Below are 57,671 nucleotides of genomic sequence, written 5' to 3' on the forward strand. Positions count from 1 at the left end.
TCAACAGGTGTGCTGAGTTGGGCGATAATTTCCGCAGCACGATCCTGCCGCAGATCTGCATAATTTGCCACGAGATCGAGCTGCTTCTTGAAGATCGCCATGGTTGGGCGAGACATCCTGGCGAGCATGGCATAAGCCGCGAGTGGTGTATCGGTCCCGTCAGGGTTGCTGGTCACGTTCAGGTGCCATACCTGAGCCGTTCCGGAGCACGTTCCCTCAAACTTGAAGGTGAAACCGAGCCTCGATGCCAGTTCAAGTGCGTAAATGCTTTGCCGGACTTCCGGAGAGAGACGGCCTAGAAAGGCATCGTATTCCGGGCAGTTCTCCTGGATGGCCGCCGTGACAGTCTGCCAGGTTCCGGCAATGCCATCGTGATTGGTGATCAGCGCGTTCACGATCAGCGGTGCATCGAAGGAAGGGGCGCCGCCAAACCCGCCAAAACCGCCAAATCCTCCGAAGCCCCCAAACCCTCCGAACCCGCCAAATCCCCCGAAGCCGCCGAAGCCCCCAAATCCTCCGACCCCCCCGAAGCCGCCCGCCGGATATGCTGTTTCCCTAGGTGTCATGACTAACTCTCCCTACCTGTTCGATTGGCCGGTTCCACTTCATTCTCAGGGCGGCAGTCCGGCTTGCCTTAGGGTTTCGGCGAAGTCCTTCCCAACCTGAAACTGCGCACTTGGCGAATTCTTCAGCCAGCGGCTTACGGTCAGATCCGGCTGACGCTCGCGCAGTTCGCTGATGGTCCGGGCTGCCAGTTCGGTGTGTCCAAGACGCATTTCCGCGACAGCCTTGGCACGCAGCGTCGAGGTGTGCGCGCGGTTGGAGCGAAGCGACTGGTTGGCGAACTCGAGAGCGCGGTCATATTTTTCGGCCGTAACGCAGGCGGATGCCGCAAGCGACAGGAAAAAGTACCTGTAGGGATCGATGGGAGACAGGCGGAGGGCCAGTTCCGTGTCCTTGACAGCCTCCTCGCCAGCTCCCTTGAACGCGAAGAGAGTGCCGCGCAGCAGGCGGCCCATGGCGTAATTCGGATTGTATTCAAGGGCCATGTTGTAACGCTGTTCAGCTTCTTCGAGCTTGTGCGCGAGATTGGTGAGGGTAAATCCTTCGGAAACAAGGGCCGTGACATTTGTCGGGTCGTGGTCGAGCGCGGTTTGCGTGCAACTCAAGGCAAGGGATTTTTCGCGCTCGGGCGAATCCGTCCAACCCTGTTGAACCGCCAGAACGTGCCATTTTGCCTTCCATGCCAGGGCCATTGCGGGTTGGCGCGACGAACGGTGGATCAGTTCGTCAAGAAGTTCGGCGGCGTATTCGAAATGGTGGCGCGAGAGCCTGTAGATCAGTCCGATCGCGCTCATCAGAAGCGAATAGGCATCGAGCGTCTGCATCGGGCAGGACAGTGCCTGTTGCACCTCGCTCCGGAAGATTGCCGCGTGGCAGTCCTTGGCGAACTGATACATGACGGATGAATCGCTAAGGAGAGTAGGAACCTCTTCGCTCAGGCGATCCGACCAAATCACGCGGCCGGTTTTCGCGTCGGCGAGTTCTGCGTCCAAAATTACGTGGTTCGCATCGCCGCTATAGGTTCCGGACAGGACAAAATCTGCCTGAAGCGTCTCCGAAATCTTGGCAAGGGAGATGTTCCGCATGCGAAAACCTGTCGTCGACAGGCGGGAAATGACATTGAGTTCCGTGGACCGCGACAGTGCGACGATCAATTCCTCTGCGAGCACTTCACCGAGCACGTAATTGTCTCTTGATCTGCTGCGTGGCGTGAAGGGAATAACCGCGACGGTGGGGAACAGGTCTTCGAATTGCTGTAACGGGAAAATGCTCGGGTGAGTTCCCACGGGATGAACCCTGAAGGCCCGCACCGTCTCGGCGACATTCTTGAGGTGGCAATCCCCAAGATCCTCGAATTCCGCGTCGAGTTCGCTTGCCAATGCATCCCTGACCTCCGCGGAGGCAACAATCTCTCCGGGGCGGGCAAGCGACATGAGACGGGCGGCGATGTTGACGTGGTTGCCATAAATGTCGTCATCGCCGGTGGTGAGCACGTCGCCGGTGTCGATACCGATGCGTACCTGCAACCGGTTCACGGCAGGGAGTTGCTCGTTGATTTTTGCTAGTTCCGCGGTGAGACGCATTGCAAACCGGACTGCGCTTGTTGCGTGCTCGATTTCAGCCAGAATGCCGTCGCCCAAGGACTTCACGAGCCTGCCATCGTGTTCCGGCAGAAGGTCATCTTTCAGGTAGGCGACAAAGGAGAGCCAAGCTCCTATGGATGCATTGTCGGCGGTCGTAAACAGCCGCGCAGATCCAACTACGTCGGCAAAAAGTATTACTTTCTGCCGATTCTCCCATTTTTCGAATAGCCGTACGGGCTTTCGGTATTCAGCGGCTGCCTGCATGAATTTCCTCGCAGCGACAAAATCGTACCACCTGAAAACAGTCTAAAATCAAATATTAGGCACCAATTTTTCCCAGAAGTAATGATATGACGAATAATGATTGTTTCGCATAGACAGGTTTTCATACGCGTTTTCAACGCGAGCTACGCCACGGCCAGGCGAAATCGCTCCGTGTCCACTTGCGTGTTCGATAATATCTTTCTTTTTGTCGCTTCTAGCTTGCCTTCAATCTAGCCATCTGTAAAGCAATACATTTATTACGCTAGGGAAGTTTTCCTTAAATATTTAAATTTGATTGTTTTGGATGCGCATTTGCACTCGATCGTCGGAAAACAGGGAGGCGATGTGCTCTCGGTGCAATTGGCACTCGTGAAGCCTTCCGGCTGTCCTTCTTGGATATTTTCCTGATCCTGACAGGCTTGTTCCTTGCCCTTGTCGCCGCGCTCTCTTTCGTGAAGTGGCCGAAACCGGCACCTGCCGGCACTGGCGGAGGTCATGGATCCGTGTGAGCCGGCTATCTGGCCAGCCTTCTTGTTGAGTTACGGGTATCTAGCCAGTCGAAGTGATTTCGCCTTCGAACACCGGGAAGAGGGGGATCTTGGAATATTGCAACTTTCAATACACGTAATGGTATTGCTGTCGCATTCCGTCAACCTAGGGCGTTACATCTTCGTTATTTCATGCTAACGTAGCTGCCTGTTTGAAAAACAGATTGATGCGCTTTTGATTTGCAGGCGCTGCAAGTAAATTTTCGCTTTTCAAAATTCAGATGACCGTTCTCTCGAGTTTTCAATGGGAGGAAATAATGGCAGGCATAAGAAAAGACATTGCCAAGCTCGGCGGGCCATGGTCCGACACGATGCTTTGGTATGCGCGAGCCGTTGGTGAACTGCGGTCGCGCCAATTGCGTGATCGGACAAGCTGGCTCTATCTGGCAGCGATCCACGGCATCAACCCGCAGGGCTGGATTGACCAGAACATCATTTCATCGACTACGCCGGCACCAAACGCCGACGAGCAACGATTGATGTTCAACCAGTGTCAGCACGCGGGTTGGTTTTTCCTGCCCTGGCACAGGGGCTATCTGCATGCGTTCGAGGCAATCTTGGCAGACTGGATTGTCAGCCAGGGCGGTCCGACGACATGGGCATTGCCCTACTGGAATTATCTCAACGGGGCTGATCCGGCGTCGCGAGACTATCCGCAGGAATTCCTGGACAGCACCATTCCGGGTGACAACACGCCGAACCCGTTGGCCAACGCGTTTCGTGGCCCTGCCGTGAAACTTGGTCCGCAGGCCTGGATCAATGTCGACATTTCGCTCGACGCGCAAACCACGCAGACCGTTTACACATCGATACCCGGTACGCTTGGATATGGCGGGCCTATCAGCGGCTTCGACCAGCAGGGCAATGCCTATGGGGCGGTTGAAAGTGACCCGCACAATTTCGTGCATGTCATGGTTGGCGGCAACGTACCGCCCAGTCCGACCGGCTGGATGTACGATCCGGATTTTGCCGGTCTCGATCCGATCTTCTGGGTTCACCACTGCAACATCGACCGCTTGTGGGCGGCCTGGATGACCGGGGGAGGCAACTCCCAGGAAACCAGCCGGCCCTGGCTCAACGGGCCGTTCCCGCGCCAGTTCGCGATGCCGGACGCACAGCAAAATATTTCCATTTTCACGCCGGAAGACACGCTGCCGGGCGCGGCTCTTGCGCCGGTCTATGATAATCTGATCGATGGAACGGGCATTACGCCCACCGTGGGGATTTCAATGGCCACCACACCGACAGGCCGGGGCACTTCGACACTCGTCGGGGCAAACGACGAGGTGCTGCAGGTTACCGCAAGTCCGGTAACGGCACGCGTGAAGCTGGCTGCAGCGCCAGCTGCGGCCCTTGCTGCTGCAGCGCCGGCGGCAGCGGAGCGACTTTATCTCAACGTTGAAGGTGTCCGGGGAAACTCTCCGAGCGGTGTTCTATCCGTGAGGGTTGTTGCGCCAGGCATACCGGATGCGGAAATCAACGAAACTCTGGTGTTCTTCGGCCTTGGCAAGGCCAGTTCAACCGACGGCTCGCACGCAGGCAACGGCCTGTCATCAACCGTGGAAATCACCGACAAGGTTGCGGCCATGCAGGCGCGTGCTGGTGCTGCAATCCAGGAGCTTGAAGTCAGTCTCGTTCAGCCAGAGGGAACCACGTCGGAAATTACCGTCGACCGGATCAGCATCTACCGTCTCAGGGTTAGATGACATGTCCCGGCTGACGGCCTTTGCCGTGCAGACCAGTCGGGGCGCAATGCCCTGGCTGGTTGCCTTGAGCGCGGGCAGCTACCTTCTGCTCGGTTTCGCACAACCTGCTTCGAACGTCGCTGCTCTTTGCGGGCGCCTGAATGTTGCGCAATCCGTTTTTCTACCCGCACCGAACCTTCAATTCTCGCAGATCTTGCAAGCGGTAGCCGCGGACTGGATCCTGATGGTCGTGGCCATGATGGCGCCGCTGGTCGCTGCCAATCTGTCTTATGTCGGACGAGTGGTGCATGCATCCCAAAAGTTGGCTGCAAGTATTGCCTTTCTGCTCGGTTATCTCTGCGTCTGGATTTTGTCCGGCCTGTTGCTTGTGCCACTGGCGTTTGTCCTGGCGCTTGCCGGCGCCTGGATCGACCTGTCGTTGGCGCTCGGTGTCTCTGTCGTTTGGAGCATGTCACCGCTTGCCCAATGGGCCAGAAACAAGTGCCACGGCACCAGCCGGATTGCAGCTTTCGGACAAGAGGCACAGGCTGATAGTTGCTGGTTCGGACTTCGAACCGGGGCGGCCTGTGTGTTTGCCTGCTGGCCTTGGATGCTTGTGCCTTTGCAGGTGGAGACCGGCCACATTGCCGTGATGGTGCTGACAGGTCTCTATCTTTTCGCCGACCGGATTGCACCGCCTGCTCCCCCAGTCTGGCGCCTGCCTCCGGCACTGGAAACTGTCCTGGGGGTGTCGCTCCTGCCAGGAGGACGCAGAGCGAACAGGCTCAGTCTGCCCCACACCAAGCCGCTTGCTGCCACAAGCCAACCTGTCCGGAAACGCCATTGACGGTCAGAGGAGGAAATCATGCCGATCAATTTCATTCCGAACGACCCGAGAGCCGGACACCCGCCTGCAGCCGTCATCGAGGCGCATGCTGAGCGACCAGGTGAACTGGCCCGGTATGTCTATCTGGGCTCCGTCCCGGAAGACACATATCCAACTGACAGCGACGGCTTTTTGTTCTGGCAGTGCCGCGAGGCCGCTCTCAGAGCCATCGACCTTTGGGAGTTGATCGACGGGAGCACGCTGACCACGTGGCAGAACGGGAAAACCCTGCGGCTGAAACACAAGACACCGGGGCAGCCCCAACTCAACGCCTTTTACGACAGGCTTTCGCTTTCGTTTTTTCAGGTGGATGCTGCCGGGGGAGACAGTTACCGCTCAGGGGCAAGTACCGATGTTGTCGCACACGAGGCGGGCCATGCCTTTCTGGACGCAATCCGCCCGGATCTATGGGGTGCTTTTCAGGCGGAGCCGGGTGCTTTTCACGAAGCCTTCGGAGACTGCATCGCAATTCTCGTCGCGCTTCAGGACAAGGCGACCCGCCAGCTGCTTGCGGATCAAGGGCTGTTGAGACAGAAGAACTTTGTCGAGACCACTGCAGAGGATCTGTCCCACGGTATTGCCGTCCTGGTCGACGCAAATCACAATGCGGCGGTCCCACGGCGCGCTCTCAACACACATCAATGGGTGATGCCGGCCTCCTTGCCGGTGTCAGGTGGCCCGGGCGTTCTGATCAACGAAGTACATTCGCTGGGCATGATCTTCAGCGGTTGTTTTTACGACACGCTGACGAACATCTATCAGTCGCGCGGTGTGGAGAGCGAAAAAGGATTGCTGGCAGCGGCAAGGACAGCGGGAGAGCTGCTGGTTGCTGCTGCGCGTACGGCGCCACTTAAACCTCGATTTTTTCAGGCTGTCGGCAACGCCATGCTGATTGCGGACGGAATGCGCAATGCCGGGGTCAATGCCCAGGCGATCCGGGACGGGTTCGAGGCCCATAATGTGCTGTTGAATGCCGAACAACTGACATCCCCCACCGTGGTTCTGGCTGGCCGGCCGCCTTCGGAGACCGTTCAATCCGTTCGTGATGTGCTGACACAGGCCTCTCGCCGCAGCCTGCTGGAAGTCACCGGAGATGATACGGATCAGCGGTTCTACGGCAGCCGGCTGCAGCTTGGCGACCAGTCGGTTGCAGCCGTTCGTCGGCGCCAGAAGGTCTCGCTCGCAGATGTCGCCAGCGATCTGGAAGGCGTCTATTGCTACGTCGAGGAAGACGTCCTCATCGGTGAGCAAAACGGGAATGCCGCCCTGCTGGGCGAGGTGGAGACAGTTCGGCAATCCGCTGTCGAGGCGCAAAGCTTTGTCTTCAGCCTGCATGCCGCCGGTCAGATTTCCGAAGAGGCTCACAGCCGGGCAGGCGACGATACGATCGGTACCGTGAGCCATGTGGTCAGTAACGTGGGGGAGGAGCGTCGATTGCTCCGAAAGCGTTTCAATTGCCGGTGTCACGCTCTTCCAGGCACGGCAAGGGCCTTCCTGTGCACCTAATCAGTTGAAGCCCCTTCGCCGAAGTATGCGTCTGCCGGTCTCATCAGTTTCGACATAGTGCGTTGGTTGACCGAGAAGCGGTGACGCCATGCCTTCCAGTTCTCCTGCTTCAGCTTGGCCTGTCTCACCTGGTGCCATCTGAAGCTGGCCATTGGCCCGCAGGCTTTGAATGTAGGCCTTTGCCTCCTGGATCGTGTCTTCAGCAACCTCTTTGAATGCGACAGGGTGAGGGCTATCCGGCTGTTCAATGACGAACGACGTGGGAAGGTTCAGGAACAAGCCGGAGAGGGCGCCAAGTGCGCTGTCTTCCACGGATATCAGGCAATGACCTTCTGCTTCGATCCGCTCCGGGCGGAACGAAACTTGCTGGAGGTCGACAACACCTTCCGCGGCCGCCAGAACCGGCAGCACCAGTTGCAGGTTCTCGGCCGCGTTTCTTCCGGTTTTTCCGGCAATCTTCAATAGCATTGCCGGCCAGCCAGACATTCCATCGGCGCCAGTCTCTTCCAGAAGAAGTTTCGGTAAACCTGGCGGAAGAGCGCCATCCGTGCTGCCGGGTCCGGCGTCGATCAAAACACATTCCGATGCGGGGTCATTTACTGAGAAACGTTCCTGCAATTCTCCCAGGATTGTTGTGTCAACGCCGGGTTTGTTCGTCTCAATGACCTGGGACGGGCCAGCTGGAAGCCGTAGCTCTCTCAAGGTGGACAGGACTGCAGCTGCGTCATTTGACGTGCGAACAACCAGCGCAAAAGCAAGCCGAGCTCCCGTTTCACCTCTCATCCGACCAATCGCATCCAGTGCCTCACAGACGAAGGGTCTGAGGGCGCCATGCGGATCAAGAAGACTGTCCGGTGTCAGAAGCAGCAAGCGCAGCAGTTTGGCCTCCTGGTGTCCTCAGACGCGTTGCAGGAATTCAATGACCCGCCGGTGAGCAGGGCAGTCACCTGAACAAGTTCATGCCTTCCGAGTTTGATAGACATTGATAGTGGTAACACGTAGGTCGACTACTTTTGGAAATATGGGAAGTGCGCACCCCATTCGCGGTGTCCGAACCGCGTGCGAAAACATCCATAGGTTTTGATGTTACAGGTCATCCAGATTGTCCATCATCTGGTAGAAGAAGCCGATGGTCTTGCCGTATTCATCGACCCTGATGCGCTCATTGACACCATGGAAACCTTCAAATTCCTTCGTGTTTTCAAGCTGGATGCCGGTGATGGTAAAAACGTCCGGAGCGAACGGCCGGGCCTGGAAGTGTTTTGAATCCGAGCCGCCGATCACGAAGAACGGTGCCACGACGAGATCATTGCCCCAGATCTGACGAATGGTCTTTTCCAGTGCCTTGTAGCCGGGGCCTTCGGGGTCAGCCATGGCGGTAGCAGGTGTCGAGGCGGAGATGTCACGAATGGTTATGCGGTCGTCGCCGATGGCATCCTTTACGTGCTGGATGATGACCTCGGGCGTGTCGCCGGGCATGGGGCGAAAGTTCACGACGGCCGTCGCTGAAGGTGGCAGAACGTTATCCTTGATGCCGGCATTGAACATGCTGACGGCGATTGTCGTATGCATCATGGCCCGAGTGACCTGATTGCCGGCCATGACCTCGACAAACTGCTTTTCGAGATCGGTCATCTCGCCGTCCTTGCCGAAGGCAACGGCTGCATAAAGCGGTTGATAGGCTTCGTCCAGTTCAGGCCCGAGGTAACGATACTGATGACGCAGCGCAGGATGAATGCGGTAGGGAAACTGAGCGGCTTCCAGCTTGGTGATCGCCTTTGCGAGAATGCCGATGTTCGATTCCTCGGGCGGCTGCGATGAATGACCTCCGACCCCATGCATCGCCAGTTCCAGGCTGACGTAGCCCTTTTGCGCTATGCCGATCAGCGCCGTATTGTCTGGAAGTCCCGGGAACAGACCGGGCACCAGCGGAGCTGACTCATCCATGACGAAGGCAAATCGCTTGATGCCGCGTTTTTCCAGGGTCTCCGCAATGAATCTGGCCCCCTCCGGGCCACCGACTTCCTCATCCTGGCCAAAGACGAAATAAATCGTCCGTTCCGGCTGCCAGCCTTCCTTGATCTTCATTTCAGCGGCTTCAAGAATGCCGTGAATCTGGTTCTTGTCGTCAAGGACACCACGTCCCCAGATGTATCCGTCGGCAACTACCCCGGAGAAAGGATCCTGTTCCCACTGATCTCGCGAGTCCGCCGGCACTGGCACCACATCCTGATGGGCGTAGAAGAGGGCTGGCTCCAGATCCGGGTTCTTGCCTTGCCAGGTGTAGAGCAGGCTGTAGGGACGGGGATCGCCGAGGATTTCTCGCTTCAAGACCTTGTGTACCTCCGGATAGGCCTCGACAAGGAACGCGTGATAGTCCTCAAAGGCCTTGGTGTCGAAGTCGTCCCGGTCCTGGTTCGAGATCGTCGGAAACTGCACGGCCCTGGATAGTCGTTCGACCGCGCCATCGAGGTCGACGTCGATGGAAATCTGCTCGACGCCTTTCATTTGCTTGGAAGAGAAATCCTGCGGCTCTTCCGCAAAGGCAGTCGCGCCAAAGGCAATGGAAGCCACGAGTGAAAAGCCGGCCGCATATCTGGTGGGGCACTTCATGTTGGTCTCCTGGAGTGTGCGTTCGACTAGAACCGATCCTGGCTGATTGTGTTCTTGTAGATTTCGCCGTCCTTCATGATCAGGATGAAATTCTCATCGGAACTGCGATCAGGCCAACTATTGTTCTCGACCGTCACCCGGTTAGCGAGAAGTTGCATTCATTTTGCACCCATTTTTCGGGCTTGGTAATTAATCTTGATCAATCAGGTGGTCTGTTTTGCAAATTGGTCAAAAAGCGACGATGGGAAAGCACTACTTGAACCTGCGATCGTCGTCCTGGAAACCGGCTCTGTTTGCGGGGGGCTCTTTGGCTACTCGCTCATGGTCTGTCAGCGGCCCTTCGAATGCCGATGGTATAGAGAACCGTGGCATGGAATGGCGGAAACCGGTGCTGACAAAAAGAAAACCCGCCCGATCGTTTCCGATGGGCGGGTTCTTTCGTCTGGGCGCCGGGAGCCGCGCTGTGGCCGGTGGGAACCGGCCTTGGCGAACTCCCGGCTAAGCTTTGTGTGCGATCAGTATTCTATTAAAATCAAAGTATCATACAAATAAATTCAGGAAAAAATATTGGTGTGACTCTAAATGGGAAGATGAGTTCCTGTCGCTTCTAGAATAATATCTAAATACCTATCTCTATCCTCTTTGCTTTCGGTGTTAAATATTTGGTCGCTTTCCTCTTCTGCAATCTTTAGCGCTGGATATATTGAGCGTTCAACAATGTTGCTGGCGGCGTATAATAAGTAACAGTGCGATCCCAATGCAGCGAATTCCGCTTTAGCATGTCTTAAGGTGACATTGACCAAGGCTGCATTTTTAATTTCTCGTTCACCTGCCGTTTCAGATTTTCTGAAGTCTAAAGTTTCGGTGATATGGTATTTGCTGTTTTTCAATAAAAAATCTACATGCAATTTTCCAGAAGGTCCAATTGGCATGTTGGATATTACTTTGTGCTGGTCGATGTCATTGGCGCTTCTGCTCAATACATTGTACCTCTTGAGTATCTGCGCGACTTCAGTGGCTAACTTTTTGTTTTTAGTTTTTTTTGTTTTCTTTCGAGGCCTTCGTACATATTCATTCAGTATCGAATCTACTCGAATTTCATAGTCATCGATTGCATCAACAGAAAACCAGCCGTCTTTACTAATTTCAATGCTTGGAATTTGTCTGGCGAGGCTTAACCGATGTTCGGTTTCTAAACTCGGATCATCTTCAGTCTTGAGAATGGAGACCACCCAGTCGATTGTCTTGTGATCTATCTCATAATAATCGAAGAGCCTGTTTTCAGCGTTAATCCGAACATCAAGCTTGTCGTCGTCGAAGACAACAACGCCAATGTTTACGCGATCCTCGCGGTGCGCGAACGGGCGCAATTGCAGGATGGCGTAGTTATAAAAAAACGCCATTTTCCATTCCATTCCGAACAAATTCAACTTGGCGCTTCAACAAACCACCTTTGACATTTTCCAAAAACTGTTCACGATCCACTGGATCAAACCATTCCTCAGGCATTCCGAAAAAGGCTCTTTCGGCGAGGAACTCACTGCTTTGATCAATGGTTCGTAGAACGCGCTCAGCGGCGTTATCTGAAAAACCATGTGCTCCACGAAGCTTGTCAGCGAGTCTTATCGTATTAGATTGTTTTTCGATATTCAACGGAAAGCTTGTTGCAGGTTCTGTGAATATCTGTGCAGATCCAAAGTCGATAAGACTAACAGATGTGCTTGTGGTGGTATCGGAAGAGGAGTTTGGGTTTTCTTTTAATAGGAAATTGTTTGCATGGCGATCTTTATTTGCGATAACAAGATCGAAGGCCAATGTAGCTGAATATATTTCTTTAAAATTTTCAATCTTATACTGATTGTTGTTGCCTTCGGTAATTAATCTGTAGGCAAGAAGTTCATTTAGGACTGGGTCTTGTTCTGTCGAGCCAAATACCAATTCACCATCAGGCATCATCAAGGGTTTGTATTGGTGTATTGGCAAATTGAGCAAATCGGCCATCGAATGACAAAAATACTCGGTCGCGCATAAGTGGTGTTCGATACCACCTCGCTTGACAATGTAATACTTGCCATCCTCACACTGCGCACGCCCGAAGGCGTGCGCTGTTCCAAAGTTGACTACTCTATGTTCAACTACCCTCAGAGGGGTCAAAGCCATTTGCACCATCTTTTTCACCAAAAGTACTCATGGTTATTCTCCCGAATTTTTGTTTTCAGCTGCAGCCGCTGGTGGAGCCGCAGGTGTCGCACTTCAGGCAGGTGCCGTTGCGCACCATAGTGAAGTTGCCGCATTCCGAGCAGCTCTCGCCTTCGTAACCCTTCATCCGGGCCTGAGCGATCTGCTGAGCCGCGGTTTTCACCTGTGGGGCAGGGGCCGAGGTCACTTCAACTGCTGCTGCAGCTTCGGCACCACGGGCGAAAGCCGTTGCGACGGCAGAGGTCTGGGCAGCGATTGTTGTGCCGAGTTCCACTTTCACAGCTTCGGTGATCTCGCCGGAAGGCTCGTTGCCGGCGACGAGACGGAAACGCTCTGTCTGGCCGCGGACGAGGCCGTGGGAAACCACACCGCCGGAGCTGCCCTTGTCCATGGTCTTGACCGCGCCAGCGCTGACCGGGCCGCTGAAAGCTTCCGGCGGGACGTGGGCAAGGTCGTGACGACCGAGATAGGAGACTGCCAGTTCGCGGAACACGTAGTCGAGTATCGACGTGGCGTTCTTGATCGCGTCGTTGCCCTGGACCATGCCGGCCGGTTCGAACTTGGTGAAGGTGAACGCGTCGACATATTCCTCGAGCGGCACACCGTATTGCAGACCAAGCGAAACCGAGATCGCGAAGTTGTTGATGAATGCCCGGAGCGCAGACCCTTCCTTGTTCATGTCGAGGAAGATTTCGCCAAGGCGGCCATCGTCATATTCGCCGGTGCGCAGGAAGATGGTGTGACCACCGATCTTTGCCTTCTGGGTGTAGCCCTTGCGGCGGGTCGGCAGTTTTTCCTGTTCGCGGACAACGCGTTCGACGATCCGCTCGACGATGCGTTCGGCAACCACTTCGGCCTTTGCAGCCATCGGCTTGGCGGCCAGAGCCTCGAGGGCCTCGTCCTCGTCTTCGTCCTCATCGGCCAGTAGCTGGGCGTTGAGCGGCTGGGACAGTTTGGAGCCGTCGCGGTAAAGGGCATTCGCCTTGAGCGCGAGTTTCCAGGACAGCATGTAGGCTTCCTTGCAGTCCTCCACCGTCGCATCGTTCGGCATGTTGATCGTCTTGGAGATCGCGCCGGAGATGAACGGCTGGGCCGCTGCCATCATGCGGATGTGGCTTTCCACCGACAGGAAGCGTTTGCCGATACGGCCGCAGGGGTTGGCGCAGTCGAAGACCGGATAATGCTCTTCCTTCAGGAAGGGCGCGCCTTCCAGGGTCATCGCACCACACACGTGGGTGTTGGCGGCTTCGATGTCAGCCTTGGAGTAGCCGAGGAAGGTCAGGAGATCGAACTCCGGATCTTCCAGCTGCTCGTCGGTAACGCCGAGCGCCTTCATCTGCTCGTCGCCGAGGGTCCAGCGGTTGAAGACGAACTTGATGTCAAAGGCCGACTTCATGCCGTCCTTCAGCTTGGTCAGGCTCTCGTCGGTGAAACCCTTGGTCTTCAGTGCGGACGGGTTGACGCCCGGTGCCTGATCGATGGAGCCATGGCCAACGGCGTAGGCTTCGATCTCGCCAATCTCGCTTTCGGTGTAACCGAGCTTGCGCAGGGCTTCAGGAACAGCGCGGTTGATGATCTTGAAGTAGCCGCCGCCGGCCAGCTTCTTGAACTTCACCAGCGCAAAGTCAGGCTCGATACCGGTGGTGTCGCAGTCCATGACCAGACCGATGGTGCCGGTCGGGGCAATAACGGTGGACTGGGCGTTGCGGTAGCCGTTCTTCTCGCCAAGCTCAAGGGCGCGATCCCAGGCCTTCTTGGCCCGCTCGACGATCACCTGATCCGGGCAGGAAACATGGTCAAGAGCAACCGGAGCCGTGTTGAGGCCTTCGTAGCCGTCCGCTTCGCCGTAGGCGGCGCGGCGGTGGTTGCGCATGACACGCAGCATGTGGCTTGCGTTTTTCTTGTAGCCCGGGAAGGCGCCGAGTTCGCCTGCCATTTCAGCGGAAGTGGCATAGGCAACACCGGTCATGACCGCGGTGAGGGCGCCGCAAAGTGCACGGCCTTCGTCGCTGTCGTACGGAATGCCGGAGGTCATCAGCAGGCCGCCGATGTTGGCATAGCCGAGACCAAGGGTGCGGAACTTGTAGGACAGTTCTGCAATTTCCTTGGACGGGAACTGAGCCATCAGCACCGAGACTTCCAGAACAATGGTCCACAGGCGGACGGCATGTTCGTAGTTGTCGATGTCGAAGGACCGGTCTTCCCGGCGGAACTGCATCAGGTTCAGGGACGCCAGGTTACAGGCCGTGTCGTCCAGGAACATGTATTCCGAGCATGGGTTGGATGCGCGGATTTCGCCATCGGCAAGGCAGGTGTGCCAGTCGTTGATCGTGGTGTGGTACTGCAGGCCCGGATCAGCGGAAGCCCAGGCGGCATAGCCGATCTGTTCCCAAAGTTCCTTGGCCTTGACAGTCTTCAGAACGTCACCGGAGCGGCGGGCGGTCAGGTCCCAGGTGCTGTCGTCAACAACGGCGTTCAGGAAGCCGTCGGTCACACGCACCGAGTTGTTGGAGTTCTGTCCGGCAACCGTCAGATAGGCTTCGGAATCCCAGTCCGTGTTGAACGTCGGGAATTCGATCTTGGTGAAGCCCTGCTTTGCAAACTGGATGACGCGCTGGATGTAGTTTTCCGGCACCATCATTTTCTTGGCAGCACGGATTTCACGCTTCAGGGCCGGGTTCTTGGCCGGATCGAAGCAGTCGCCGTTGTCCGCCTCGCAGTTGACGCAGGCGCGCATGATTGCACCGAGGTGCTTCTGGCAGATCTTGGAACCGGTGACGAGCGCGGCCACCTTCTGCTCTTCCTTGACCTTCCAGTTGATGTATTCCTCGATATCCGGATGGTCGACATCGACAACGACCATCTTGGCCGCGCGGCGGGTGGTGCCGCCGGACTTGATCGCGCCGGCTGCCCGGTCGCCGATCTTCAGGAAGCTCATCAGGCCGGAGGATTTGCCGCCACCGGACAGGCGCTCGCCTTCTGCACGCACGTGGGAGAAGTTGGAGCCGGTGCCGGAGCCGTATTTGAACAGGCGTGCTTCGCGAACCCAAAGGTCCATGATGCCGCCTTCGTTCACCAGGTCGTCGCCGACGGACTGGATGAAACAGGCATGCGGCTGCGGATGCTCATAGGCGCTCTTGGACTTGACGAGCTTGCCGGTCTGGAAGTCGACATAGAAGTGACCCTGGCCCGGGCCGTCGATGCCGTAGGCCCAATGCAGGCCGGTGTTGAACCACTGCGGAGAGTTCGGCGCCACCTTCTGGGTCGCCAGCATGTAACGCAGTTCGTCGTAGAAGGCCTGGGCGTCGGATTCCTTGTCGAAATAGCCGCCCTTCCAGCCCCAGTAGGTCCAGGTGCCGGCTAGACGATCAAAGACCTGACGACCGTCAATTTCAGAGCCGTAGCGCTCGTCCTCGGGCAGGTCTGCCAGTGCGGCCTCATCGGCCTCATGGCGCCACAGCCAGGACGGCACGGTGTTTTCTTCTACGGCCTTCAGCTTGGCGGGCACGCCGGCCTTGCGGAAATACTTCTGAGCCAGAATGTCGGACGCGACCTGTGAAAACTGGGTCGGGACCTGAATGTTCTCAAGACGGAACACGATGGATCCATCAGGATTCCGGATTTCGCTGGTAGCGTTCCGGAATTCTACGCTGGCGTAAGGCGATTGACCTTCCTTGGTGTAGCGCCGCTCGATCCGCATCTTCTCAAGTCCCCTTTTAGATTACAGCCGGTTCCCCCGAACCGGGCTTGACCGCATTGCATCCGAACTGGCGTGGCCGCCTGTCTCTGTTCTCGAATGCCGCCCTGCAAGTTACAGGCTTCGAGCCTGTATGTAGCGTATCTTGTGTTTCTATCCACTATATATAGTGGTCATCAACAGGTTTGTCACGACATGCGCCTTGAAGTCGGCACAACAAAACCCGTCTCCCGGCTTTGGGGTCAAAGACCTGGAGCGGTACTCTTGGATACTGATGGTTCTGGATGACCGGAGCGCCCGGATAGGCACCCGACTACGCACATCGCAATGATGAGAAACTAATGTAAACGAATTCTTAAGGTCAAGGACCGAGTGACAACAGCTAGTGCCTGGATTGTGGGCAAACGCAAAATCTTGTGTGGTCGTGTGGATAATGGGGAACGGAGCGGGGACAGCGTTTTAGCAAGGGATTTAGCGCTTGCTTTCCCGGCGAAGGAGTGCCCGCCAGGAAGGCACAAGACCCTGTGGATGACGATAGACCGCATTTTATGAAAATTTGAAGAAAATGGCGATGATCGATTTCAACCGGGTTTAAGCCGGGTCTGGTTTCATGGTGGCGGGATAGGGGAAAAAGGTCCGCATTTCATGAAACATCACGCCGCATTCGGACTAGCGATGGAGGACATCGATGCTGTCGTCGTCGAGGACAGCAAACCGATGCAGACGATTCTCCGTTCGATATTGCTCAGCTTCAAGGTTGCGCGCGTGCGGGTGTTCGATTCGGTCGACGAAGCGCTCGAGGCAAGTCTCGCAGAACCACCCAACGTGATTCTCACCGACTGGCGCATGGCGCCGACATCGGGCTATCAATTCCTGCGTCTGGTGCGGCATCGGCACATGGAGCCGCTTTGTTATGTGCCGATTCTCTTCATTACGGCACATGGCACGCGGCCGCTGGTCGACAAGGCCTTGCGGGCAGGTGCGCACCATGTGCTGGTCAAGCCGGTTTCGCCGTCGACGCTTTTCAAGCGCCTCAAGTGGCTTCTTGCCGACGACCGGCCGATGATCCTGGAGAACTCCGGCTTCTACAATATCTATGGCATTCAAAAGGCCATGGATGAACAAGCGGAAAAGATGCAGTCGCTTGCCGGGGCCCGGCTGCACCACCGCGTTGCCACGCAAAAGCGTGCGGAAGTGGAAGGAGCCGTTGAGGCGGCGTTCGAAACCAAGGAAGAAGAGCCGGAAAAGGTCTTCGCCGGTGTGAAGAAGGAAGCGCCTCCCAAGCAGCATTCCGCCGCCGCCAAACATATTCGCAATGCCGGCTTTGCGCCCTTCAAGGGTTTGAAACTTCACTGAAGCAGTCTGTTCGTGACCACCTGGGAGCGGTGTGCACCGGGCGTGACTGCGGCAATCGGCCCGCAGGCGCAAAATCCCGTTCTTTTCTGGCTGCCAAGTCTGGACAGACGCGGCCGTTGTCGCCATAGTCCGCGAAATTCCGTCCTGTCATGTTGGCGGGGCAACGGATGTTTCCGACTTGCAATCAAGGGACCTTCAAAGGGCCATGAAAACTCTGCTGCTAGAATTGTTCACCTGGTGGAACAGCCAGACAATGGGCACCCGCTTCTTCACGTGGCGCAAGGGTGAGTTTGTCGGTGAGGACGAGTTCGGTAACAAGTACTACAAGGAACGCGCAGGCAAGAAGCGCTGGGTGATCTACAACGGCCTTGCCGAAGCCTCTGCCATTCCTGCGGGCTGGCACGGCTGGATGCATCACCGTGTTGACACGCCGCCGTCCGAAGAAACCTATCACGCCAAACATTGGCAGCTGGGTCACAAGGCCAATCCGACGGGCACACCGGCCGCTTACCGGCCGCACGGTTCCATCCTGACCCCGGAAAAGCGTCCTGACGTGACCGGCGATTACGAAGCCTGGACCCCGGGCAGCTGATCACCGCGCATTGCGAAAATCAGGAATGAGATAAGCCCCGCAATTGCGGGGCTTTTTTTGTTCAAGGACGGTCAAAGGTTCGAAAGCCGAACGGTATAACAGATGCGGCTGGCTTGAATGTTGTCAGCTGAGGCAAATTCAGACTATCAGCGTTGATGGTTCGTTTTTCATGGTCGGTATACATAATACTTTTCTGCAATTGTTAGTATATATTTCGATATAATTTGCTTTCCATATTATTTATTTGTGATTTGAGGCACATTACGCAGGGTAAAATGATATAAAAGAGGATTTGTATTAGTATTATTCAAGGAGCGGACAAATGGACCAGGAATGGATGAAGCTCCAGGAGTTGAGCAACCGTCTTAACAATGTCTGCAAACCGGCCTGGGAAAATATTCTGATCAAGACAGGCAGCAGTTATGTAAACGCCGATGAGGCTGTTCGAAAGCTTTTGCCGAAAGGCTACGATACAGAGCCAGGCTGGGCCTGGACGGCGTTGAAGGCCACCATGAAAGGTCCCCTGGCTGCCGTGATCACCAATCCGGTGGCAGCAGGAATAGCGACTTTCTACATCATAGATGCCGTCAAGGGCGAAAAAGAACCGCTTCCGTCACCACCGCAGTTTGATACCGATCCGCAAAAATATCTTCAGTACATCAAGTTTCACTACAATCTGGTCTACATCAGCTCCACTCAGAAGATACTGAAAATGCAGGAAGCCGCGCGATCTGGTGGGGCGGTCAATATCGAGCAGCTCCGGCGGTCGCTGGAGCGGTCTCCATTCGCGCATGTGCCGCGAGGCTACAAGTGGTTCAAGCACGACAAACTGGAGGAAAACATCGAAGCCGGTTTGTGGGCGATTTGGCTGACTAACCTCACCAGCGATCACAAATTGGAGCAGGTTGCGCGCGCGATGGGGGAAGATGACCGACACAATGCCAGCGGCGCGGCTCGAAAGTCCGACGGGAAATACCGTCACCACCTGTGGCAGAGACTGAAGGACCTTGGAGCGTTCGACCGGGCCTATTCGGGCGGCGTGAAGAAGCGTGACAATGCCAAATCCACCGATGTTTTCATGGGTAGCGGCACGCCATCTTACGAATATGAATTCTGGCTCAAGATAGCCCGGGATTTCTGGGCAAAAAATCAGTCACCGACGGAATTGTTTTATATCGCCCTGGAGGAACCGGCAGCCGAACTGGCTTTCCGGAACGCCATGAGGACGTTTGAATCGCAAGATTTTACGCACAGAATGAGCGCTTTCCTTTCGCCGTCCTGGTCGAAAATTCGCGATATGGTCGGCACCGGCAAAGGCGGAAAGAACTGAGCACGTTTCGCTGATTTATGACGCCGGAGAGGGTTCTTTCGCCCATTGACAGAGAGAGACTGGCTGGCGACGACACGTCTGAAAGCCACGGCATTGCCGGAGCCATTCCGGTCTGTTGCTGGCTGGCTGGTCCTGCTTTGGCGGTGACGAATTAGGCTCGCAAGCAAGAAGACCTAACGCTCGTACCAACTATCGAGCACTGCCAAAACCTCCTCACCACTGGCTTGAGGTGACAGGGCGTAGAAATCGGTTTCCAGCTTCAGAGCTTCGCTGAGCAGTTCGTTATAGGCAGCTTGAGGAACTTCCTCGGTGCCGAATTTGCTGAGGTGCTCGGTTACGAACTGAGTATCGAGCAGGGAATAGCCGCCGACGATCAGCCGGGCAACCAGATGTGCTAGGCACACCTTGGAAGCGTCGGTGCGGAAGGTGAACATGCTCTCGCCGAAAAAGGCGCCGTTCAGGCTGACACCGTAAAGCCCGCCGACAAGTTCGCCGTCCTGCCAGGCTTCAATGGTGTGGCAATAGCCCATGTCGAAAAGCTCGCCGTAGAGGCGCCTGATCTCCCGGTTGATCCAGGTCTTCTGACGTCCGGGCATGGGCTCGGCACAGCCATCGATAACACCCTGAAAATCCGTGCTGACCCGCACCTCGAACACGTCGTTGCGAATCGTCCGGCGCAGGCGGCGAGGCAGGTGAAAGTTGTTGAGGGGAAGGATGCCGCGACGCTCTGGCTCCAGCCAGAAGAGGCCAGGATCGTCGGCAGATTCTGCCATCGGAAACAGGCCGCAGGCATAGGCTTTCAACAGCACCTGCGGTGTGATTTCCATGATGATGTCGTCTTTGTAACCAGCCATGAGGCCTCACTCACCAGGCGGGATGAGCAGATCAGCAGGTGTCGACTTGAGCACCCAAAATCTGATCGGCCGGAGTGCCGGAGCACCTCATGCGCATTCCTTGGAACACGCGATGCTCCCGGCACTCGTCCCAGGATCCGGTCAGCTGGACTTCTTCGCCAGATATTGTTCCAGCCAGTGGATGTCGTACTGACCGTTCGCTATGTCCTGATTTTCCACCAGATCGCGGAAAAGCGGAATAGTCGACTTGATTTCGTCAACCACAAATTCGTCCAGGCAACGACGCAGACGCATCATGCATTCCACGCGGTTACGGCCATGAACGATCAGCTTGCCGATCAGACTGTCATAGTAGGGCGGGATCTTGTAGCCCTGATAGACACCGCTGTCGACGCGAACACCCAGACCGCCCGGCGGGTGGTAATAGGTGATTGTGCCCGGTGACGGCGTGAAGTTGACCGGATCTTCCGCATTGATGCGGCATTCGATGGCGTGGCCTTCGAACGTGATGTCGTCCTGGGTCATGTCAAGTGAACCGCCAGCGGCGATGCGGATCTGCTCGTTGACGAGGTCGATACCGGTGATCATCTCCGTAACAGGGTGTTCCACCTGCAGACGGGTGTTCATTTCAATGAAATAGAACTCGCCGTTCTCATAGAGGAATTCAACCGTGCCGACGCCGCGATATTTCAGCTTGCGCATGGCAGCAGCGACAATCTCGCCGATTTCCTTGCGCTGGCTGGCATTGAGGCTCGGGGAGGGAGCTTCTTCGAGCACCTTCTGGTGGCGGCGCTGCAGCGAGCAGTCGCGTTCACCGAGGTGAACCGCATTGCCCTTGCCATCGCCCAGAACCTGGATCTCGATATGCCGAGGCTTGCCGAGATATTTTTCCATATAGAGCGCGTCGTCGCCGAAGGCAGCCTTTGCTTCGGAACGTGCCGTGGACAGGGCAGTATCGAGTTCGGCTTCGGTGCGGGCAACCTTCATGCCGCGGCCACCGCCACCTGCTGCTGCCTTTACCAGAACCGGGTAGCCGATCTCGCGGGCGATCGCGTGGGCGTCGTCACCAGCCGTCACCGCACCATCGGAACCAGGAACAACCGGGATGCCGAGGTCCTTGGCCGTCTGCTTGGCCTGGATCTTGTCACCCATGATGCGAATGTGTTCAGCGGTCGGTCCGATGAATTCGATGCCGTGGGCTTCAAGGATTTCCGCGAAACGGGCGTTTTCCGACAGGAAGCCGTAACCCGGATGGACGGCATCCGCTCCGGTGATTTCACAAGCCGCAAGAAGCTGCGGGATGTTCAGGTAGCTGTCACGTGCGGCAGGCGGACCAATGCAGACGCTTTCGTCTGCCAGGCGCACATGCATCGCATCCGCATCAGCGGTGGAGTGAACCGCAACGGTGGAGATGCCGAGCTCTTTACAGGCGCGCAGGATGCGCAGGGCGATCTCGCCGCGGTTGGCAATGAGAATCTTGGAGAACATGGCCACAACGGCTCCTTATTCGACGATAATAAGCGGTTCGCCGAATTCCACCGGCTGAGCGTCGTCCACAAGGATCTGCTTGACGGTGCCCGCCTTGGTGGCAGGAATGTGGTTCATGGTTTTCATGGCTTCGATGATCAGGATCGTCTGACCTTCCACCACCTTGTCGCCAACCTGAATGAAGGCAGGCGCGCCCGGTTCGGCGGCGAGATAGGCCGTGCCGACCATTGGCGAGGTTACGGTTGTGCCGGCGTGGGCCGGTTCGGCGGCAGGCGCTGCTGCTGCCGGGGAAGCCGCTGCGGCCGGTGCTGTCGGTGCGGCCATAGGTGCTGCAACGTTCACCGGTGCGCTGATCGTCATCTGACGGGCCACGCGAATGCGCGTGTCACCCTGTTCCAGTTCGATTTCCGAGAGATTTGTCTCATCCAGGAGAACGGCGAGGTCCCGGATCAGGGCCGTGTCGAATTTCTTGTTATCATTACGCATCATGTTTGGCTCTCATACTCGGTCCGCAAGACGCGCAGCTGGCCGGCTCGCCGGGCGACCGCTCCATACCGGGATGGGGTCAGACCCGAAATATCCAGCCCTGCAACTCGATCAGGGTCCGTAAGGCCGGGGCCGCAACCACGCTCTTGCTCCGCCGTTGTTGGGCGGACAAAGATCTTCGGCCCGTCTCTTCCTGGAGGCGAGCCACGCTTCTTATAGGGATTCAATTGGAACAGGAAAACCCCCGATTTCTCACTGACATGAGGAATGGGGGTTTCCAACAGGCAAGTGAACGCCGAAACACTGTTTCGGCTCACCGGTTCAGCAAGTGGTCTCGCCGCAATTCTGCAGCGCGTCGAGCTTCTGGCTCAGTTCTTCATAACCGACCGCGCCCATGACCACGTCGTTGCCGACGACATAGGACGGAGTGCCGGTCAAGCCGAGACGGTTGGCCAGGGAGTAGACTTCTTCAATCGTCTGGCCGGCTTCGTCCGTTTTCATGGACGCCAGGAGATCGTCTTCCGAAATGCCGACGGACGTCGCTGCGGCGAGGGCGCTGGCCCGGTTCGCCTGTCCGCGGCTCAGCAGCAGCTTTTCATGGAATTCGCCGTATTTCTCTGGCGCCACAGCGTTGACCGCGACAGCCACCTGGGCCGCTTCGACAGAGCCCTGACCGAGAACCGGGAATTCCTTCAGGACGACTTTAAGGTCGGGGTTTTCATCGATCAGCTTGACCATGTCGCCGTGCGCGCGCTTGCAGTAGCCGCAGTTGTAATCGAAGAACTCGACCAGGGTAACAGACCCTTCCGGATTGCCCAGCACCACCTGCCGTGACGAATTGAAAAGAACGTCGGCGCTTTCGTTGAGGGCTTCTACGCGCGCAACTTCTGCAGCTTCCTTTTCACGGCGATCGAGTTCGGTCAGCGCTTCGGCAATCACTTCAGGATGCTCAAGCAGGTATTCCCGCACGATTTTTTCAATCTCACCGCGGTTCAGATCCTGAGCGGCAACCGGGCCAGCCAGCAGGGTAAATGCAAGCGCGCAAGCCGACAGGACGCGCAGCAGCATCGGCGGGCAGAGCGACCCGGTCTTCAGGATCTGGATCTTCGGGGAAGTGTCGGTCATTCAAGGCTCCTCAGGTAACCGTCATTCGTTCAAACGGGACCCATACGTGTCTGAGATATCAGCGGCCGTTGTTAGGCAGATTAGGTGGGTTGTACGCTACAATGTCGTCCGCTTGAAGCCATGCCGGCGTTCCTCTCTTCAAACTTTTTTGAGCACGCGCCGCGTAGCGTTTTGCAGCCTGGAAGTCGCCACTCACCATCAGGCCTTTCGCAGTTGCCAAATCAGCTTCCGCACGCTCACCCTGGCGGCCGTGGGCAATGGCCAGCTGGCTGTAGGCAACGCCCGAGTTCTGGTCCCGCTGGATCGCCTCTTTCAAGATGCGTTCTGCCTCCGGCAGATTGGATTTGTCGTTCGAAGCGACCAATGCATACCCGAGCCAGGTGAGGAACTGCGGTTCGGTTGGTTTGAACGACAGAGCCTTACGGAAGGGCGCGATCGCGCCTTTGGGATCGCCACCTTCGATCAAGGCCTGCCCCTTGAGCTCGTAATAGTAGGGGTTGTTCGGCTGCGTGCGGATCAGGGCGTCTATCTCCTTGACCGCGCCTTTCCCTCGGCTCTTCATTGCGGCAATGGCGCGTGCGTATTGGGCCTGGGGGCTTTTGTCGCTACGCGGATAGGCTCGCAGGGTGGCGGACGGATGGCTGGTGAAGGCGAACAGCTTGGCCCGTACCATGTCGTGCCGGTATTGCAGCACATAGTCTTCCGGCTGGTTGAAGTATTTCGATTTCTGCGCGTCGGTCGCCAGACTGTTGTAGCGGTCCTGTGCCATCGGGTGGCTCTGGGCATAAGGGTCGGCGAACTTGCGCGTGAACATCTGCTGTTCCGACATGCGCTCGAAGGTCTTCAGCAGGCCGCGTGGGCTTTGTCCGGTGGCATTCAGGTATTTGAGTGCGGCCCGGTCGGCTGCGGCTTCTTCGCCGCGTTGATAGGACAGGAACGACCGCTGGCCGACGGACCCCGAGCCCATGATCACAGCACCACCGCCCGAAGCAACCTCACCGGATCCGGAGGCTGCCCCGGCTGCCGCAGCACCCGCACCGAGAATCATGCCGATGACAGAGATGATCTGGGCATTGGCGGCAGCGGCACGCAGGCGCACGAGATGACGACCGGCGATGTGGCCCGATTCATGGGCAATCACGCCAATCACTTCACCGGGCGTTTCCGATTCCATGATGACACCGATGTTGATGAACATCCTGCGGCTGTCGGGAACAAAAGCGTTGAAGCTCTTGTCGTTGACCAGAATGATTTCCGGTTCTGAATTGGAAATGCCGGCCGCCTTGAAGATCGGCGTCGCATAGTCCTTCAGAAGATGTTCCGTTTCTGCATCGCGCACGAGAGGCAGGCTGCGCCCCTGTGCCATCGCTGGTACCGAAACAAGAGGCAGGGCGAGGGCGCTTGCACAGGCAAGTGCGACCGCTTTACGCGCCAGGCTGCGAGGAAAATCGATTTTCAAAATGGCGGAACCAGGCACAGGTGCAAAACTCCAATCCGGACCGGAACGCTTTCCAGGCTCATCTTTGCTCAGATGTTATCCTGGGACATGGATGTGTGGCGAAGGTATGGAGGTGTGCGATGCGGGTCAAGGAAGCCGGCATGACAAAAAGGTAAGGTGCTGGGCCGTTGTCGTGCCGGAACAGCCCAAAAGTTGCAACTGGCCGCACGCGTTGCATCGGATGGAAAAATCCGCGATAGGGTGAAGCCAGTTTCTCAGCCGGATTTTCAGGACACATGAACCAGCCTCTTTTTCAGCCGTCTCGCCGCAGTGACGTTGCCCCCTTCATCGCAATGGATGTTCTTGCCGAAGCGGCACGTCTGGAAGCGCAGGGGCGCAAGATCATTCATATGGAAGTCGGGCAGCCATCGGCCCCGGCGCCCAGAGCTGCGTTGGATATGGCGAGAAAAGCTCTGGATCACGGTCGTCTCGGCTACACCGAAGCGCTTGGCATCCGCCCGTTGCGCGAGGCATTGGCCGCGCATTATCGCAAGGCCTATGGCGTCGACGTGCCTGTCGAGCGGATCATGGCTACCACGGGCTCATCCGCCGGTTTCAATCTCGCCTTCCTTGCCGCGTTTGATCCCGGGGACCGAATTGTCCTGACGGCTCCAGGTTATCCGGCCTATCGCAACATCCTCAAAGCCCTTGGTCTTGTTGCGGTCGAGATCGAAGTCGGGGAGGAAACCCGGTGGAGCCTGACGCCGGCGCATCTGGAAGAGGCTCAAAAAGAAGGTCCTGTGAAAGGCGTCCTGGTTGCCAGTCCGGCCAATCCGACCGGTACGATGATGACCGCCGATGCGCTGGAAGACCTGATCCGCTATTGTGACGAGGCGGGTATATGGTTCATCTCGGATGAGATCTACCATGGGCTTTGCTACGACGGTGAAGAGAAGACCGCGCTGGAAACATCGCAGAACGTCATTATCGTCAACAGTTTCTCGAAATACTATTGCATGACCGGCTGGCGCATTGGCTGGCTGGTGTTGCCGGAACAACTGGTGCGCCCAACAGAGCGGATTGCCCAGAGCCTCTATATTTCTCCACCGGAGCTGTCCCAGATCGCTGCGGGAGCAGCACTCAATTCGGTTCAGGAACTGGAAGCGGTCAAGGCAGGGTATGCTGCCAACCGCGCCTTGCTTCTCGACGGGTTGCCGAAAATCGGTCTCGACAAGCTGTTGCCGGTAGACGGGGCCTTTTACATCTATGCAGACATAAGCCGGTTCAGCTCGGACAGTCTCGATTTCGCCAGGCGTATGCTGCACGAGGCGGGTGTCGCGGCAACGCCCGGTGTCGATTTCGATCCCGCGCACGGTCATGAGTTCTTGCGCTTTTCCTTTGCAGGTGCGCATGACGATATGAAGTTGGCGCTTGAGAAGCTCAGGGGTTTTCTCAAAGCAGTCTGAGCATCGTTCGCATCGGACAACAAAAAAGGCGGCACACCGGCCGCCTTTTCCATTTCAAAGCTGGTTGATGTTACCGGTTCAGAAGAACGACCGGCCACGTTGCCACCAGCCGCCGCGTTTCGGCTTGTCTTCCTTGTCGTCGTCTCCAGATGTTTCGCTGGTTACGACAGGCTCGGCCGGTGCCTTGCGCGCAGGTGCTTCTTCTTCGGCATCGGCTTCGCTGGCAATCGGCTGCTCGGAAGTCGGCGTTTCGACCACGATCGTGTCAGCTTCAGCCATCACCGGGGTCTCATCTGCCGCATCGGCCTCTAGAGGAGCAGCGGCACCGTCCTGCTGCGCAGTTTCTTCCGCAGGGCTTTCGCCGTTAGCGTCCGAAACTGTGTCGCCATCGACGGCCTTTGCCTCATCGGCTTGGGCATCATCCTGTGATTCGGCTCCCGCAGCTTCTGTTTCCTGACCGCTTTCGGCGGCGGCTACGGCTTCGGAACCGGACTGATCGTCCTGCTTTTCTTCAGAGGAAGCGGCTTTGCGAGTTTCGTCATTGGTCTCGCCGTCGTTTTCAGCGCCACCTTCTGCCTGCATGTCGTCACCGTTGCGACGGCCGCGGCGACCACCACGGCGACCACGGCGGCGCTTGCGACGCGGTTCATCGTCACCGTCCTCATCACCACCGGAACGGGCTTCCTGCGGCTGCTCGTCATCGCCATCGGCATCGTCTGCTTCGGCGTTGACCTGGCGCGATTCGCCATCGTCCTGCTGGTTGTCGGAACCACCCCTCCGGCGCTTGCGCCGGCGGCGCCGGCGGCGACCGTCATTGTCGTCTTCCTGAGCGAATTCCTCGATGTCCGGCTGTTCGGTGTCTTCGTCGATGATCTCGATCGTATCCGGCTGGACAATCGCAGGAACGGGCATCGGCACACGGTCGCGATCGACCGGTGCACCGCGCTCCAGAACGTAGAGCTGGCCGTTGACCATGTCGTCCGCATGCACTTCGACATCGATGGCGAAGCGGGTTTCCAGATCGACCAGGTTCGAACGTTTCTGGTTGAGGATATAGAGCGCTACCTGCGTAGTGGTGCGAATGATCAGGTTGTGGGACGCGCCTTTCAGAAGGTTGTCCTCAACCGACCGCAGCACGTGAAGGGCAACGGATTCCACAGACCGGATCATGCCGGTGCCCTGGCAATGCGGGCACGGCGTGGTCGAGCTTTCCAGAACGCCGGTGCGGATGCGCTGACGCGACATTTCCAGCAGGCCGAAGTGCGAGATCCGGCCAACCTGAATGCGGGCGCGGTCGTTCTTCAGACAATCCTTCAGCTTGCGTTCGACCGACCGATTGTTCTTCGACTCTTCCATGTCGATGAAGTCGATGACGATCAGGCCGGCAAGATCGCGCAGGCGCAGCTGTCTGGTCACTTCTTCCGCCGCTTCCAGGTTGGTCTGGAGCGCGGTGTCCTCGATATTGTGTTCGCGGGTTGACTTGCCGGAGTTCACGTCGATCGAGACCAGAGCTTCGGTCTGGTTGATGACAATGTAACCACCGGACTTCAGCGTTACCTGCGGCGAGAACATTGCATCGAGCTGCGGTTCGACACCGTAGCGGATAAACAGCGGCGAGGGGTCGCGGTAGGGCTGGACGTTCTTCGCATGGCTCGGCATGAGCATGCGCATGAAGTCCTTGGCCTCGCGGTAGCCTTCTTCGCCCGCAACCAGGACCTCGTTGATGTCCTTGTTGTAGAGGTCGCGGATCGATCGCTTGACCAGACTGCCTTCCTCGTAGACGAGGCTTGGAGCACTGGATTTCAAAGTCAGCTCGCGGACGTTTTCCCAAAGCCGCATCAGGTATTCGAAGTCGCGCTTGATCTCGGCCTTCGTCCGGCTTGCACCGGCGGTGCGCAGGATCACGCCCATGCCTTCCGGCACATCCATTTCGGAGGCAATCTTCTTGAGGCGCTTGCGGTCAGTCGGCTGGGTAATTTTGCGCGAAATGCCACCGCCACGGGCGGTGTTCGGCATCAGCACGGAATAGCGGCCTGCGAGCGACAGGTAGGTCGTCAATGCGGCGCCCTTGTTGCCGCGCTCTTCCTTGACCACCTGCACCAGAATGATCTGGCGGCGCTTGATGACTTCCTGAATCTTATATTGCTTGCGCAGCGGGACAATGCGCTCAGGAACTTCTTCCATCGCATCTTCCGCGCCGACGGATTCGACGGCATCGATATCATTGTCGGCATCATCGTCATCGTCGTTCTGACGCTGGCGGCGACGGCCGCGCCCGCGGCCACGCGAGCGAACCGGAGCCTCTTCTTCCTCGTCTGCTTCTTCCTCGGAAGAGGACGCTTCGTCGTCATTTTCGTCGGACGCGTCTTCGTCCGTGCTGCGCGCGGATACGGCTTCGCCATCCGTTTCGTCGGCTGAGGTCTCTTCGGAAACTGCGTCAGTCTCTTCAGTGGCTTTTACGGCCACTTCGTCGCCTTCTGCTGAGTCTTCGGAGGCATCCGCCTCAACCTTGTCGCTGGCAACGGTTTCAGCAGCTTCGTTTCGTGCTGCACGGGAGCGGCGGCGGCGCTTTGGTTTTTCTTCACCGTCCGAATCATCACGCTGTCTGTCGGCTGCTTCCGCAGCCAGAAGTGCTTCCCGGTCGGCAACAGGGATCTGATAGTAGTCAGGGTGAATTTCGCTGAAAGCGAGGAACCCGTGGCGATTTCCGCCATATTCGACGAATGCTGCCTGCAGGGACGGTTCGACCCGGGTTACCTTTGCAAGATATATGTTTCCGCGCAGTTGCTTCCGATTAGCTGCTTCAAAGTCGAATTCTTCAACCCGATTGCCACGCACGACGACGACCCGGGTCTCTTCCGGGTGGCCCGCGTCGATCAGCATTTTGTTTGCCATTATTGAACTTCTCCACGGCAGCACTCATGGGCGCATGTGCGAAACGCGCATCGCGCAGCAGGAGGATGTCTGCCGTATTTGTTTTGCTAAGATGAGAAAGAGCGTCTGCGCCCGGCGCGGTCGTATGATCAACGCAGGCAGCCGCTGAAGCGGTACCTTGCTGTATGTTGATCACCATGTGCATCGCGCGGGTCCTTCAGGCAACGCAGGCCCTTTAGTTAAGTCGTTGTACCTTCTGCCGGTATGCAGCCTGGCTTCGCCAATGGGCCTGCATCCGGTTCCGGAATGGGTCCGCTCCTAACGGCCGCCGAAAGCCTCGCCGGGGAAACTGCCGTTTTGTAAGGGCAACACGTCGCGAGGCGGGGCGGTCTCAAAGAGGTGCCGATACCAGATCCACTGTCTTCCAGGGCTTGTCTTTAAGCGGCAGAACGGCCTCTGTTCTGTCGTTAGAAGGCCTGGGAATGCGATAGCGTTGTGGATAGACACCCATGTCAGCTATCTGGAAAGGTATCGGTTTCAAACCGAAATCCGTAAGGTACTTTTACGTTCCGTCGCAGCGCATTGCAAGCAATGTGAATTGGATATGGCATTTTCCTTGCGTGGCGGATGGCGTATGACAGGGCTGACGGGGGCTCAACACGCGAAGTTTTCGAGCGAGATGGCCGAAATAATTGAGTTCAAGGACAGAATGAAACCGCAAGTAGACCAGGGACCGGGCGCTGTTTTGAGACTGGCGACGTCTTTCGCAGTGGTTTTGAGCATCTGCGTTGCTGCGTTTGCCGGCCTGACTTGCGCCGCATCTGCCGAACCGGAAAAGGCCCGGGTCACCGGAGCGCGCGTGGCAGGAGACGAGGTGCGCACGCGATTCGTCCTTGATATGAACCGTCAGGTAACACCGACCATCTCCGGCCTTGCCAACCCGGCCCGGCTGATCATTGACCTTCCCGAAGTGACATTTTCGCTACCGGCCGATTCTGGCGAGAGCGGGCGAGGGCTTGTCACCGACTGGCGCTTCGGCCTCTTTGCGGTTGGAAGATCCCGCGTGGTGATGGACCTGACGGGACCGGTGAAGGTCGACAAGACATTTTTCCTGCCGGCTGTCGATGACCAGCCAGCGCGGCTTGTTGTGGACCTTGTCAGCGCGACAGCCGACGAATTCGACACGTTTGTCGAGACCTCAAGGCCCAAGCGCGTCGTCGCCGGGAGTGATTCCGCACCGAAAAGTGACCGGTTGACCGCTCCAAAGAACAGGGACAAGCCGCTGATCGTCCTTGATCCGGGGCATGGCGGTATCGACACCGGGGCGACAGGTGTCCACGGAACTCTCGAAAAGGCGATCGTTCTCGACTTCGCTCAGCTTCTCAAGGAAAAGCTTGACGAAAGCGGGCTCTACAACGTTCAGCTTACCCGGGATGATGACACATTCATTCCGTTGGGGCGCCGAGTTGAAATCGGTCATGAACTCGAAGCCGACCTCTTCATCTCCATTCACGCCGATTCTGTCCGGCGCGGGCAGAAATTGGCGCGTGGCGCGACCGTCTACACAATTTCAGACAGGGCGTCGGACCAACTGGCCGAAGATCTGGCCCAGTCGGAAAACATGTCGGACGTCATCGCCGGTGTGGATCTGGCGGAAGAGCCAACAGAGGTGACAGATATCCTGATCGATCTTGCGCGACGCGAAACGAGGTCGTTTTCGGTCTATTTCGCCCGGTCGCTGGTGGACGAGCTTAAAAGCGCAGTCCGGCTGATCAATAACCCGCATCGTTCTGCGGGTTTCCGGGTGTTGAAGGCGCATGATGTGCCCTCGGTTCTGGTCGAGCTCGGCTATCTCTCCAACGAACATGACGAGAAGCTTCTGATTTCCGACGAATGGCGTGAACGCATGGCGAATGCCATGACCGAAGCTGTTCATGGTTTTTTCCGGCCGCGGCTTGCGCGGCAACAAGCAGCACCGTCACAGTAAAAATCCTTGCATTGCTTTCAAAATGGCAGGTTAGCACTGGCGATTGCCTCAGCATCGCCATATTGGTGCACGAGGAAGGCAGACAAGTTTGTGCGACTGTCGGCATCGGTGATGCTGAGCAAATGTTTCCGTGTTAAAAAGCTGGAAGCGCTAAGAACGGGGAAAGACGAGCCCGCGGTATGAAATTTTTGGTGAAGTTTTTTGGCTACCTGTTCGGAATCGGCGCGATCTTTGCGCTGCTGATTGCCGCCGGGGTCTGGATGTACCTGCAGGACCTGACGAAGGATCTGCCGGATTATACGGCCCTGAAGAACTATGAGCCACCGGTCATGACGCGTGTGCATGCCGCGGACGGTAGTCTTATGGCCGAATACGCGACTCAAAGGCGCATGTTCCTGCCGATCCAGGCAATCCCGGATCGCGTCAAGCAGGCGTTTGTCGCTGCCGAAGACAAGAATTTCTACACCCACATCGGTGTTGACCCGGAAGGTATCGCCCGTGCGGCGGTGCGTTTCATCCAGAACTATGGGTCCGGTCGTCGTCCGGAAGGTGCTTCGACCATCACGCAGCAGGTCGCAAAGAACTTCCTCTTGTCCGATCTCGTGAGCGAAGAGCGTGAACGCCGTTCCGCCGCGTATGAGCGCAAGGTGAAGGAAGCGGTCCTTTCCCTGCGCATCGAGCAGGCCTATACCAAGGACGAAATTCTCGAGCTCTATCTCAACGAGATCTATTTTGGCTTCGGGGCCTACGGCGTCGCGGCCGCTTCGCTGATCTATTTCGACAAGTCGGTTCACGAACTGTCGCTTGAAGAAATCGCCTATATGGCAGCGCTGCCGAAAGGTCCGAGCAACTATCATCCTTACAGGAAGACAGAGGCCGCCATTGCGCGCCGCAACTACGTGATCGACCGTATGATCGCAGACGGTTACGTAAGCGCTCAGGACGGCGAGGAAGCCAAACAGAAACCGATTGTCGTCAAGCCGCGTGAAACCGGCTCTCGCCTGTTTGCTGCCGAGTACTTCACTGAGGAAGTCCGCCGCGAAGTGGCCGACATCTTCGGCGACAAGCGCCTGTACGAAGGCGGGCTTTCGGTGCGGTCGACGCTTGACCCCGAAATGCAGAAACTGGCCCGCAAGTCGTTGATGGACGGTTTGATTGCCTTCGACCACCAACGTGGCAGCTGGAATGGCCCTGTCGACAAGATCACCCTTGGTGCCGACTGGGGCATCGATCTGGCCAAGGTGGAAGCCTTGAGCGATCTGCCGGAGTGGAAGCTCGCGGTGGTTCTGGAAGCCGGCGGTGAAGAGGCCAAGATTGGCGTTCAGCCGGAACGGCAGGTCAGTGGCCAGCTTTCCGAAGAACGCAAGACCGGCCCGATGTTCCTGAGCACCATGAAATGGGCCCGGGTCAAGGGCAGGGCGCCGAGCGCCGTTTCCGATGTGCTGACACCTGGTGATGTTGTTTATGTCCAGGAAAGCCCGGTTGCTCCGGGAACCTATGAACTTCGTCAGATCCCGAAGGTGTCGGGCGCTCTGGTGGCGATGGACCCCTATACCGGCCGTGTCCTTGCACTTGTCGGTGGTTTCAGCTTTGCACAGAGCGAATTCAACCGTGCAACGCAGGCCTATCGGCAACCTGGGTCGTCCTTCAAGCCGTTCCTTTACGCTGCCGCTCTCGACAACGGTTACACGCCATCTTCCGTGATCATGGATGCGCCTCTGGAAATCAGCCAGGGCCCAGGTCTCGGCACGTGGCGTCCGCAGAACTACGGCGGCAAATTCTACGGTCCGTCGACCCTGCGCACAGGTATCGAGCTCTCGCGGAACGTCATGACTGTTCGGCTCGCTCAGGACATGGGCATGCCGCTGGTCGCGGAATATGCAAAGCGTTTTGGCATCTACGACAACATGCTTCCGGTTCTGTCGATGTCGCTTGGTGCGGGGGAAACCACCGTGCTGCGCCTGACCACCGCTTATGCGACCATCGCCAATGGCGGCAGGAAAGTTCGACCGACCCTGATCGACCGTATTCAGGACCGCTATGGCCGCACCATCTACAAGCATGACAGCCGCATCTGTGACGGCTGTACGCAGGATGTGTGGGAAGGCCAGGACGAACCGACCCTGATCGACGATCGCGAGCAGGTTCTCGACCCGATGACGGCCTATCAGATCACATCGATGATGGAAGGCGTTGTTCAGCGCGGTACGGCAACGTCCGTTCGTGCGGTAGGGCGTCCGGTCGCCGGCAAGACCGGTACCACCAACGACGAAAAAGACGCCTGGTTCATGGGCTTTACGCCGGATCTTGCGGTCGGTGTTTTTGTGGGCTTCGACAATCCGAAACCGATGGGCCGCGGGGCAACCGGCGGTCAGGTGGCGGCGCCGATCTTCACCGAGTTCGTCAAGACTGCTCTGGCCGACAAGCCGCCGGTGGAATTCCGTGTACCCAAGGGCCTTCAGCTGATCCCGATCAACCGCCGCACCGGTCTTAGAACCGCTGCCGGCGATCCGGGGTCGATCCTGGAAGCCTTCAAGCCGGGCATGGCTCCGCCGGACAGTTACTCCGTCATCGGGTTCCAAGACACCATGGGAGTTCCGACTGCGGTTTCTCCGGAAGCGCAGCAGGCCGTTACGGTCGGTACAGGCGGTCTTTACTGACCCGCCTGGCCTAGCAGGGGCTGGCCGACTGTCAGGTCATCGCGAGATCCTTTTCGACGGTTTACAGCGAAGTCCTGCTTGGGTAATGTCCCGCTCCAATTCTCGGCCCGGTGCCTCTTGCAGGAGACCGGGCCGCTTCACATCAAAAGCGAGGTATCCGATGCGCGCCGAAATGGAAGCGATCGTCGATGAAATCAAGCAGGCCATAAGCCTGCTGAGGAGGCATCTTTGACTGGGATCAGGCCGTCGTCCGACTGGAAGAGCTGAACGCCCTTTCCGAAGATCCGAACCTCTGGAATGAGCCGTCCAAGGCCCAGAAGCTGATGCGCGAGCGTCAGCAGCTTGATGACAGCATTGGTGGCATCAAGTCGCTGGAACAGGACCTTTCCGACAATATCGAACTGATCGAACTCGGCGAGATGGAAGACGACAAGTCGGTCATTACCGATGCCGAGGAAGCGCTTCGTGGTCTCAAGGGCAAGGTCAACCAGCTGCAGCTCAATTCGCTGCTGTCCGGTGAGGCCGATGCGAACGACACGTACCTGGAAATCAACTCCGGTGCCGGCGGCACCGAGAGTCAGGACTGGGCGTCCATGTTGCTTCGCATGTACCGCCGGTGGGCGGAAAAGCGGGGCTTCAAGGTCGAAGTGCTGGAATATCATGACGGTGAAGAAGCGGGCATCAAGTCTGCGACCTTGCTGATCAAGGGCGAGAATGCCTATGGCTGGCTGAAGACCGAATCGGGCGTGCATCGCCTCGTGCGGATTTCGCCCTATGACAGCAACGCTCGCCGCCACACCAGCTTCTCCAGTGCCTGGGTCTATCCGGTGATTGACGATTCCATCGAGATCGACATCAACGAGAGTGATTGCCGCATTGATACCTACCGCGCCTCCGGTGCCGGTGGTCAGCACGTCAACACGACCGATTCCGCCGTGCGTATCACGCACCAGCCAACCGGTATCGTGGTGCAGTGCCAGTCGGAGCGCTCACAGCACAAGAACCGTGCAACCGCCTGGTCGATGCTGAAGGCTCGCCTTTACGAAGCAGAGTTGAAGAAGCGCGAAGAAGCGGCCAGCGCCGAAGCTGCCTCGAAAACCGACATCGGCTGGGGGCACCAGATCCGCTCTTACGTCCTTCAGCCCTATCAGTTGGTCAAGGACCTGCGCACAGGCGTTGAGAGCACGTCTCCGGGAGATGTTCTGGATGGCGATCTGGATGAATTCATGGAAGCTGCGCTGGCACAGCGCGTCTTTGGTGGAGATCCGGTCGAAGTCGCCGATATCGACTAAAGATACAGCGGAAAATACAAATGAAAGCGGGGCCATTTGGCCCCGCTTTTTTGTTTCAGCCTTGCTCATCCTTCAAAGGTCGAGTGCCGAGAAGCGATCGCCTGCTGCCAGGAAAGCTGCCGGATTGCCGGGCTTGTCATGCCGGCGGATCTCGTAGTGGAGATGCGGACCAGTGGAGCGACCGGTGGAGCCGACATTGCCGACGAGGTCGCCCGCCAGAACATGGTCACCTTCCGATACCTGAATGCGGCTCATATGGGCATAGCGGGTGACGAACCCGTTCGCATGACGGATCTCCACCATCTTGCCGTAGCCACCGTTACGTCCCGCACTGATTACTGTGCCGGGTGCCGTTGCGAATACGCGTGCGCCGTAAGGGGCCTTGAAGTCGATGCCGGTGTGCATGGCCAGCCGACCCAGGAACGGATCAACCCGAGGACCGTAAGTGCTTGACACGGAGCCGTTCCGGACCGGCCGTTTGATCGGCAAACGCAGTGCGGTAAATTTCACGCGGCGCAGAGTGTCCAGGGCTGTGTTTGCACGGTCCAGGCGGTCTGGAAAGTTCTCGTCGTTGATCGGCTGGAACGGGCCGCCGAGGGAGGTCTTTTCACGCAGTGTGGCGTTGAGCCCGGGCGTAATAGAGCGCGTGATGCGGAGGATGTCCTCAATACGGCCTTCCGTCGCGATGGTGATCGCATCGACGGCAGCCGTGCTTTCTTCGTCCATCATGGAGATGTCAGCCTTTACCGCGTCGAGGGCAGCCTGTTTCTCAGAGTTTTTTTTTACGTCGGCATCCGGCGTTGCGGTATCGGTTGCCGGCTGCTGCAGAATAGCCAGTGGATCGAAGGATCTTGTGGAGCCGTCGCGCAATCCCAAGGCCTTTACCGGTTCCTCGATCAACTCGCTTTCGCCGCCGATTGCAGATTTGTCGCTACCATCCAGAGAGGCGAGGTTGCGCTCGTCGAGTGAAGGTTTTTCCGGGGGCAGGGGCTTGTCGTTGCTGAGGTAGATACCGACGCTTTCCGCCCTGGCAACCAGGTCGGCCACGATGGCATGGCGCTGATTGAGGTCTTGCTGCCGGCGCAGAACGTCCATTACCTGGATCTCGACGGTTTCCCTGTCGACCATCTGGCGGCTCGTCAGATTTGCAATCTCGGTGCGCAGGCGGTCGATGTGGTCCTGATACTCCAGCACCAACTCTGTTCTTTCAGCGCTGGCCTCGGCCATCATGTCACTGCGCAGGGCGTAGTAGCCAATTGTGCCTGCAACTGCCAAGGTTGCCGTCACGCAGCCGATTGCACCGCAAATAAGATGAACCGGCCTTACACTGTACGTGGTCGTCTTCTCGCCCTTTTCCAGAACCGGATGATGTGGCTCTGTCCGGGGGGCTTGATAGGTCCGCGTCGATTCTTGGCGCTGTTGCATTGTCACTCAGTCACTGCCTGCATTCTGCAAAAGATCTGAGCCTGATTAGAATTTGGTAAGGTTAATAATTCGTCTTCACGGTTGTGAAATTTATCCGATGAGAGGCGCAAGAGGCTTGTAAAAACCGGGAGTTAGTCCGGCTTCGGAACGCGCGCGATCGTTGAAGGGAGGTTTTAACGGACCCCTGAAGTGACGGCGCACGTAGGTGTGGAATGCCGACTCAGGTCTGATTCCCTGCCGGTCACACAGAAACCGGAACCACTTTGCGCCAAAGGCGACGTGGTTTTTCTCGTCCCGATAGATGATGTCCAGACATTTGGCAGTGTCTTCGTCACCGATTTCGCGGGCTTTTACGATCATCGGTGGCGTGATGTCGAGGCCTCTTGCCTCGAGTACCAACGGGATGATGGCAAGGCGGGCGGCAAGGTCGTGTCCGGTATCCTGCGCAGCCTGCCAGAGGCCGTCGTGGGCAGGCAGGTCTCCGTAGGTGGCGTCCAGTTTCGCCAGGCGCTCCTGCAGCATGGCAAAATGCTTGGCTTCCTCAAGCCCGACCCGCACCCAGTCGTCATAGTAGGACCTGGGCAGCCTGACGTGCGCGAAGCGTCCGATCAGGTCCCATGTCAGGTCCACTGCATTGAGCTCGATGTGTGCCAGGGAGTGTATCAGGGCAAGGCGGCCCGCCTTGCCCTTCAAGCTGCGTTTTGGCATGTCTCGCGGTGCAAGCAGAACAGGTTTTTCCGGCCGGCCCGGCCGATCCGGCATCGCACCATCTCTCGAGGGAGATCCGAGAGCGAGTTCACGCTGAAACCAGACCCTGGAGACAGCATAGGCAAGCCGCACTTTTTCGGCTGTATCGGAAGCGCATACGATCGCTCGCGCTCCGGCAACCAGGGTGTGCGGCAAGTTGTCCCTTCCGGCCACCATCCTGGCGCTGCCGGTTGCCGTTTCCAGTGGAGAATTCACAGGGCCCGCGCAGCCTCAAGAACGGCATCCGCGTGCCCTGGAACTTTTACCTTGCGCCAGATTTCGGCGATCTTGCCGTCTGCACCGACGAGAAAGGTGGAGCGTTCCACACCCATGTATTTCTTGCCGTACATGGATTTTTCGACCCAGACCCCATAGGCCTCCGCGACTTCCTTTTCCGTATCCGCCCCCAGCCTGATCGCCAGATTGTGCTTGGCGATGAACTTGTCGTGTTTGGCGGCCGTGTCAGGCGAGAGCCCGATAATGGTTACGCCAAGTTTGGCAAATGCATCGGACTGCTCAGTGAAGGCAATTGCCTCCTTTGTGCAGCCTGGCGTGTCATCCTTGGGATAAAAATACACTACGACGGGTTTTCCTTTGAGGGCGCTCAGCGACACCTTGTTGCCGCCATCACCTTCCAGTTCGAAATCCGGTGCGACATCTCCGACGGCCAATTCGCTCATCATGCCTTCCTTCTGTCAAAGTTTGTGCGTTAATGCCGGTTTCCGGCTGCGTCTACAATGGCTGCGGTCGCTTTTAGCAAAGCTTTCGCAGTATCATCAATCGCTCAGCGACTCGTCCGGAGCTGCAGTGAGGTAACCCGGCGCTTTGCTCCGAACCCGAACCCAAGCGCCTGTCTTACGCATGCAGGCGAAAGATTGGATTGACGTATTTGCCTAAAACCGGCGGATCTCAGAACACGGCCAAAGTGACGCCGAAAAAACGCAAGCGCTTGCGCTACGTTGTCGCCGCCGTTCTGGTTGGTCTTGTAGCCGGAATCGCCATTCTGTTTGCAACCGGACCAGTGCACATTCCGCTTCTTGGCAGCCTGCTGGCCTATCAAGGCACCCGAGGGCAGGTTGAACTTTCCATTGGCAGCGCAAGTGTCGATTTTACCGCGCCGGACGGCATCAATATCCTGATTTCGGATGCCAAGGCGGAGATCGCCGGTGGGTCACCTGTAAGCATCAGTCTTCCTGAACTGACTGCGCCGCTGAACAGGGATGCACTGCTCTCCGGCAAGCTCCATTTTTCGTCTCTAAACCTGACAAGGCCCCATGTGCGGATTGTCCTGGCGGGCGGGCCGGCGAAGTTTCCGGAAATGGGGCCGCTCATGGAGGCCGTCGACAGGGTCAGCGACGTAGTGGACGACCAGTTTGCCCGTCGAGGCCTCAGCTTCGTCAAGATCCGTGACGCTTCCTTCGAGTTGGCCGGTTCCATCCCCAGACGTTACAGAGGCATTGACGCGGACATCCTGCGTGACGACAACCGCTCGATACGGGCCTTCGCGCGAGTTGCCGGCAATATCTCCACCTGGAGACTGGAGCTTGCGCGCAACGCCCCGCCGGGTGCGAATGCCAAGAGCATCGGGGTGGTGGTCAACGGAATCACCCTTGCCGAACTGCTGGGGCCAAACGCGAAATCGGTGCAGGGCAAGGGGTTGGGACTTCCGGCCTCCGCCAAAATCGAGAGCAGACTGACAGGCGATGGCAAGTTTGTCTCCGCCAATGCGGTTGCGCGCGTGCGCAACGGCTGGTTTCAACTTGGCAAGACACTGGTCGCCTTTGACGATGCAGCACTGTCCCTGCTGTTCGAGGCGGGACAAAACGCAATTGAAATTACCAGTTCACATGTCATTCGCGGCAATTCACGCATCTTCTTCACGGGGTCTGTTTCGCCGGTTGCTGGTGATAGTCCCGAGTGGCAGATCAATCTGGATTCGGAATATCCGCAGTTCGGTTCCGCCGATGTTCCCGAAGAGCCGCATATGCTGGACGGCGTCCAGATTCGTGCGCGTTTCGATCCGCTTGAAAAATTGCTCTCCGTCGACCGCTTCACGGCGCGCTCGGGGAAGGCCGTCGTGCATGGTGTCGCTTCGTTGCAGATTACACCGGAAGGACCTTATCTGGCGCTGGCCGCTAATGGGGAGTTGATACCGGTTGCAGTGGCAAAGCAGCTCTGGCCGATCACGCTTGTGCCGCCGGCGCGCCGCTGGATCATCGAACGCCTGAAAGGCGGCTTGATCGAGACCGTTTCCTATACGGGCGCGCTCCGCCCGCCAGCATTTGATCCGCGGGATCCGGACCCGGGCTGGGCGGGGGACGACATGCGCCTGGACATGACGTTTTCCGATGGCGCAGTGACGCCTGTTGGGGACGTTCCGCAGATTGATGGCCTCGACGGTACGCTCACAATTGAAAACGAGACACTGACCGTGACCGCGACAGGCGGAACGGCGACGGCCTCAAGTGGTGGCGAGGTTACCCTGCCGGATGGTGTCTTCGCGATTCAGAACCTGCCTTTGCGGGACGGCAAGATGGCAAGCGTGAAGACCCGCATGGAGGGATCGGCGAGCGACCTTGGTGCGATGGTCAACAGTGCGCCTTTCCGCGTGCTGGACCGGGCTGATCTCAAGAATGATGGTGTTGAAGGGGCGGGAGAACTTGAAATCACGGCCTCTTTTCCCTTGGGCAATGAAATCGATCTTGCCGATATCAACTGGCAGGCGACAGGCCGTCTGACGAATTTCTCGGACAGCAATCCGATCATGGGGCACACGGTGCGCAAGTCGGATGTTGCGCTGGAGGCCAACAAGGATCAGGTCGCGATTACCGGCAAGGGGATACTCGACGGATTGCAGGCCGATATCGACCTTGTGGTGCCCTTGGGCGAATCCGGTGTAGCGGCACGACAGGATGTTGTTGTTGCGCTCAACGCGAAGCAGCTGAAAGAGAAGGGGGTGGATCTGACCGCCTTTCTCCAAGGCAACATGACCTTGAGCGTTGCAAAGGTCAGCGACGGACAGGAATTCGTCATCGACCTGAAACAGACGGATGTCCGGCTGCAGGCGCTCGGCTGGCAAAAAGCCAAGGGTGTTCCCGCAACGGCGTCTTTCAAGCTGGTTGAAACGGACACACAGCGCCGTGTGAAGGACTTCAAGCTGGTATCGGAGGGTGTCGATGTTGCCGGTTCGATGCAACTGTCGATGGCCGGCGATCTTGTCAGCGCATCGTTCAATACATTCAAGCTGCGCCCGGGCGACAATGTCGAAGTCGATATCCAGAAGGCGACGGACGGACGCTACGACATCATCTTTGCCGGATCTTCTTTTGACGGGCGCGGCCTGATCAAGAGCATGCGGAGCCCCGGTGGCAGCAAGGGAGCCGGTGATTTTTCGGGCGGTGCAAGAATTGCCGCCAATATTGACCGTGTGACCGGGTTCAACAATCAGGCGATCGAGAAATTCTCGGGCAAGATTGATACCGGTGCCAAGGGACTGGTCTCTGCGGACTTGAAGGGACTTGTGAATGGCCGTGCAAATTTCGAATTTACGGTGACGGACCAGGGCGGCACGCAGGCGGCAATTGGCGGTTTCGCAAACACAGGCGCAACACTGCGTTTCCTTGACCTCTACAAGCGTATGCGCGGTGGAACCGGGGTCCTGAATGTGGCGATGGCCGACGAAAACAGCTGGGTCGGCGATTTCAACGTGCGCTCACTGCGGATCACGGAAGATCCGGCCATTCAGCGTATCCGCGAGCAGAACCGCTCAAATCGCATCCCGGACGGGCGTGCGATCAATACCAACGAAGCTGCGGACACCGCCAGTTTCGAAACGCTGGATATCAATTTCTCACGGGAAGGCGAATTGCTGACCATCAGTCGCGGGGCACTCCAGGGCAACGCACTGGGAGGAACTGTCAGCGGTTCCGTGGATCTGTCGCAGCAGACGCTCAATCTTACCGGTACCTTCGTGCCGATCTACGCTCTCAACAATTTCTTCGCCAAGATCCCGCTGCTGGGCTTTGCGCTCGGAGGCAATTCCGGAGAAGGCCTCATCGGTGTGACCTATCGCTTGTCTGGTTCGGTGTCCGACCCGGTGCTCTCGGTCAACCCGATTTCGGCGATTGCACCGGGCATCTTCCGCAAGATGTTCGAGTTTCAGGCGAACTGAGCAATCGTACTAGCCAATGTCTGGCGGACCAGGCTGCCGCCGAAGGCCTTTGTTCCCGTCTCTCTTGTTACCGAACAAAAAAGCCGGGCGGTGCCCGGCTTTTTATCAGTTCTGGAGTGCTTCAGCTCAGACCGGCTTCAGGAGCACGTGCTTTTTCTTGCCGAGCGACAGTTTGACGATGCCGTCGCCGGTCAGATCAGCAAGCGTGATCTGGCGCTTGTCGTCCTGCTCGCCCTTGTCGTTGATCTTGACCGCGCCACCCTTGATGTTGCGGCGGACATCTCCATTCGAGGCGCACAGGCCTGCGCTCACAAACGCGGAGAGCACACCGATGCCGGCTTCCAGATCGGCCTTGGCAATTTCCACCGTCGGCAGGCCTTCGGCGGATTGGCCTTCTTCAAATGCCCTGCGGGCGGTCTCGGCAGCAGCTTCAGCGTTTTCCCGACCATGGATCAGGGCAGTCGCTTCCGTTGCCAGTATCTTCTTGGCCTCGTTGATCTCCGAGCCTTGCAGTGCCGCAAGACGGGCGATTTCGTCCATCGGAAGAACTGTGAAGAGCTTCATGAAACGCTCCACGTCGGCGTCTTCCGTGTTACGCCAGTACTGCCAATAGTCATAGGCGGAAAGCTGCTCTTCGTTGAGCCACACAGCGCCGGCGGCAGTCTTGCCCATCTTTGCACCCGACGACGTGGTCAGAAGCGGAGAGGTGAGGGCAAAGGCTTCGACTTCTGCCAGACGGCGAACGAGATCGGTGCCGGACAGGATGTTGCCCCACTGGTCGGAGCCGCCCATCTGTAGCCGGCAGCCGGTGCGACGGTAAATCTCCAGATAGTCGTAGCCCTGCAGGAGCATGTAGTTGAATTCGAGGAAGGACAGATGCTGTTCGCGTTCCAGACGCAGGCGCACACTGTCGCGCTGGATCATCTGGTTGACCGAGAAGTGGCGGCCGATGTCGCGAAGGAAGTCAACGTAATTGAGCTTCAGAAGCCAGTCCGCATTGTCCAGCATTATGGCGTCTGTCGGGCCGTCACCGAAGGTGAGAAGTTTTTCGAAGACCTTGCGAATGCCGGCCTTGTTGTCCTCGATCAGCTCTTCGGTGAGCATCTTGCGGGATTCGTCCTTGCCGGACGGATCACCGACGCGCGTGGTGCCGCCACCCATGAGGGCAATCGGCCGGTGGCCGGTCTTCTGGAACCAGTGCAGCATCATGATCGGCACGAGAGACCCGGCATGAAGGCTCGGTGCGGTGCAATCGAAACCAATGTAGGCCGTTACGGTTTCTTTCGCGCACAGCTCGTCCAGGCCCTTTGGGTCCGAGATCTGATGAATGAAACCGCGTTCTGAAAGAACGTTTAGAAAGTCCGATTTGAACTCGCTCATAGTCGCCTGTCCGTCCGTCTTGTGTGCCTGCCGGCATTCCTGCGGTCGTGCTCTAGCGCGTGCCGCAGGACTTGTAAATTGCGCCTGCCGGAAAATCAGGACGCTGCAGCGCTCTGCCGCTGGTTAATTGCCGACCTGGCCGTTGGCGCGCACCTTCACACAGACGAATTTCAATTCGCCCCCCTCCCAGGCAAGGCGCATGCCTTCCGAGAGTGTCCGCGGAACGGCTTCACTCAAGGCAGCCTGACATTCCGCTTCATCCTGAAACGTGCCTTCATCGGCGACCGCCCAGACATTGGGACCGCTCAAAAGCTGAATGGATACGGCCATAATCACCCACATGGATAGCTCCTACTTTCTTGTGAGACCCCTGGTCCCGGACATTTTCCCAACACACTCCGGCACACACCCTGGCGAAAGTGACGCAGCGTGATCACAGTCACAGCCAACATAGCAGGCGGCGCCTACATTCAATTCATCAGCAGCGCAACGAAAGCCGCTGTTCAACAATTGAAAGGAGCCGTCATGTTTCGCAAGTTTGCAATAGCCGCCGTCGCAGTCGCCACCATGGCAACCGCTGCCGTCACCATTACCCCGAACGAAGCTCATGCCAAGAACCGTCGTGGTGGCGCGATCGCCGCAGGTGCCATCATCGGCCTTGCTGCCGGCGCTATCATCGCCTCCCAGGCTCAGCCGCGCTACTACCAGCCGGTCCGCTGCCAGAACCGGCCGGTGACCCGCTGGAGCCCTTACCATGGTCGGTATATCGTCGTTGGTTACCAGCGTGTCTGTTACTGATCTCATCCACCGCACAAGCGAATGGCCTCCTTCGGGAGGCTTTTTCGTCTTGAGATTTGGTTGAACCTCCTTTTCAACACGGGACAGTGAAATCATTCGTCCGGTGTTCCATGTCTTCCTTTCCCTCGCTCTCTCCCTCTCGCGTTCATGGCCTCATATGCGGCACTCTGGAACCCGGCCCCCTGAATACCCTTGCGGACATCGATGGTATTGCGGTTGGGCACAAAACCGTGTGCGACGGCGACCTCAGAACCGGTTTCACGGCAATCGTGCCGCACTCGGGCAATCTCTTTCGCGAGAAACTTCCTGCCGCCGTCGAGGTGATCAACGGCTTCGGGAAAAGTGCTGGTTTGGTACAGGTCGACGAACTCGGGACGCTGGAAACCCCGATCCTGCTGACCAACACCTTTGGCGTTGGCACCGGTGTGAATGCGCTCATCCGCAGGGCAATTGACGAAAATCCCGAAATAGGCCGTTCCACAGGCACGATCAATCCTGTGGTGATGGAGTGCAATGACGGCTACCTGAGCGATATACAGGCAATGGCCTTGAGCGAAGCCGATGCGGAAGCGGCTCTGAAGGCTGCAGGTTCGAAGGTGGAGCAGGGCAGTGTCGGGGCAGGGACGGGCATGAGCGCGTTCGGCTTCAAAGGCGGTATCGGTTCGGCCTCGCGCGTCTTTGAGCTTGGAGGCCGTCAGCACAGACTTGCCGCCCTGGTGCTTGCCAATTTCGGTCGCCCCGGAGACCTTGTCCTGCCGGATGGACGCAGACCGCATCCCAAGGAGGCGCGCCATAGCGAAGAACGCGGTTCGGTCATCGTTGTTCTGGCGACAGATGTGCCTCTTGAAAGCCGGCAACTGAAACGCATTGCCCGCAGGGCCGGGGCGGGTTTGGCGCGGCTGGGTGCCTACTATGGCAATGGAAGCGGCGATATCGCACTTGCCTTTTCAACTGCCTGCAAGATTGCCCATTTCGAGGAGAGCGATTTCATCGCTCGCGATATTCTCAAGGAAGACAAGATCGATGTCCTGTTTCAGGCAGCAGCTGAAACGACGCAGGAGGCCGTACTCAATGCGATGATCGCGTCTCCCGCCATGCGTGGGCGGGGGCGTAGCAAACGGCCGTCTCTTGCCGATTGGCTTGATGGGCGCGCCTAAGTCGCTCGCGATTTTCTCGCGCGGCTTGTCGGACTGGCCAAGGCTGCTTGTGGAATTGTCGGTGGTAACCAACTCACTTTTGCGCTGAGACATGGAAAGAGGGTTGCTTGGAAAACAAAAAGGCCGGGCAAATGCCCGGCCTTTCCGCTTGTTTGAACCCGAAGGGATCAGACAGAGTAGTACATGTCGAATTCGACCGGGTGCGGGGTCATTTCGAAACGCTCGACTTCTTCCATCTTCAGTTCGATGTAAGCGTCGATCTGGTCGTCGTCGAACACGCCTCCGGCTTTCAGGAACTCACGGTCTGCATCGACTGCTTCCAGTGCTTCGCGCAGGGAGCCGCAAACGGTCGGGATTTCTGCAAGCTCTTCGGCCGGAAGGTCGTAGAGGTTCTTGTCCATCGCGTCGCCCGGGTGGATCTTGTTCTTGATCCCGTCGAGGCCGGCCATCAGCAGGGCGGAGAAGCAGAGGTACGGGTTCGCGGACGGATCCGGGAAGCGAACTTCAACGCGCTTAGCCTTCGGAGAGGCGGTGAACGGAATACGGCAGGAAGCCGAACGGTTACGCGAGGAATAGGCCAGCAGAACCGGTGCTTCGTAGCCCGGGACCAGACGCTTGTAGGAGTTGGTCGACGGGTTGGTGAAGGCGTTCAGGGCCTTGGCGTGCTTCAGGATGCCGCCGATGAAGTACAGGCAGCTTTCCGAAAGGTCGGCATACTGGTTGCCGGCAAAGGTCGGCTCGCCGTTGTTCCAGATGGACAGGTGGCAGTGCATGCCGGTGCCGTTGTCACCGAATACCGGCTTCGGCATGAAGGTGGACGTCTTGCCGTAGGCATGTGCGACCTGGTGGACGACATACTTGTACTTCTGCATGTTGTCGGCGCAACGGGTCAGGTGATCGAACTTCATGCCGAGTTCGTGCTGTGCAGCAGCCACTTCGTGGTGATGCTTTTCGGTCGGAACGCCCATTTCGGCCATGACGGACAGCATTTCGGAACGGATGTCCTGTGCGCTGTCGATCGGCGGAACCGGGAAGTAGCCGCCCTTGGTGCGCGGACGGTGGCCCAGGTTGCCGGTTTCGTACTCGGAACCCATGTTGGACGGCAGTTCGGAGCTGTCGAGCATGAAGCCGGTGTTATACGGGTCGGCAGTGAAGCGGACGTCGTCGAACATGAAGAATTCAGCTTCCGGGCCGACGAAAATGGTGTCGCCGAAGCCGCCGGACTTCACGTAGGCTTCTGCCTTCTTCGCGGTCATGCGCGGATCGCGGTTGTAGCCTTCACCGGTGACCGGGTCGACGATGTCGCAGAAGATCGCCATGGTGGACTGTGCGAAGAACGGGTCGATGTGTGCGGATTCCGGATCCAGGATCAGCATCATGTCGGACTCGTTGATGGCCTTCCAGCCTGCGATTGACGAGCCGTCGAATGCGACGCCTTCAGCAAACATGTCTTCGTCAACGAGTACTACGTCCATGGTGACGTGCTGCATTTTACCCTTAGGATCGGTAAAGCGCAGGTCGACGAATTTCACGTCTTTTTCCTGAATCTCCTTAAGGATTTCAGCGGCAGTGGTCATAATGTCCATCCCTTTAGTTTTTCATGTGAACGGTTGGGTACTGTTCCGGCCCGGCAGAGTGTCTTAAATTTGGCTCCGTTGCGTGGGACCGGAATTCGGATTGCCGGCGAGTGCCGGAATGGGTGGGTCAGATAGCGTCTATGCCGGATTCACCGGTACGGATACGGACTGCTTCTTCGATGTTTGAAACGAAAATCTTGCCGTCGCCAATGCGGCCTGTTTGCGCAGCGGATCTGATTGCGTCAACGGCTTTCTCGACCATGTCGTCGCCAAGTACAATTTCCACTTTCACCTTGGGCAGGAAATCCACGACATATTCAGCGCCGCGATAGAGTTCCGTGTGGCCTTTCTGACGGCCGAAGCCCTTGGCTTCCGTAACGGTGATGCCCTGGAGACCGACCTCTTGCAGAGCTTCTTTGACCTCGTCCAACTTGAAGGGTTTGATGATCGCTTCGATCTTTTTCATCACCTTGTGTCTCTCTCCACTTTTAAGGCCGGATAATTTCGGCGTGCCCTTTTCCGATCCTGCGGGACAAAACGACCCGGTCGGGCCCGGAAGGGACCGTTGCAAGCTATAAAGCACGATGTGTGCCAAACGGCCATGACAACCCGTAAATTTTACCCGCGCTGGGAAATCCGCCACTAAAAGCGGCAAATTCAATCAGCGGGGTGGTGGTCAGTCGCCTATCCCATTTGTCATATGATCACGAAATAAGCAAAGAGCCTAAAAAATAGGCTGAATTTTAGCAATCGGATGAGATTGCCCTGCGCAGCGGTTGCATGATTTTGCACAATCTCAAGTCAATCGACGGTTCCAACCGGCGTCGCTGGGTGCGTTGCTCTGATGTATGGGCAGTTCCTGGCTGATTTCCGGATTGAGGAACCATCCCCGCCCTTACGCGTTGCAGAAGAACTGGAATATGGAGACGGCTATGCTTTTCTACGCTTTGGCTGTGGTGGCCATTGCTCTCGTTGCGGGTTTGTTCGGGTTTTTTGGAATGGCGGGCGTGTCGGCTTCGATTGCACAAATCTTGATCGGGCTGTTCCTTGCAGTTTTTGTGCTTTCCCTGATTGCGGGCATGCTACGAAGGTAGTCACGAATATCCTGGACCCACGAAACGCCATCGGGGTTCGCGTCTTTTGAGCTTTATGTGAGGTTATCCGTGCGCAGGCTCACATGGCATAATGCCAGCCAGTCTGATGAGCAGCTTCGAGAATATCTCATTCTCGCATTGCTTCGTTCGCGTGCCTGCGTCACCTTGCAGGACGACGCGCTTCAATACCTTTATATCGCGAACTTGCCTCACATATGGTCGGTGCCCGAGGGAGAGACCCCGAAGGACGAAACGGTCTTCGGTCATTCCGTGGGCAGGCAGCTCGACGACGCCAAGAAGGTAGTGCTGGAGACGGGGCGGTCGGAAAAGCTCGAGGTGATGGCTGAAGGAGGCCACGTTTTCGAGATCCATATCGAAACGATTTCCGGTGTTGAAGGCATCAACCAGGTGCTGACAACCATTGTCGATGTTACGGAAAGCCGCCGACGAGAGCAGGCGCTCAAGGATTTGCTGCTGGAAGTCAGTCACAGATCGAAGAACCTTTTGGCTGTCATCCAGAGCCTGGCAGGCCAGTCCGCTCGCTACGCCGGGTCTCTCGAGCAGTTTCTTGCCGAGTTTCAGGGGCGGATCTTTTCCCTTTCAAATTCGCAGGATCTCGTGACGGAATCCGACTGGTTCGGTGTTCGCCTGTTCGATCTTGCCCGAGCTCAACGCGCGCTGTTTGATTCAAAGCGGGTCATTCCCATTTCCATGACGGGCGAAAACCCTTTGCTGACCCCCAATGCTGCGCTTTACATCGGCCTGGGCTTGCATGAATTGATCGCCGCAACACTGGTCGTCGGCAGGGCTTCGGCTGACGAGGGAATATTGCTCACCTGCAAAACGGTGATGAGGCAGGGCCGGTTGTGCCTCGTTGTCAACTGGAATGCAGGAGAGAGGGGCGGGGTAGACACCAAAGAGGCACTTGCCGCAGGTGAAGCAGGTGGTGACAGGACCGCATTTTCCGCCTTGCTGCTTGAAACAGTGCTGCCGCAATCCTTGAGCGGCTCTGGCGAATTGAGCATCTCGCCTGACGGAATAGATTACAGCATGGTGTTTCCGAAGACTGAGTACAACGTTCGGCGGGAGATGGGTGAAGACCTGCTCCGGGCCTGAATTCTGCGTTCAAATTCTTCACTGCTCGCAGTAACTCATTCGGCTGATCGACGGTTGCAGGGCCTTCTCGGAATGGTTGTTTTAGAATACTTCAATGAATATTGAAATTAACAAATGTTATGATGATATTTTGAAATTTGTTGTTGGTTCTACAGGTGATTTTTGTTGCTTGCATCGTGAAAACTTCCTAATTCTGTTTTCTCCATACCTTCTTCCCGGATCAGGCCCGCGGCGATGAAAAGACACATTCCCCTTCTTGTGTTCGTGATAAGTGCCGCTATCGGCCTGTCGCTGACCTACGTCATTCTGGACAGGGAGCGAGCGGTTGAGCGGCGGGAATTCGAGATACTCGCAGAAGAGGCGGTCGACCGGATCCGCGGGCGCACCGAGCAGAACTTTTCTCTCATTGCAGCGACGCATTCGTTTTTCGAGGCGGATGGCGGAGCCATGTCGAGGGCCAAATTCCAGAGCTTTGCCCTTGGTTTGTTCCTGAAGGGGCATTTGTCCGGCATGCAGGGTATCGGCTTTGCCAAGCTGATGCAGACCGGCAGGGAAGATGAGGCAAGCCTGGCATTGCAGCAGAATTACGAACTGGAACGTCAGGTCTGGCCCGAGACGGACCAGGAACATCGGACCCCCATCATACTGCTTGAACCGCTAGACCTGCGAAACAAGGCTGCACTCGGCTTCGACATGTTCAGTGACGAAACCCGCCGCAAGGCCATGCTGGCGTCGGCAGACACCTTCACCGTCAAGGCATCGGCCCCAGTCATGCTGGTTCAGGAAATCACGGAGGAGAAGCAGACGGGATTCCTGGCGTACCTCCCGCTGGCAAGTGAAGAAGAAGCTGCCGGAGAAAAACTGAACGGCGAAGAAAGCATCCAGGGCTTTGTATATGCGCCTTTCCGTGCCGGGGATCTGCACAAGGCTGCCCTGACTTCTCCAACCCCGGTACCGGTTCTTGTCAACACGACCGACGTGACGGACGAGCAGCCGGAGCACCTGTACACCTCTGAAGACTATGAAGCGCGCGCCGCGGAAGCTGAAAATCTCGTGACACGGCAGATAGAAGTCGGCGGACGGGTTTGGGAGATCTCCGTTATCGAAGCCGCTTCAAAGGACAACGCCTTTCTTTATTGGCGCACCTTCATGCTTGGTTCGATATCTCTGCTGTTTTCCGCTGCGCTCGCGGTCTCGATTCGCTCCCGCCTGCGGGCGAGGGAGGCCAATCAGCGCCTGAAGGAAATGTCTGAAAAGACGATCCAGGAAAAGGATCTGATGCTTCAGGAAATGAAGCACCGGATCAAGAATTCAATTGCCCGCATTCTCGCGATTGCTCGCCAGACCGCCGGGGCCTCCGAAAGCCTGGAGGAATTCAATGATTCGTTCAGCTCTCGGCTGCAGGCAATGGCGAATGCACAGGATCTGTTGACCCGGTCCAGGTGGTCGAAAGCCGACCTGAAGGCATTGCTTCTGCAGGAACTGGAGCAGGTCTTTGGTGAGGGGGCAAAGGGCATCAAGCTTGCAGGACCGGCCGTTCAACTGAACGAGACCGGCACCCATGCGCTCGGTCTGGTGTTTCACGAGCTTGCAACGAACGCGATGAAATATTCCGATGTCTTTGCTGATGACGGACGCTTCGAGGTTATCTGGAAAGTCCTGCCGGCCAAAAAAGGCAAGCAGCTTGAGCTCGACTGGCTTGAGGAGACCGGAAAAGTGATTGAAGCTCCGAAAAATTTCGGCTTCGGCAGCAGGCTCATGGAAGCGCTGGTGGCTGGCGAGATGAATGGCAAGATCGATCGGCAGTTCACCGAGAAGGGTGTTGCCATTCGGATTTCCGTGCCTCTGGTCTGAGAATCGGCTGCTGGGCCATGATTTGCCCGAGTGCATTCTCAAGCGCCGTTTGAACATGGAAGGGACTGCCTAAAAATGAGCCAGCATGGCACGGCCCAGGATTATGAGTTGCTGACGCCGCAGGAGATGGCGAAAGCCGATCGACTGAGCATTGAGGGTGGTGTTCCAGGTATCGAACTCATGGAGCGTGCCGGCCAGGCTGTGGCACGTGCTGCGGCGCGGATGGTTCCCGCTTCAGGTCGGATAGTCATTCTATGCGGTCCCGGCAACAATGGCGGTGACGGTTTCATTGCGGCGCGGTGTCTGGCGTCAGCCGGATACTGCGTTGATGTCAGGTTGCTCAAAGCGCCCGACGCTCTGAAGGGAGATGCGCTTGAAGCCTTTCGGCGCATGGGGCTTTCTTCTGTTCTCGCTGTTGAGGGCGATCATGTCGCGGGCGATCTAGGCGCTTTATTGGATGGCGCCGATCTGATCGTGGATGCTCTCTTCGGGGCAGGGCTGGACCGCGCTTTAGATGGTGCTGCCGAAGCTTTGGTGAAAGCTGTCAACAAGTGTGGCGCATCTGTACTTTCCGTAGATCTTCCATCCGGAGTTCAAGGCGCAGACGGTGTTGTCTGTGGCGAGGCTGTCAGTGCGCAAGAGACGGTCACGTTCTTTCGGCAAAAGCCGGGGCATTTGCTTTATCCCGGTCGTCAAGCCTGTGGCTGGGTTACTGTTGCGCAGATTGGCATCGATGTAACCGTTCTCGATCAAATCGTGCCCGACACTTTCGTCAACGGGCCGGACCTCTGGTTTGACCATTGGCCACAAGTCGCACCGACCGGTCACAAGTATTCCAAGGGGCATGCGGTTGTCTTTGGCGGTCCGGTCACGGCAACCGGTGCTGCGCGGTTGTCGGCTGGCGCTGCGCTGCGGGCGGGGGCGGGGCTCGTAACATTGGCGTCGCCGCCGGATGCGCTTTTGGTCAATGCAAGCCATCTGACGGCGGTAATGCTGAAGAAGGTTGCCTCTGAAAACGGTATTCGCGATCTCTTGTCGGACAAGCGCCTCAACGCGGTACTGATCGGTCCGGGCTATGGTGTTGGTGAAAAGACCCGATCGGCGGTAGCGGAGATTCTGGACTGTAACCGGGCAAGCGTATTCGATGCCGATGGTCTGACGAGTAGTGCCGTTGATCGCGCTCCGTTTTTCGAAAGCATCAGGTCGCATAAGGAACCGGTCGTTCTGACGCCGCATGAGGGAGAGTTTGCTCGCCTTTTCCCGGAACTTGCAGGTAGCAAGCTGACCCGTGCCAGGGAAGCAGCACGAATGTCCGGCGCAGTCGTGATTCTGAAGGGGCCGGACAGCGTTGTCGCTGCGCCGGATGGGCGTGCGGCAATCAATTGCAACGCACCTCCATGGCTTGCAACAGCCGGGTCTGGTGATGTGCTTGCCGGAATTGTAGTCGGTCTGCTTGCGCAGGGTGTTACCGGCTTCGAGGCGGCCGCAATGGCCGTCTGGCTACATGGCGAAGCTGGCCGGGAGGCCGGGCCGGGGCTGATCGCAGAAGATCTTGAGAGTGCCCTGAAACCCGTGCTTCGCGCACTTGTGGAGAAATCCGATTTACGGTGAGGCAGGGCGCTGCTTTTTCCTTTGACGGGAAAATCAGCGATGCTATAGAGGCCCCGCTTCAATCGCAGGGTGGTTTGCCACTTGTTGCGACGCGGATGTGGTGAAATTGGTAGACACGCCAGATTTAGGTTCTGGTGCCGCAAGGCGTGGGGGTTCAAGTCCCTCCATCCGCACCATTCTTCAAAATGATTTTCATCCTGTGCGCGTTCGGCGCTTGTCGTTCGACGTTGTGCTTTTTGTCGAGAACCCTCGTATTTGGTCGCCGGGTTTTGATCACCAAGTGTCAGGCCTGGTGGGGCACCGTTGACTGTGCGGAGTTGTTGCGCAGCGCAAATTTGCGCGCCGTGTGACTTCAGCAGTGCGGGCCGGTCTGGTCAGGCTCTGGCCATACTCCGGTTTGGCGTGGTCTGGTATCAGGCTGTCAACGTCGGTGACGGGGAGCGGTTCTTAACCGCAGGCCGGCGAGGTTGGCGGAATTGGCTTCCGGCTCCTGGAAGAGACCAAATCACTTGGTTGAAAGAGCTGATTTTAGGCGATTTACGCCAGCAAAACCCCGCTCTCCCCTTGACACTTTCGGGCCTACGCAGTATCGCGCTCCCATCGTGCGTCTTGGAGTCTCTTCAAGGCGATGCATGGCCGTTTGAACGCTTCCGGCAAAAGGGGAGTGCAGGCGATGTGGCACACGGGATTTTAAAAACGAAACCTCCGGGGCGGATTGCCGCTCGGGACCGAGGACGACAAAACCCATGCAGGTAACCGAAACCCTCTCCGAGGGCCTCAAGCGTGAGCTGAAAATCGACATTCCGGCTGGTGATCTCGCCGCCAAGCTCGACGATTACATGGCCGACCTGAAATCCAAGGCCAACATCAAGGGCTTCCGCCCTGGCAAGGTTCCGCTCGCCCATCTGAAAAAGATGTATGGCCGTCAGGCCATGGCCGAGATCCTGTCGAACACCATCCAGGAAACCACCCAGAAGGCTGTTGAGGAGCGCTCCGAGCGCCCGGCTCTGACCCCGGAAATCGATCTGCCGGAAGAAGATGCTGAAAAGATCATGGCTGGTGACGCCGATCTTTCCTTCAAGATGACCTACGACATTCTGCCGAGCTTCGAGATCGTTGATTTCGCCGGTATCGAAATCGAGCGTCCGGTCGTTGAAATCGCTGAAGAAGAAGTCGACGAGCAGGTTTCCCAGATCGCCAAGAACAACGCACCGTTCGATGCGAAAGACGGCGCTGCTGCAGATGGCGACCGCGTGACCATGTCCTACCTGGGCAAGATCGACGGCGAGCCTTTTGAGGGCGGTGCCGACGAGAACGGCATGCTGGTTCTGGGTTCCGGTCAGTTCATCCCGGGCTTCGAAGAGCAGCTTGTTGGCGTGAAGGCTGGCGACGAGAAGGTCATTGAAGTGTCCTTCCCGGAAGAATATCCGGCTGCACATCTGGCCGGCAAGGCTGCCACCTTCGACATCGTCGTCAAGGAAGTTGCCGCACCGGGTGAAGCCAAGGTCGACGACGAGTTCGCTAAGAACCTCGGCCTTGAGTCTCTCGACAAGCTGAAGGAAATCGTCCGCGGCCAGATCGAGGGCCAGTTCGGTCAGATGACCCGCCAGCGCGTGAAGCGTCAGCTGCTCGACAAGCTGGACGAGCACTATTCGTTTGATCTGCCGGAAAAACTGCTGAACTCCGAGTTCGACGTTGTCTGGCGCCAGGTCGAAGAAGACATGAAGCGCAACGAGAAGACCTTCGAAGACGAAGAGACCACGGAAGAAGAAGCGAAGGCGGAATACCGCAAGATCGCTGAGCGCCGTGTTCGTCTCGGCCTGGTTCTGTCCGAAATCGGTGAGCAGAACAACATCCAGGTGACCGACGAAGAACTGCAGCGCGCTCTTTACGACCGCGTCCGCCAGTTCCCGGGCCAGGAACAGCAGGTGTTCGAATTCTACAAGAACAACCAGCAGGCTCTGGCTTCCCTGCGTGCGCCGATCTACGAAGAAAAGGTCGTCGACTTCATGCTGGAACTCGCCAAGGTGACCGACAAGACGGTGACCAAGGAAGAGCTGGAGAAGCTGGTCGCCGAGGAAGAAGACGAGGCTTAAGGTCAATCCGCTTTCGGGGGAATGCTCTCGAAAGCGGCCAGATTGGCTGGTCGGTTTTCCCGTCTATCCCCAGATGTGGCCGCAGATTTAACCTTGCATTCACGCCGCATCTGTCATGACTTTGCGTTGAGGGCGACATCCCATATATACGGGGTGTCGCTTTTTTCGAGTCAGGCCCTGAATCGATGCGCTTCATGGCCTGTTTCCTGCCCGGAGATCCTCCGGGCAACATCTCAAGCATATGGATGAGGTATGAAGGATCCTGTCGATATCTACATGAACACTCTCGTGCCGATGGTTGTCGAGCAGACCAACCGGGGAGAGCGGGCCTTCGATATCTATTCGCGCCTGCTGAAGGAGCGCATCATCTTCCTGACCGGCCCGGTCGAGGATCACGTGGCAACCCTGGTAAGCGCGCAGCTTCTGTATCTGGAAGCTGAAAACCCGACCAAAGAGATCGCGATCTACATCAATTCGCCAGGAGGTCTCGTGACCTCCGGTCTTGCGATCTATGACACCATGCAGTTCATCCGCCCGGCTGTGTCGACGCTCTGCATCGGCCAGGCAGCCTCCATGGGCTCGCTTCTTCTTGCCGCAGGCGAGAAAGACATGCGCTATATCCTGCCGAACGCGCGGGTCATGGTGCACCAGCCGTCCGGCGGGTTCCGCGGTCAGGCTGCCGACATCATGCTTCATGCACAGGAAATCCTGGCCATGAAGCGACGGCTGAATGAAATCTACGTGAAACACACCGGACGCACCCTCGACCAGGTCGAGGAGGCACTGGAACGTGACAACTTCATGACCGCTGACAAAGCAAAGGAATTCGGGATCGTCGACAAGGTGATCACCGACCGCAACACGCTTGGCGGCGACGAAGAGAAGTGAGGGACTTACCCGGCTTTAATCATGGATTGAATTTCCACGCTTAAAGCCGGAAAATCCCCAGGTGATGCCGGGTTTTCATCTTCGCCTTAAACCTATATTGATTTTTAATGGCGAAGCATGATGACATTACATGGTGAGGTGGCGACTGTGCGCCGCTTCAGAACCGGTTCAGTCATAATTTGGCCGCAACCGGAGAGATAAGGGGAAACACTCCCCGTAAACGCGAGGTTGACTACATGACCAAGGCCAGCGGCAGCGATTCCAAGAATACGCTTTACTGCTCCTTCTGCGGCAAGAGCCAGCATGAGGTTCGCAAGCTGATCGCCGGCCCGACTGTTTTCATTTGCGATGAATGTGTCGAGCTGTGCATGGATATCATTCGCGAGGAGAACAAATCCTCGCTGGTGAAGTCACGGGACGGGATCCCGACCCCTCAGGAAATTCGCGACGTTCTGGATGACTATGTCATCGGGCAGGGCAGCGCGAAGAAGGTTCTATCGGTCGCCGTTCACAACCATTACAAGCGCCTCAATCACGCATCGAAAAACAACGATGTCGAGCTGGCGAAATCCAACATCCTTCTGGTCGGCCCGACCGGTTGCGGCAAGACCCTGCTTGCGCAGACCCTTGCCCGCATTCTGGACGTGCCTTTCACCATGGCTGATGCGACCACGCTGACCGAAGCCGGTTACGTGGGTGAGGACGTTGAAAATATCATCCTGAAGCTGCTGCAGTCCGCCGACTACAACGTCGAGCGCGCGCAGCGCGGCATCGTATACATCGATGAGGTCGACAAGATCAGCCGCAAGGCTGACAACCCGTCGATCACCCGCGATGTTTCGGGCGAAGGTGTGCAGCAGGCACTTCTGAAGATCATGGAAGGCACCGTTGCTTCCGTGCCGCCTCAGGGCGGCCGCAAGCATCCGCAGCAGGAATTCCTGCAGGTGGACACGACCAACATCCTGTTCATCTGTGGCGGCGCCTTTGCGGGCCTCGACAAGATCATTTCCGATCGTGGCACGCAGACCTCCATCGGTTTCAAAGCGCAGGTCCATGCACCGGAAGACCGCCGGATCGGCGAACTCTTCTCGGTACTTGAGCCGGAAGATCTGCTCAAATTCGGCCTTATCCCCGAATTCGTCGGTCGTCTGCCGGTCATCGCGACCCTGGAAGACCTCGACGAGGAAGCCCTGGTTACGATCCTGACGGAGCCGAAGAACGCTCTAGTCAAGCAGTACCAGCGTCTTTTCGAAATGGAACAGGTGGAACTGTCCTTCCACGAGGAGGCCCTCAAGGCGATCGCTCGCCGGGCCATCGAACGCAAGACCGGTGCGCGCGGCCTGCGCTCGATCCTCGAAGCCATCCTGCTCGATACGATGTACGAGCTGCCTGGCCTGAAGGGTGTCAAGGAAGTCGTGATCTCTCCGGAAGTCGTGAAGGGCGAGGCACGCCCGCTCTATATTTACGAAGACCGGGAAGAAACGTCGGCTACCAGCGCCTGAGGCACTGAAGGCTGTTTCAAGAAACCGTGAATAAATGCCGCTCAACTTGAGCGGCATTTTGTTTTTGGGCGGTCATGCACCTGTTCGGGGCCGTTTTCCACCGGTGCAATGAGTCGTCAACAGACAAGACTTGTGGGCAGCAACCGATTGCCTTGACACCGGCAGGTCTGGTGTCCACCTAATAGACCTAAGGACGGCTTATGCGGATTGTCGGCGCGCCCATCTGGGGTGCCGTGGTCTGGCCTTCAGGACCTTCCGGTTCGGAGCCGTTTTCCAGTGTTTTGGCTGCCTTTTACCGAGTGGGGCCGGGACACGCTGAGAAAGGAAAAAAAATGAGCGACGCAGAAATTCGCGCCACAGATCAGGACAGCACGTCTGTCTACCCCGTCTTGCCCCTGCGCGACATCGTTGTCTTCCCGCATATGATCGTGCCGCTGTTTGTCGGCCGCGAGAAGTCAATCAAGGCGCTCGAAGAGGTGATGACCACCGACAAGCACATTCTTCTGGCGACACAGATGAATGCAGCTGACGACGATCCCAAGCCCGACCAGATCTACAATGTCGGCACGCTCGCGACCGTGCTGCAGCTTCTCAAGCTGCCCGACAATACGGTCAAGGTTCTGGTGGAAGGCGGTGCACGTGCACAGATCGGCGAATACACCGACCGTGCCGACTATTTCGAAGCCTCCGCAACGGTTCTGCCGGAGCGTGATGGCGAGAACATCGAAGTGGAAGCGCTTGCGCGCTCGGTCGTGTCCGAGTTCGAGAACTACGTGAAACTGAACAAGAAGGTTTCGCCGGAAGTTCTGGGCGCGATCAACCAGATCGACGATTATTCCAAGCTCGCCGACACGGTAGCTTCCCATCTTGCGATCAAGATTCCGGAAAAGCAGGAAATCCTTGGCGTCGTTTCCGTCGCCGAGCGGCTTGAGCGTGTCCTGGGCATGATGGAGAGCGAAATCTCCGTCCTGCAGGTGGAAAAGCGCATCCGTTCCCGCGTCAAGCGGCAGATGGAGAAGACCCAGCGCGAGTACTATCTGAATGAGCAGATGAAGGCCATTCAGAAGGAGCTTGGCGACAGCGAGGACGGCCGTGACGAGGTTGCCGAACTCGAAGACAAGATCAAGAAGACCAAGCTGACCAAGGAAGCACGCGAACGCGCTGCGGCCGAAATCAAGAAGCTGAAACAGATGAGCCCGATGTCCGCGGAAGCGACCGTCGTGCGGAACTATCTGGATTGGCTGATCGGTATTCCGTGGAACAAGAAGTCCAAGGTCAAGCACGACCTGGCCTTCTCCGAAAAGGTCCTCGACACCGACCATTATGGCCTTGAAAAGGTCAAGGAACGGATCGTGGAGTATCTGGCGGTCCAGAGCCGGGCCAACAAGTTGCGTGGTCCGATCCTGTGTCTCGTTGGTCCTCCAGGCGTCGGCAAGACCTCGCTCGGCAAGTCGATTGCGAAGGCGACCGGCCGTGAATTCGTACGCATGTCGCTCGGCGGTGTGCGGGACGAAGCGGAAATCCGTGGTCACCGCCGCACCTACATCGGCTCGATGCCCGGCAAGGTCATTCAGTCGATGAAGAAGGCCAAGAAGTCCAATCCGCTGTTCCTGCTCGATGAAATCGACAAGATGGGCATGGACTTCCGCGGCGATCCGTCATCGGCTCTGCTGGAAGTGCTGGATCCGGAACAGAACTCGTCCTTCATGGACCACTATCTGGAGGTCGAATACGACCTTTCGGATGTGATGTTCGTGACCAC

The 57,671-nt window shown here is 57.4% G+C and carries 42 protein-coding genes and 1 tRNA gene (2 of these 43 cut by a window edge); 22 read left to right on the top strand and 21 right to left on the bottom strand.

Annotated elements, in window-relative coordinates; all coding sequences use genetic code 11:
• A protein-coding gene (locus FIV03_RS19090) for a phosphatase PAP2 family protein (protein ID WP_173013885.1) crosses the window boundary here: on the bottom strand, positions 1-566 show its 5' end (the start). The gene continues 724 nt to the left of window position 1, outside the view; the window shows 566 of its 1,290 coding nt (coding positions 1-566); the start codon lies at positions 564-566; the stop codon falls past the left edge of the window.
• A gap of 45 nt (positions 567-611) precedes the next feature.
• Positions 612-2,411 carry a FlgO family outer membrane protein gene (locus FIV03_RS19100; RefSeq protein ID WP_152510630.1) on the bottom strand — a complete coding sequence of 600 codons (1,800 nt, stop codon included), beginning with the start codon at positions 2,409-2,411 and terminating at the stop codon, positions 612-614.
• Between the two features lie 805 nt (positions 2,412-3,216).
• On the opposite strand from FIV03_RS19100, the gene FIV03_RS19105 reads away from it, so the two are divergent.
• Genes FIV03_RS19105 through FIV03_RS19115 form a run of 3 tightly spaced genes read left to right on the top strand, consistent with a single transcriptional unit; the run spans position 3,217 to position 7,036 of the window.
• The gene (locus FIV03_RS19105) at positions 3,217-4,665 is read left to right on the top strand and encodes a tyrosinase family protein (protein ID WP_173013886.1); all 1,449 of its coding nucleotides are present in this window, start codon (positions 3,217-3,219) and stop codon (positions 4,663-4,665) included.
• A 1-nt stretch (position 4,666) separates the two neighbouring features.
• The gene (locus FIV03_RS19110) at positions 4,667-5,491 is read left to right on the top strand and encodes a DUF2182 domain-containing protein (protein WP_173013887.1); all 825 of its coding nucleotides are present in this window, start codon (positions 4,667-4,669) and stop codon (positions 5,489-5,491) included.
• 18 nt (positions 5,492-5,509) lie between these two features.
• The gene (locus FIV03_RS19115; protein ID WP_152510633.1) at positions 5,510-7,036 is read left to right on the top strand and encodes a hypothetical protein; all 1,527 of its coding nucleotides are present in this window, start codon (positions 5,510-5,512) and stop codon (positions 7,034-7,036) included.
• Here FIV03_RS19115 and FIV03_RS19120 read toward each other — a convergent pair whose 3' ends face one another.
• The 6 genes from FIV03_RS19120 to FIV03_RS19140 form a co-directional block, all read right to left on the bottom strand.
• Positions 7,037-7,522: a hypothetical protein gene (locus FIV03_RS19120; protein ID WP_152510634.1), complete on the bottom strand. Its 486-nt coding sequence runs from the start codon at positions 7,520-7,522 to the stop codon at positions 7,037-7,039. It abuts the gene before it with no gap.
• A 600-nt stretch (positions 7,523-8,122) separates the two neighbouring features.
• Positions 8,123-9,649 carry a M20 family peptidase gene (locus FIV03_RS19125; protein ID WP_152510635.1) on the bottom strand — a complete coding sequence of 509 codons (1,527 nt, stop codon included), beginning with the start codon at positions 9,647-9,649 and terminating at the stop codon, positions 8,123-8,125.
• 26 nt (positions 9,650-9,675) lie between these two features.
• Entirely contained in the window at positions 9,676-9,807 is a 132-nt protein-coding gene (locus FIV03_RS31915) for a hypothetical protein (protein WP_286202205.1), read from the bottom strand.
• A gap of 420 nt (positions 9,808-10,227) precedes the next feature.
• Positions 10,228-11,052 (bottom strand): DUF3037 domain-containing protein, encoded by an 825-nt coding sequence (locus FIV03_RS19130; protein ID WP_173013888.1) that lies wholly within the window; start codon positions 11,050-11,052, stop codon positions 10,228-10,230.
• A complete protein-coding gene (locus FIV03_RS19135) occupies positions 11,036-11,818 on the bottom strand; it encodes a HipA family kinase (RefSeq protein WP_353622190.1) in 783 nt (260 codons plus the stop codon). Before FIV03_RS19135 ends, FIV03_RS19130 begins: the two co-directional genes overlap by 17 nt.
• A 46-nt stretch (positions 11,819-11,864) precedes the next feature.
• Positions 11,865-15,548: a vitamin B12-dependent ribonucleotide reductase gene (locus FIV03_RS19140; RefSeq protein WP_152510638.1), complete on the bottom strand. Its 3,684-nt coding sequence runs from the start codon at positions 15,546-15,548 to the stop codon at positions 11,865-11,867.
• 642 nt (positions 15,549-16,190) lie between these two features.
• Here FIV03_RS19140 and FIV03_RS19145 point away from each other — a divergent pair.
• The 3 genes from FIV03_RS19145 (at position 16,191) to FIV03_RS19155 (ending at position 18,823) form a co-directional block, all read left to right on the top strand.
• A complete protein-coding gene (locus tag FIV03_RS19145; protein ID WP_209009711.1) occupies positions 16,191-16,901 on the top strand; it encodes a response regulator in 711 nt (236 codons plus the stop codon).
• A 205-nt stretch (positions 16,902-17,106) separates the two neighbouring features.
• Positions 17,107-17,493, top strand: coding sequence for an NADH:ubiquinone oxidoreductase subunit NDUFA12 (locus tag FIV03_RS19150; protein ID WP_152510639.1), 387 nt, complete (start codon positions 17,107-17,109; stop codon positions 17,491-17,493).
• 322 nt (positions 17,494-17,815) lie between these two features.
• The gene (locus FIV03_RS19155; protein ID WP_152510640.1) at positions 17,816-18,823 is read left to right on the top strand and encodes a hypothetical protein; all 1,008 of its coding nucleotides are present in this window, start codon (positions 17,816-17,818) and stop codon (positions 18,821-18,823) included.
• Positions 18,824-18,996: 173 nt separating this feature from the next.
• On the opposite strand, the gene aat is transcribed toward FIV03_RS19155, so the two are convergent.
• The 5 genes from aat to FIV03_RS19180 all read right to left on the bottom strand — a co-directional run bounded on the left by aat (position 18,997) and on the right by FIV03_RS19180 (position 24,253).
• Entirely contained in the window at positions 18,997-19,677 is a 681-nt protein-coding gene (aat, locus tag FIV03_RS19160) for a leucyl/phenylalanyl-tRNA--protein transferase (RefSeq protein ID WP_022998396.1), read from the bottom strand.
• A 141-nt stretch (positions 19,678-19,818) separates the two neighbouring features.
• Positions 19,819-21,165, bottom strand: a complete 1,347-nt coding sequence (gene accC, locus FIV03_RS19165) for an acetyl-CoA carboxylase biotin carboxylase subunit (RefSeq protein ID WP_022998397.1) — start codon at positions 21,163-21,165, stop codon at positions 19,819-19,821.
• A 15-nt stretch (positions 21,166-21,180) separates the two neighbouring features.
• Positions 21,181-21,651, bottom strand: coding sequence for an acetyl-CoA carboxylase biotin carboxyl carrier protein (gene accB / locus FIV03_RS19170; protein WP_031268390.1), 471 nt, complete (start codon positions 21,649-21,651; stop codon positions 21,181-21,183).
• A gap of 321 nt (positions 21,652-21,972) precedes the next feature.
• Complete coding sequence (locus tag FIV03_RS19175) at positions 21,973-22,776, bottom strand: DsbA family protein (RefSeq protein ID WP_152510641.1); 804 nt, start codon at positions 22,774-22,776, stop codon at positions 21,973-21,975.
• A 58-nt stretch (positions 22,777-22,834) separates the two neighbouring features.
• Positions 22,835-24,253 carry a M48 family metalloprotease gene (locus tag FIV03_RS19180; protein ID WP_286202206.1) on the bottom strand — a complete coding sequence of 473 codons (1,419 nt, stop codon included), beginning with the start codon at positions 24,251-24,253 and terminating at the stop codon, positions 22,835-22,837.
• Positions 24,254-24,510: 257 nt separating this feature from the next.
• Here FIV03_RS19180 and FIV03_RS19185 point away from each other — a divergent pair, with 257 nt between their 5' ends.
• Positions 24,511-25,680 (top strand): pyridoxal phosphate-dependent aminotransferase, encoded by a 1,170-nt coding sequence (locus FIV03_RS19185; protein ID WP_152510642.1) that lies wholly within the window; start codon positions 24,511-24,513, stop codon positions 25,678-25,680.
• A 78-nt stretch (positions 25,681-25,758) separates the two neighbouring features.
• Here FIV03_RS19185 and FIV03_RS19190 read toward each other — a convergent pair whose 3' ends face one another.
• On the bottom strand, positions 25,759-28,575 hold the full coding sequence (locus FIV03_RS19190) for an Rne/Rng family ribonuclease (RefSeq protein WP_152510643.1): 2,817 nt from the start codon (positions 28,573-28,575) through the stop codon (positions 25,759-25,761).
• Positions 28,576-29,263: 688 nt separating this feature from the next.
• On the opposite strand from FIV03_RS19190, the gene FIV03_RS19195 reads away from it, so the two are divergent.
• The 3 genes from FIV03_RS19195 to prfB all read left to right on the top strand — a co-directional run bounded on the left by FIV03_RS19195 (position 29,264) and on the right by prfB (position 34,493).
• Complete coding sequence (locus FIV03_RS19195; RefSeq protein ID WP_152510644.1) at positions 29,264-30,541, top strand: N-acetylmuramoyl-L-alanine amidase; 1,278 nt, start codon at positions 29,264-29,266, stop codon at positions 30,539-30,541.
• Between the two features lie 188 nt (positions 30,542-30,729).
• Positions 30,730-33,201 carry a penicillin-binding protein 1A gene (locus tag FIV03_RS19200; RefSeq protein ID WP_062491600.1) on the top strand — a complete coding sequence of 824 codons (2,472 nt, stop codon included), beginning with the start codon at positions 30,730-30,732 and terminating at the stop codon, positions 33,199-33,201.
• 160 nt (positions 33,202-33,361) lie between these two features.
• Positions 33,362-34,493, top strand: a protein-coding gene (gene prfB / locus FIV03_RS19205; protein ID WP_152510645.1) for a peptide chain release factor 2 whose coding sequence is annotated in 2 segments (ribosomal slippage) — positions 33,362-33,427 and positions 33,429-34,493 — 1,131 coding nt in all. Because the reading frame shifts where the segments join, the coding sequence is not laid out codon by codon here.
• A gap of 72 nt (positions 34,494-34,565) precedes the next feature.
• On the opposite strand, the gene FIV03_RS19210 is transcribed toward prfB, so the two are convergent.
• The 3 genes from FIV03_RS19210 to bcp all read right to left on the bottom strand — a co-directional run bounded on the left by FIV03_RS19210 (position 34,566) and on the right by bcp (position 37,345).
• Positions 34,566-35,918: a M23 family metallopeptidase gene (locus FIV03_RS19210; RefSeq protein WP_152510646.1), complete on the bottom strand. Its 1,353-nt coding sequence runs from the start codon at positions 35,916-35,918 to the stop codon at positions 34,566-34,568.
• 90 nt (positions 35,919-36,008) lie between these two features.
• Positions 36,009-36,842 (bottom strand): ferritin-like domain-containing protein, encoded by an 834-nt coding sequence (locus tag FIV03_RS19215; RefSeq protein WP_152511987.1) that lies wholly within the window; start codon positions 36,840-36,842, stop codon positions 36,009-36,011.
• 35 nt (positions 36,843-36,877) lie between these two features.
• Positions 36,878-37,345: a thioredoxin-dependent thiol peroxidase gene (gene bcp, locus FIV03_RS19220; RefSeq protein WP_152510647.1), complete on the bottom strand. Its 468-nt coding sequence runs from the start codon at positions 37,343-37,345 to the stop codon at positions 36,878-36,880.
• Between the two features lie 245 nt (positions 37,346-37,590).
• Here bcp and FIV03_RS19225 point away from each other — a divergent pair, with 245 nt between their 5' ends.
• Entirely contained in the window at positions 37,591-40,836 is a 3,246-nt protein-coding gene (locus FIV03_RS19225) for an AsmA-like C-terminal domain-containing protein (RefSeq protein WP_209010549.1), read from the top strand.
• 126 nt (positions 40,837-40,962) lie between these two features.
• Here FIV03_RS19225 and tyrS read toward each other — a convergent pair whose 3' ends face one another.
• Complete coding sequence (gene tyrS, locus FIV03_RS19230; protein ID WP_152510648.1) at positions 40,963-42,216, bottom strand: tyrosine--tRNA ligase; 1,254 nt, start codon at positions 42,214-42,216, stop codon at positions 40,963-40,965.
• A gap of 123 nt (positions 42,217-42,339) precedes the next feature.
• Positions 42,340-42,558 carry a hypothetical protein gene (locus tag FIV03_RS19235; protein ID WP_152510649.1) on the bottom strand — a complete coding sequence of 73 codons (219 nt, stop codon included), beginning with the start codon at positions 42,556-42,558 and terminating at the stop codon, positions 42,340-42,342.
• 183 nt (positions 42,559-42,741) lie between these two features.
• Here FIV03_RS19235 and FIV03_RS19240 point away from each other — a divergent pair, with 183 nt between their 5' ends.
• Positions 42,742-43,014, top strand: coding sequence for a tyrosyl-tRNA synthetase (locus tag FIV03_RS19240; RefSeq protein WP_152510650.1), 273 nt, complete (start codon positions 42,742-42,744; stop codon positions 43,012-43,014).
• A 110-nt stretch (positions 43,015-43,124) separates the two neighbouring features.
• On the top strand, positions 43,125-44,171 hold the full coding sequence (locus FIV03_RS19245; RefSeq protein ID WP_152510651.1) for a P1 family peptidase: 1,047 nt from the start codon (positions 43,125-43,127) through the stop codon (positions 44,169-44,171).
• 167 nt (positions 44,172-44,338) lie between these two features.
• Here FIV03_RS19245 and glnA read toward each other — a convergent pair whose 3' ends face one another.
• Positions 44,339-45,748: a type I glutamate--ammonia ligase gene (glnA, locus tag FIV03_RS19250; protein WP_055656579.1), complete on the bottom strand. Its 1,410-nt coding sequence runs from the start codon at positions 45,746-45,748 to the stop codon at positions 44,339-44,341.
• A 127-nt stretch (positions 45,749-45,875) separates the two neighbouring features.
• Entirely contained in the window at positions 45,876-46,214 is a 339-nt protein-coding gene (locus tag FIV03_RS19255) for a P-II family nitrogen regulator (protein WP_006934743.1), read from the bottom strand.
• 466 nt (positions 46,215-46,680) lie between these two features.
• Between FIV03_RS19255 and FIV03_RS19260 the strand changes: the two genes are divergently transcribed.
• The 9 genes from FIV03_RS19260 to lon form a co-directional block, all read left to right on the top strand.
• Positions 46,681-46,842: a DUF1328 family protein gene (locus tag FIV03_RS19260; protein WP_082444556.1), complete on the top strand. Its 162-nt coding sequence runs from the start codon at positions 46,681-46,683 to the stop codon at positions 46,840-46,842.
• Positions 46,843-46,911: 69 nt separating this feature from the next.
• The gene (locus FIV03_RS19265; RefSeq protein ID WP_152510652.1) at positions 46,912-47,958 is read left to right on the top strand and encodes a sensor histidine kinase; all 1,047 of its coding nucleotides are present in this window, start codon (positions 46,912-46,914) and stop codon (positions 47,956-47,958) included.
• Between the two features lie 234 nt (positions 47,959-48,192).
• Positions 48,193-49,812: a CHASE domain-containing protein gene (locus tag FIV03_RS19270; protein WP_152510653.1), complete on the top strand. Its 1,620-nt coding sequence runs from the start codon at positions 48,193-48,195 to the stop codon at positions 49,810-49,812.
• A gap of 75 nt (positions 49,813-49,887) precedes the next feature.
• Positions 49,888-51,423 carry an NAD(P)H-hydrate dehydratase gene (locus tag FIV03_RS19275; RefSeq protein ID WP_286202207.1) on the top strand — a complete coding sequence of 512 codons (1,536 nt, stop codon included), beginning with the start codon at positions 49,888-49,890 and terminating at the stop codon, positions 51,421-51,423.
• Positions 51,424-51,514: 91 nt separating this feature from the next.
• Positions 51,515-51,599: transfer RNA gene (locus FIV03_RS19280), tRNA-Leu, on the top strand.
• Between the two features lie 570 nt (positions 51,600-52,169).
• Entirely contained in the window at positions 52,170-53,519 is a 1,350-nt protein-coding gene (gene tig, locus FIV03_RS19285; RefSeq protein ID WP_055654535.1) for a trigger factor, read from the top strand.
• 252 nt (positions 53,520-53,771) lie between these two features.
• Positions 53,772-54,407 carry an ATP-dependent Clp protease proteolytic subunit gene (locus tag FIV03_RS19290; RefSeq protein ID WP_022998420.1) on the top strand — a complete coding sequence of 212 codons (636 nt, stop codon included), beginning with the start codon at positions 53,772-53,774 and terminating at the stop codon, positions 54,405-54,407.
• A 236-nt stretch (positions 54,408-54,643) separates the two neighbouring features.
• A complete protein-coding gene (gene clpX / locus FIV03_RS19295; protein ID WP_022998421.1) occupies positions 54,644-55,909 on the top strand; it encodes an ATP-dependent Clp protease ATP-binding subunit ClpX in 1,266 nt (421 codons plus the stop codon).
• Positions 55,910-56,241: 332 nt separating this feature from the next.
• Positions 56,242-57,671, top strand: the 5' portion of a protein-coding gene (gene lon, locus FIV03_RS19300; protein ID WP_031268409.1) for an endopeptidase La. 1,000 nt of this gene lie beyond the right edge of the window; the window shows 1,430 of its 2,430 coding nt (coding positions 1-1,430); the start codon lies at positions 56,242-56,244; its stop codon lies beyond the right edge, outside the window.

This window comes from Labrenzia sp. THAF187b (genome assembly GCF_009363375.1).
Classification (GTDB): domain Bacteria; phylum Pseudomonadota; class Alphaproteobacteria; order Rhizobiales; family Stappiaceae; genus Roseibium; species Roseibium algicola.

Bases quoted from the DNA above. Each gene is read 5' to 3' on its own strand.
- FIV03_RS19105 (WP_173013886.1), top strand. From the start codon at position 3,217: ATGGCAGGCATAAGAAAAGACATTGCCAAGCTCGGCGGGCCATGGTCC.
- FIV03_RS19195 (WP_152510644.1), top strand. From the start codon at position 29,264: ATGAAACCGCAAGTAGACCAGGGACCGGGCGCTGTTTTGAGACTGGCG.
- FIV03_RS19235 (WP_152510649.1), bottom strand. From the start codon at position 42,558: ATGTGGGTGATTATGGCCGTATCCATTCAGCTTTTGAGCGGTCCCAAT.
- FIV03_RS19100 (WP_152510630.1), bottom strand. From the start codon at position 2,411: ATGCAGGCAGCCGCTGAATACCGAAAGCCCGTACGGCTATTCGAAAAA.
- FIV03_RS19135 (WP_353622190.1), bottom strand. From the start codon at position 11,818: ATGGTGCAAATGGCTTTGACCCCTCTGAGGGTAGTTGAACATAGAGTA.
- FIV03_RS19125 (WP_152510635.1), bottom strand. From the start codon at position 9,649: ATGAAGTGCCCCACCAGATATGCGGCCGGCTTTTCACTCGTGGCTTCC.
- FIV03_RS19155 (WP_152510640.1), top strand. From the start codon at position 17,816: ATGGACCAGGAATGGATGAAGCTCCAGGAGTTGAGCAACCGTCTTAAC.
- FIV03_RS31915 (WP_286202205.1), bottom strand. From the start codon at position 9,807: ATGCAACTTCTCGCTAACCGGGTGACGGTCGAGAACAATAGTTGGCCT.
- FIV03_RS19110 (WP_173013887.1), top strand. From the start codon at position 4,667: ATGTCCCGGCTGACGGCCTTTGCCGTGCAGACCAGTCGGGGCGCAATG.
- FIV03_RS19260 (WP_082444556.1), top strand. From the start codon at position 46,681: ATGCTTTTCTACGCTTTGGCTGTGGTGGCCATTGCTCTCGTTGCGGGT.
- bcp (WP_152510647.1), bottom strand. From the start codon at position 37,345: ATGAGCGAATTGGCCGTCGGAGATGTCGCACCGGATTTCGAACTGGAA.
- accB (WP_031268390.1), bottom strand. From the start codon at position 21,651: ATGCGTAATGATAACAAGAAATTCGACACGGCCCTGATCCGGGACCTC.
- FIV03_RS19215 (WP_152511987.1), bottom strand. From the start codon at position 36,842: ATGGTGGCCGGAAGGGACAACTTGCCGCACACCCTGGTTGCCGGAGCG.
- FIV03_RS19210 (WP_152510646.1), bottom strand. From the start codon at position 35,918: ATGCAACAGCGCCAAGAATCGACGCGGACCTATCAAGCCCCCCGGACA.
- FIV03_RS19255 (WP_006934743.1), bottom strand. From the start codon at position 46,214: ATGAAAAAGATCGAAGCGATCATCAAACCCTTCAAGTTGGACGAGGTC.
- FIV03_RS19290 (WP_022998420.1), top strand. From the start codon at position 53,772: ATGAAGGATCCTGTCGATATCTACATGAACACTCTCGTGCCGATGGTT.
- FIV03_RS19140 (WP_152510638.1), bottom strand. From the start codon at position 15,548: ATGCGGATCGAGCGGCGCTACACCAAGGAAGGTCAATCGCCTTACGCC.
- aat (WP_022998396.1), bottom strand. From the start codon at position 19,677: ATGGCTGGTTACAAAGACGACATCATCATGGAAATCACACCGCAGGTG.
- FIV03_RS19275 (WP_286202207.1), top strand. From the start codon at position 49,888: ATGAGCCAGCATGGCACGGCCCAGGATTATGAGTTGCTGACGCCGCAG.
- tyrS (WP_152510648.1), bottom strand. From the start codon at position 42,216: ATGAGCGAGTTCAAATCGGACTTTCTAAACGTTCTTTCAGAACGCGGT.
- FIV03_RS19240 (WP_152510650.1), top strand. From the start codon at position 42,742: ATGTTTCGCAAGTTTGCAATAGCCGCCGTCGCAGTCGCCACCATGGCA.
- clpX (WP_022998421.1), top strand. From the start codon at position 54,644: ATGACCAAGGCCAGCGGCAGCGATTCCAAGAATACGCTTTACTGCTCC.
- FIV03_RS19115 (WP_152510633.1), top strand. From the start codon at position 5,510: ATGCCGATCAATTTCATTCCGAACGACCCGAGAGCCGGACACCCGCCT.
- FIV03_RS19145 (WP_209009711.1), top strand. From the start codon at position 16,191: ATGAAACATCACGCCGCATTCGGACTAGCGATGGAGGACATCGATGCT.
- FIV03_RS19175 (WP_152510641.1), bottom strand. From the start codon at position 22,776: ATGACCGACACTTCCCCGAAGATCCAGATCCTGAAGACCGGGTCGCTC.
- FIV03_RS19270 (WP_152510653.1), top strand. From the start codon at position 48,193: ATGAAAAGACACATTCCCCTTCTTGTGTTCGTGATAAGTGCCGCTATC.
- FIV03_RS19130 (WP_173013888.1), bottom strand. From the start codon at position 11,052: ATGGCGTTTTTTTATAACTACGCCATCCTGCAATTGCGCCCGTTCGCG.
- FIV03_RS19185 (WP_152510642.1), top strand. From the start codon at position 24,511: ATGAACCAGCCTCTTTTTCAGCCGTCTCGCCGCAGTGACGTTGCCCCC.
- glnA (WP_055656579.1), bottom strand. From the start codon at position 45,748: ATGACCACTGCCGCTGAAATCCTTAAGGAGATTCAGGAAAAAGACGTG.
- FIV03_RS19120 (WP_152510634.1), bottom strand. From the start codon at position 7,522: ATGTCTGGCTGGCCGGCAATGCTATTGAAGATTGCCGGAAAAACCGGA.
- FIV03_RS19245 (WP_152510651.1), top strand. From the start codon at position 43,125: ATGTCTTCCTTTCCCTCGCTCTCTCCCTCTCGCGTTCATGGCCTCATA.
- accC (WP_022998397.1), bottom strand. From the start codon at position 21,165: ATGTTCTCCAAGATTCTCATTGCCAACCGCGGCGAGATCGCCCTGCGC.
- tig (WP_055654535.1), top strand. From the start codon at position 52,170: ATGCAGGTAACCGAAACCCTCTCCGAGGGCCTCAAGCGTGAGCTGAAA.
- FIV03_RS19150 (WP_152510639.1), top strand. From the start codon at position 17,107: ATGAAAACTCTGCTGCTAGAATTGTTCACCTGGTGGAACAGCCAGACA.
- FIV03_RS19190 (WP_152510643.1), bottom strand. From the start codon at position 28,575: ATGGCAAACAAAATGCTGATCGACGCGGGCCACCCGGAAGAGACCCGG.